This window comes from Clostridium sp. BL-8 (assembly GCF_002006495.1).
Taxonomy (GTDB): domain Bacteria; phylum Bacillota; class Clostridia; order Clostridiales; family Clostridiaceae; genus Clostridium.
In genome coordinates, this window is the sequence record NZ_LZZL01000026.1 from 1 (window position 1) to 57671 (window position 57671).

The window sequence follows — 57671 nt, forward strand, 5'->3', positions numbered from 1 at the left end:
ACAAATGTTTAAGTCATAAATAGAAATTAGTTCAATTTGTTATTGCAATTGAGCAATTTATTTTTCTAGAATATTAACTCTTTATTATTTATGCCTTATTTCTAATTTTATTCTTTATATTTGTTGAAAATATCTCCAGTACGATTGCAAAAGCTAATACAAAATATGTGATGATCCCTACCTCTTGAAGATCAAAATAGAATCCACTAGCCATAAACATATCAAAGCCAATTCCAGCAGCTCCAGCAGCTGCTCCCATAGCTACAGCATTTCCAAAGTTAATTTCAAACCTTATAAATGTCCACGACAACAAATAAGTAGCCGAGCATGGTAATACAGCCTGAAATACAATCTGCCACCAATTAGCACCAGTGGCCAAAAGTGCTTCAATAGCTCCACGATCTAAATCCTCAAAGGATTCAGAATAGGCTTTAGTTAAATAGCCTACAGAGTGAAAGGTCATTCCTATAACAGCAGCAGTACTCCCCAGACCTGCTGCCACAGCAAATATTAAAACCCATAGTATGCTTGGAACCGCCCTAATAAAAGAAACAAAACCTTTTATAATACTCGTTAGCCTCTTTGGTGCAAGATTTTGTGCTGCCATTAATCCTAAAAAAAGAGCTATTATACTGCTAATCAATGTAGTTAAAAATGCGAGTCCAAGAGTTATTATCATGCCATTTAAGACATCTAGAATAGTAAAATGCTTAGGAAACGGTTCAAAGAAAACTATCTTAAAATTATTTAATGTATCTACTATGGCCTTTGGTATATTCACATCGCTATAATCCATAGTAAGCAGAGTATATATTGTAATCAATACTAACATGAGCAAAGTAATCCTTATAGTCAGACTTGCTTTATTAGCAGCATATTTCTTTGTTTCAGGACCAAAGGTTTCTTTATTCTCTAATTTATTTAATTTCATCTGTAACTGTATATGATTTTCAACTTCCATCATAAAATCATCCTTCTTATAATATTTGAAATTTTTTCTGTTATGATTACTATAATTACAGTAACAACAACAATTAAACTTGCTGTATGATAATTAAAAGCTTTGTAATATATATCAAATAAAAAGCCAATACCTGTTCCAGTTAGAAGTCCAACTAGAGTAGCATCACGGATATTTGTTTCAATCATAAATAATAACCAGCTTACAATTTGAGGCATACTTGAAGGCAAGATTGCCTGAAATATAATATGAATATTAGAAGCTCCTGTTGCCTTTAAAGCCTCAATTGTATCATCACTAACTTCATCGATAGCTTCCATGAATGCGCGAGTAAGAAATCCAATAGAACCAAGAAATAACGCTAAAAAACCAGTTAGAGCACTTTGACTAAATGCAAGCATTAATACCATTGCCCATGCAACTAGAGGGATATTACGAAATAATGAAGCAATTCCCCTGGAAATAATGGTGAATACATTATTAATCCTTGTGGCTCTAGAACCTATTAATGCTAAAGATAAAGAAAAAATAGCTGCTACGGTAGTAGATGCAATAGACATCAATACTGTGTCTTTAAGCTTAACAAAAATATCTGGTAATTTTGCCAAAGACTTTACATCAGGATAGAAATTTGATGCTCCCCACTCAAAAGCCTTAATAAAGCTCGTAAAACCTTTTGAGACATCATATTGAGTAATGATTATAGATCCTACTGTCAAAATTATTATCAAAGTAAAGAATATTAATCCATTGTTTCTTCTTTTAACAAAAACATCAACTTCCATTTCTTCCTCCTATCCTATATTTATCATTAAATTCTCAGAATCAGAATTGTAAATTTCCGAGATGCGTTCACTAGTTAATTCATCAGGCTTACCATCAAAAAGAATAGTTCCTTTATTTACTCCGATAATTCTATCAGAATATTTAATAGCTACGTCGACTTGATGAAGACTGACGATAATGGTTATACCCATGTCTTTAGCTATATTTCTTAAATAATCCATTATAATCTTTGAAGTACTTGGATCTAAAGAAGCGATTGGTTCATCACACAAGATTAATTTAGGATTTTGTATTAAAGCTCTAGCAATGCCAACTCGTTGTTTTTGCCCTCCACTTAATTGGTCACACCTCTTATTGATCTGCTCATTTAGCCCCAATATACTTATAATTTTAAGGGCTTTATCTTTCTCTTCCTTGGTATACTTTCCCAAAATACCTGCCATAGTTGATTTATACCCAAGCCTTCCATGAAGCACATTTTCGAAAACAGTAAGACGTTCTACTAAGTTATAATGTTGAAAAATCATGCCAATTTTAGTTCTTACTATCCTTAATTTCCGTTTTGGAAGTTTAGAAGAATTAGTTCCGTCAAAATAAATTTCTCCGCTGTTTATTTCAATCATCCTGTTAATACAACGAAGAAGGGTTGATTTACCAGATCCAGATGAACCAATAACTGAAATAAACTCCCCCTCAGATGCTGAAAAACTAACATCAGATAGAGCAGGTATAGTCCCTGAATAATACTTAGTAATATTTTTCAATTCTAACAGACTCATATTTAATCTCCTTTACAATTTAATCAAAGGCATAAAAGAAGCTATCCATTTTTGTATAAACTGCTTACCTTTACGCCTCTTACTTAATTTCTAAGTTCTCATTTATTAAACTTCAAGACACAGTTGTCAGTTACTTATTTATGCTCCAATGTTAAGTACTTTTCTCATCGGATCATACCAAGAATCATCTGCTTTTAAGAAACGATGAGGCTGAACAAATACACTTCCTTTTGAACCTTTTGGTGCAAATATTTTTGTATCACTTGTTACTTTATCAGAAGTCAATGCATTAGTTATTGCATCAAGAGTTTTTTGACTCAATACTGAACTATTAGCTTCCAAAGGAGTATTTTGCACAGGTATTGACTTAATAACTACGTATTGAGCTCCACCAAGAGTATTAAAAGGGGCAGCTGCATCTTTCTTTACAGTATAAACAGAACCTTCTTCATTTGCATTTCCTGAGGTTAAATCTACATATTGTGCTACATCTATATCATCTACTGCTGCAACATCAGCTTTATCTGTAAGAAGAGTTACTAATGATAATTGATGTGAACCTGCAAAAATTGTCTGGCTAAAGAGCTTATTATTACCACCTTGCATTAAGTCATCTTTGGTTAAATTCTTCCATTTATCTTCTTGATTAAAATATCCTAAGATTGCTGATGCAGGCATATTGAAACCTGAAGTAGAACTTGTTGAAACAAAGGACATTTTTTCTCCAACAATGTTATCTATTGAATAGTTTCCACCAGATTTGTACTTATCTTCATTACCTTTTTTAACTAATAACCTACTGTGATAAAGGGCATCATCTAAAGTTCCAGAATCTCCACTTTCAACAACAAGAGGTACAATTTTGGGATTTTTTGCGCGGCCGGTCAAATATTCGTAAGGTCCAAAGTAACCTAATTGAGCATCTCCACTATCCAAGGCTGCTATAGCAATATCGTAATCTGTAGTAAGTTTGTCTTCAACCTTCTTACCAGTAGCATCTGAAATAATTTTGTCATATTCTGCTCTAAAATCTTTAAAATCATCTCCTGAATTATTAGGTAACCATGCAATAGTAATTGTATCAGGCTCTTTAATATTATCAGTTCCTCCTTGTGCTGAATTACCAGATCCACATCCAGCCAATGAAATACAAAGCGTTGCACCAATCAATAAAGTTATTAGTTTCTTAACCATTTTAACACTTCCTTTTTAAGATTAATTTTAATTTAACATATTAGCATAAATTCAGTATTTCCTTTATATTAAGTTTTGTTAAATTACAGTTTATTTTTGAGTAACAATCATTTAATAAAATCTTACTTCTTAGTTTATTAGTTAATTTATTATCTTTTTATCAAGATAAGTTATATGATTACTTTTCAGCATCCTTATAAAAAATACTAATATACTCATTTGGAGCCGTTATTTCTCCAATTTTTATTGACGAACCATATTCACCATGAAAATCACTTCCACCAGTTAAAATCAAACCATATTTATCACTGTATTCTTTAATCTTTGTAACATCTTCTTCTGTATGATCCATATGATTAAGTTCTATCCCATCTAATCCTTGAGCTACAAGCTCATCAATTATTCCATAGGAATCTAGCTGTCCAGGATGAGCTAATACTGCTATACCGTTATCTGCTTTTATTGCTTTTACTGCTTCAAAAACATCTACATACTCTATATCTCCTGAACATATTCCTCCCTTTTTGAATAACTTTTTATATAAGTCAGAATATATTTCATCAGTATAGCCTTTCTCTATTAGCTCTGCCATAATATGCTGTTTATAAATCACTTCGCTATTAACTGATTTTCTCAAAATATTTTGTGTATTAATCTTATAACCATTAATCTTTAATATATCTATTTGACGAATTGAATTTTCGTTTCTTCTTTCTAAAATAGGATCACACAGCTTCCTAATGTTCTTTCCTTCAAGTTCAAAATTGTATCCAAGTATATGAACCTTTTTTTTATTTACAAAGTCATAAGCTGATATCTCAATCCCTGGAATAATTATTATCCCCTTTCTATCGCCCTCTTTAATGGCTTCTTTTAAGCCTTTAACTGTGTCATGATTTGTAATTGCCATATGAGTAACCTCATTTTCCTTAGCGACTTGTATTGTTTCTCTTAATCCTAAGGATCCATCGGAAATATCAGTATGAACATGAAAATCCGCTCTCATATTAACTCACCTACCTGCATATTATATTTTTTATCACAAAGCTCTTCCATAAAATCAAGATCATGAAATATACCTATCATAGTAGTACCCTCATTTTTTAGCTGCTCAATAACATCCTTTACCTTTTCCTTTGATGCATTATCAAGACTCGCCGTTGGTTCATCTAATAAAAGTAATCGTGGATGTTTTACCATTGCTCTTGCAATGTTTAAGCGGAGCTTCTCTCCTCCAGAAAAGGTGTTTGGATAGCTATCCCAAAGTTCTCTATCTATTTCAAAATGCATTAACATTTTTTCTGCTTCTCTACTTGCGTCTTCCTTATCATGTCCCATTTCTAAAACAGCCTGCTCTACAATTTCTTTAGCCGTAGTTCGTGGAACAATACTTAGGAATTGAGATACATATCCAATTTCATATTTTCTTAAATATATAATCTGTCTTTCAGATGCTTTGCAGAGATTTATTAAACCGAACTTTTCAGATTTATACCATATATCTCCTTCACTTGTCAGATAAGTTCTATAAATACATTTAAGTATTGTAGATTTACCACTTCCACTTTTACCTGTTATTCCAATAAACTCTCCTTCGTTTATGGAGATATTGATATTTTGCACTGCATTTATATGCTTATCTATATTGTGGAGAATGAAAGACTTATTTAATTCTTCAATTTTTAATAATTCCTCCATTTACTCATCTCCTTTGTAATGTTTTTCTACAAAAGTATCTATATCTAGTAAAAAATCATTAAAGTTCTCTTTAATTTTTTCATGAGACCAATCCCACCACTTTATACACTCTAATTTTCTTACGATTTCATCATTGAATCTTTTCCTCAAAGGCTTCGCAGGCGTTCCAACCACTATTGTATACGGCTCAACATCTTTGGTAACTACACTTCCGCTGCCTACTATTGCCCCATTTCCAATCTTCACACCAGACATAATAATAACTCCATGACCAATCCAGGTATCATGTCCAATAAAGGTCCTTCTGCTCTCTCTTGCTTTAAAAAATTCAACATCATCTTTATTATCAAAACCATACATTTCTCTCCTATAGGTAAAATGGTGCAAAGTAGGTCTTTCCATAGGATGATTTGTAGGTCCTATTCTAACCATAGCAGCAATATTTGCAAACTTTCCTACTTCAACATTTTGAAGGAAGCAGAACTGCCCAGTATATGAATAATCATCTAAAATAACATTTTCCCAAAAATTAAAAATTCCAACTTCAGTAAACTGCCCCAGTTTTGTATTTGCAAGTTTACAGCTTTCCCCTATCAATGGCTCTCCAGTTAAAACTTTTTTTTCAGTGTTCATATTCTATAATTTGTCCTTGATAATAAATTTCCATCAACAAAAACTGAAGTGATAACTGGGAACTCATCATCAATTTTTTCTATTATTAAAATGTCTGCTTTCTTATTTTCCTCTATGGAACCGATGAGATTATCCATTTTTACAGCTTTAGCTGGATTGATTGTAACTAGATTAAACATTTTACTTAAATCCATCCCATACTTCTCATGTAATATAAATACTGCATGAAGCATTGCAGAAGGATAATAATCACTGCATAATATATCAATAGTATTGCTCATTATAGCTTCAGCTGCACTTAAATTTCCTGAATGTGATCCACCTAATAGTACATTTGGTGCTCCTGCCATTGTATACATTCCAAGATTTTTTGCGTTTTTTGCAATATCTAAAGTTATTGGGAATTCACTTATGCTTGTACCATAACTTTTTACAAGCTCAAGTTTTTCTATACTATCATCATCATGAGAAGCTATTGCAATATTTTTTTCTGCTGCAAAAGCTGCCACTTTCTTTATCATTTCCACAGTGATTTTTTCTTTTGTTCTTCCATGTTCAATAAGTGCATCTACCTGCTCATCAGTTAAATCCTTATAACCTTTGATTGTTTTTCTATATACTTCTAAGTCTCTGTATTGCCCTTGTCCTGGTGTGTGATCCATAAAAGAAATTAGATGTACCTTATTTTCTTCTATATAATTCATTAAGTTTTCCACTTCTTCAATATTGTCAATTTCTAGTCTTGCATGAAATCGATGGCGTATAAGATGCTTATTGCTACGAAATTTATCCATAACTTCAACGAAATTTTTTACATTTTTAGCAGTTCTAATAGGCTTGTGAACAAATTCATCTGATTTCCAAAGAGACAATGAATGAAACATAGTAGTGATACCTTGATTGATTAAAATCTTCTCAGTTTCTCTAATGCTTGTATTAAAATCTATCATTACGCTAGGTCTTGGTGCTGCCATGCCTTCAATATAATCAGAATGTATATCTATAAAGCCTGGTGATACATATCCGTTGCGTGCATCAATTATCTCTGCAACACCTTCAGTGTCGATTTTTCCTTTTAAATTAATTTCTTTAATTCTATCCCCTTCAATTAAAAGATCATGCTCTTTTAATATTCCTTTTTCTGTAACTATTTGTCCATTTGTAATTAAGTACATTTTTGACCTCCTTGTATTTCTTATTTTTAGACATAACAACTATGCTTGTTATGATGTTCTTAAAGTAATGAATGTACTAGCTGCTGAGTATATGCGTTTTGTGGATCTTCAAGGATTTGATCTGTAAGTCCTCTTTCAACAATTTTTCCATTTAGCATAACAATTGTTCTATCTGCTAACATTCTAATAACAGCTAAGTCATGAGATACGACTATCATACTTATTCCAAGTTCTCTTTGAATGTGTTTAATTAAATCAAGTACATTTGCTTGAACTGATAAGTCAAGTCCTGTAGTAATTTCATCGAGCAATAATATTGGAGGATTATTAGATAATGCTTTAGCAATCTGCACTCTTTGCTGCATACCTCCTGAAAAATTCTTTGGTGCTTCCTTCATTCTAAAAAGCGGAATGTTAACATGCTCTAAGAGCTCTTTGCCTCTTGCTTCCATAACACCTACATCCCTATACCCAGCTGAAATTAATTTTTCTGCTATATTCCCAATAGATGAAAAGTCCATCCTAAGACCTTTAATAGGATTTTGATATACCTTTCCTAAAACATTATTTCTTATAAATCTTTTTTGTTGTGAAGATTCATTAAATATGTTTACTTCTCCATCTTTATATGTGCTTATATAAGCTTCTCCTTCTGTAACTTCCTGATCAAAATATAGGCACTGCATCATTGTTGACTTCCCACTACCGCTTTCACCAACAACCCCTAATATTTCACCAGCATACACCTCAAAAGAAATATCCTGACAGGCGTATACCGTTCCACACTCAGGGCAATAATTTTTTTCAAGTTTCCTATTTTCTGAAGCCTTGCAGCTAGGACAGCCCTCTCCAAATTGTTTGCTTAAATTGCTTATTTTTAATATTGTTTTTTGAAAATTATCCATCTAAATATCACCACCTTGGTTCTCTTGACTTTCATTCATCCTCATAAGGCAATAACTTGTATCATTACATTGGTAAAAAACTTCTCCCGTTTTTTCATCTACTAATTCATCTAAATATACGTCTGTTGCATTGCATAATCTGCAATGTTTGTCTTTAAAGTTTTCCACTTGGAAAGGATAATCCTTAAAAGCTAACGATGCTACTTTTGTATACGGAGGAACAGCATATATTTTCTTTTCTCTTCCTGCTCCAAGAAGGATAAGTGCCTTTGAATAATTCATTTTGGGATTATCAAAACGTGGTATAGGACTTGGTGCCATTACATATCTATCATGAACAAATACTGGATGATCTGCACCAGTAGACATATTTCCATGCTTCATTATCTGCTCAAAGAGCATGAGCCAGGCTCCGCTGTATTCATTTTCTGCATGAAGCCTTTTTGTTACATATTCACTAGGCTCAACTAATCTTAAAGGTTCCGGAATAGGAACCTGTAATACCAATACCTGATTTTCCTCTAACGGTACTTCTGGTATTCTATGCCTTGACTGAATGAGCGTAGCTTTCTCTGTCCTATCTGTAAGATCCACAGCTGTAGTTTTATTTATAAGTTTTTTAATATTAACTGCATTTACTGACTCATCTGAACCTTGGTCTATAACCTTTAAGATATCCTTTTTTCCTATTAATGATAAGGTTAGCTGCAAACCGCCAGTACCCCAGCCCCTTGCAATTGGCATTTCTCTTGAAGCAAATGGTACCTGATAACCAGGTATTGCAACAGCCTTTAAAGATGCTCTTCGTATTTCCCTTTTAGAACCCTCATCAAAGAAAGCAAAATTATAATTTATTTTCATACTAACTCTCTCCTTTTCGAGTTTTTCTCACACTATCTAATTTTGATTGGAAAGTTACATAGTGTGGTAATTTTAGGTGAGATATAAATCCTGTTGATTCTACACAATCTATTTGAAGGAGCACAAACTCTTCATCGCAAGTTGGATATTTTTCATCTCCATTTTCTAAGCACTGATCTAATATACTCATAGCTATAGCCTTAGTTTCATTTTGCCCATAACAGATTCCATAACCAATTTTAAATTCAAGCTCTTGTTTACCTCGTTTTTTTTCAATTATATTAGGTATAAAAGATTCCACTTCTGTAACTTTGATATCACCTATATAATAATCATCATCTTCATTAAGAGAAGTACTTAAGGGATTATTAATATACAGAGGAAGTTTTCCAATTCTTAACTCTCCAACCGTAGGATGTAATGCACCATAAGCCCTTAAAGCAGCATAACCAAGAGAGGTTACAGCACCAGTTTGCCCTCTGGTCAATATTTGTAATCTTTCACTTCTTTCAGTTGGAAACTCTATGCTATTTTTAGTTATATCCTTTGGCTCTTTGTTATTATCTTCAAAGCTTTTTATTAATCCTTCTTTTCTCAAGTAATCAACTACCTTAGGTAAATTTCTCAAGTCTGTATCTGTATATTCATTCTCACTTTTGCTTTCAAATTCCTTAAACCATTGTAATACTGTTTCTTTAGCTTCATTTACTAATTCGAAATCCATAAGTCTATGTGTATAATCATAAGAAGCTCCCAGTATCTGGCCACCAGGTATATCCTTAAAACTTGCTGAAATTCTTCTTTCTACTAACATATCATTGGTATTGACCACCTTTGTATAATGTTTTCTAGGCAAAGTAGATCTATAAGCTCTTAAGAGAAATACTGCTTCTTCTGAATTACCTTGTGCCTGCTTAATTGCAAGAGCAGCTAGTTCTTCTGAATATAAGCTGCTTTCTGACATAACCTGATCAATTAGTCCTTTCATACCAGCTTTTATTTCATTAATGTTTAATATTTCACCTTCCTTGAGCCTTTCATAATTTAATCTTTTAATAGATTCTTCTATAGCTTTAGTTCCGCCTTTTACAGCTACATAACCCATATTTTTGTTTCACCACCTATTTTTTTATCTGAGTAGTTCTTGGCAGGCACATTACATTGGACTCTTCATCTAGTAAAATCATGTCAATCCCAAGAGGATATTCTATATTCTTTTTCTCTCTTTCACCTAACCAGTCACCTTTAATTTTGACTTGCATATAATTTTCTTTCTTAATTCCGGGACCTGTTAACATCAGTTCCTTATTGCCACTTATTTCCTCTACTTCAACAACAATTGTGGCAGATTTGTGTGGGTCTATTAAATCCCCTATCTTTGCATCTTTAAAAGCTTGTTCCACCATATCCTCATCTGCATCTTTCATGATAAATATAAAATCTGCTTCTTCTAAGCTCGTATATTTTCCATAAGTAAGCTGGTTAACTAATTTACTTATTTTTTCTTCCTCGTGAGAAACTATTTTAAAACTTACCTCAGCATCTAATAACATGTACATCATAATTAGATTTGACCTTGAAAAATCAACATCAATATCAACTTTTTCTATTTGACAAGCTAAGTTTTCTATACTTCCGGGTCTTGACATGCAATTTAATACCTTTCTATATGCAGTTTGTATGTCATGAACTAAATCCAACATAATATATCCTCCTCCTGTTTCTAAAATCTCAGACAAACTATCTTAATTTTTAGTTATCCATTGTAGCAAAATTTACTTTTGTTTTTAAAACCCGAGAATTATATTTTTGCATTTCTTCATCAATTCTCTTTTCTTCATCTTCTAAGAGTTTCTGCCAGCTTTTTGTTTCTTCCAAATCTGCATTATATGCAGCATCTATAACAGCTAACCAATATGAAAGTTCAGTTTCATTTCCTCTTACTATGCCAATTCCTAGTTTTCCATTAATCTGTACCTTTGCTTCAGTAACCAATACTTCTCCTAGGTAAAATAATGACTTCTGTGCCTCTTCACGCATTTTTGTCATTACAAGACCATTATTAGGTTCCTCTATTATTTTCACTTCGTATTTTTCGCCTATCTCTATAAACATTTTTTTTGCAATTTCAGTTGAACCTTTGATTAAGATCTCCGTTCTACGCCTTCTATTCATTTTCATACCTCCTAGTTGAATCTTTAGGCACATTTGAAATAAAATATCATGTCAAATAAATTAGCATGCAGACTTATTATTTTTTTGATTATGCCTTAAACTCACTTACACCTTGATTATATCTTGTTGCCAAGTTGTGACACGTAAAGTTTAAGTAAACAGCGTTAAAACCTAGTAAAATAAACTTTCATTTATTTTACAAAACCTTATGGAAGCTAATTTATGTGGTAACTTACCGAAATCACAGATTTCAAGAATAAAAAAAGCAAAGAACAAGTCAGAAACTTAATTTCTGACTTATTCTCTGCTTTATTTACCTATATCTTAATAAATATTAGATAAATATTTATAATCCAAGTTTATTCTCTTTTACCTTTAACTTCATATAAAACTATAAAAATATATAAACACTTAAATAGGAAAAATTTAAACTTTTTTCACATTTTTAAATATTCATATATTTATATAAAACTATGTTTGAATATTTCTAGATAAATTGTTTTATAGGAACATACTTATCTAGGAATATATATACAAAGAAAATTATTTCCATATAAAAATATGTAAATATATAAATATTTATAGCAAACATGCTAGTTTGAGAGGTGTAATAAATTATGCATATGAAACTATATATTTAAAGCAATCAGTTCTATAAAATATCTTTGTATGCTGAAGAATCTTACCTGTGTTATCATCAATAGAATTACATTCTAAAATGAGAAGAGGCACTAGATTTGAGCACTCTAAGATTTCTCTTTCTATAATTGCAGGAAAAGAAATGCTTATAATGCTTTTATCTGTATTGAAGGTACTGTAACCCTTACTTCTATAATATTCAAACATAGATTCTATATATTTCCCTGATTCACCTATATCATTAAACAATGATTTTGCTACATAAGAAACATGTAACGCCATAGGCTTATCATCTATAATTCTAAGTCTTCCTATTTCATATACTTCATCACTTTCACTAACACATAATTCATTATAAATTTTTTGATTATACTCAATTTTTCTGCAATAAATATTTTTTGACTTAAAATTATATCCTTTATCAAGCATCTTTTTACTAAAGCTTTCTTTTCCTGATAAAAAAAGTTCAATTTGCTGACGTCTCCCTTTAATATATCTTCCCTTTCCCTGCTTAGAATATATATATCCCATTTGCTCCAGTCTCTCATATGCTTTTCTTACTATAATTCTAGGAACCCCATAATTATCAACCAATTCATTTTCAGATGGTAATTTTTCATTAGCTTTATATTTACCGCTATTAATATCTAACATTAAATTGTCAATAATTATAGTTTCAATACTATCTTCCATAATTAACGATGCTCCTTAAAATCTATTATTAATTAATCTTTACATATCTTAATTTTACTTTACCTTTGTTAGGAATCCATTATGTTTTCGTTAAATATATTCAAAGATGAGTATTTAAACTATGCTTAATTCTGTTCTAGAAGCCTATAACTCCTTTTAGAATAAAAAATAATATAGGTACAAATAATGCTGGCAGCATATTTAAAGTTTTACAATCTTTTATTTTTAAAATGTTAATTCCAGAACTAACTATTAGAACTCCGCCAACAATTGAAAGTTCTCTTATCAAATCGTCCGAGAAAAATGCTCCTGATAGAAAATTAGCTGTCAAATAAATTCCTCCTTGCCACATAAATAGAATAGGAGCTGCAAATATCATCCCTATTCCATATGTAGATGCAAATACCATTGAAGTAACTAAATCTAATGTAGCATTGGTAAACAAATAAGTATTATCTCCATAAATGGCACTCATTACTGGGCCTAATATAGATAATGTGCCAATACAATAAAGTAATATTCCTGTTGATAGTCCTTGTCCTAGGTTAGACTTTGAATATTTTCCTATCACTTTTTGAAACTTTTCATCAATATTTAGTATAGAACCTATGAAACAGCCAACTGCAAGACTTGCTATAAATAATACTGGATAATTACTGCCACTCATATGACTTACAATAGCATTAATACCTAGTGCTGTAGCCGCAAATCCCATAGCATTAAAAAGTGTTTCTTGATGCTTATCATTTATTCCTTTTTTAACTACACACCCTGCAGTAGTTCCGATAATAATAGCTCCTGTATTAACAATTGTTCCTAGCATTTAAATCACCTCTATAAAGTTTTTTATAAAGATAAAATAAACCCTCCAGTAGCTGGAGAGTCAACCCTTTTTATATGGAATTTGGATTTCTGTTACAAATTTATGAGTATCATTTGTCATTCCGTAATCAATCATTGTTATTTCAAGAGCATCTCCAGAAATAATATACTTCTTTTCATTTGCATATTTAAGCATTTTCAAATAATATTCCTTTGCTTCTTTATGTGTTCCAACAAGCCTTAAGGTCAGATAATTGCTTTCTAAGATACTTTCACTCTTTTTGCCGCTCTTATCTTCCTTTTCAATAATAACAATGACAGAAGTAAATTCATCTAATTTATTGGCTAATAAATTCTCTTTATCAATAGATAACGCTATCTTACCTAAAAAAATCGCTGTATTTAAATGATGTTTTCTTCCAAGTTCAGCAATTGGATATTCAATATCATCTCCAATTTTTATATTTCGTTTAAGAATTCCTATATTTCTTTTTGGAAGCCACTTTTCTTCTATCCTGTTATATTCCGTACTAATTGCATCCTCAATCTGAATAATACGAGTTTTAATTTTTCGTTCTATTAATTCTAACTCATACTTTCTCTTAGTGATTTCTTCATGCTGTTCTTTTAACATAGAAACTAAAGTCTCTATTTCTCTATTTTCAAAAAACTTAATAATTTTATTCAAAGGCATATTAAGCGTACGTAAATATTTAATAGTATTCAATCGTTCAAACTGCTTCGTTGAATAGTAACGATACTTAGAACTTGAGTCTATAAATTCCGGTTTTAATAAATTTATCTCATCATAGTATCTTAATGTTCTTATATTTATTTCAAACAGACTTGCCATTTCTCCTATAGTGAATAAATCTTGCATTACTTTTTACCAAACGGACAATCATAAAGACACATACCACATATTTCAAGTCTGCCTTCTTCCTTAAGCTTATAAAAATACTCTTCACACTTCTTTACATCAAACCTTAACTCACGTGGTTCATATTCTGTATAATTTCTACCAAGTATCGCTTGAGCCGGACATATTTTAGTACATCAATCACAATTACCACATTTACTTTCTAATATTTCTTTATTCTCTTCAAAAGGAGCATCAGTTAATACTGAAGTCCATCTTATACGAGGACCATAATTAGGATTAATTAAAAGACAGTTCTTCCCTATCCATCCAAAACCGGCTAATCTAGCAGTGAGTTTGTGTGATAGTGAGGCGCAAACTCTATCGCTATCAATACGTTCTGCGGCCGGTAATGGCATTACTTTATAACCATTGCGTTGTATCACAGAACTGACAATTGAAGCAAAATTATCTAGTCGATTATTTATTACATCATACGCATGGGTTTTGTATTGAAGCACATTTTCATACGTATCCCTATCATTTAAAAGATTTACAATGCTATTTGGTAATACTATTCCAATAGATAGTGCTCTTGGGAAATCAGATACCAATTCGCCCCCAATTTCTTTAATCTCATTTTCAACCTGACTGATTCCTGCTACACCAATAAAGTCAATTCCGTGAATATCACCTAATTCTTTTATTCTTTCCAACAAAATCATATTTTTCACCCCTTTTACACCATAATACATTATTAAGTTGAATAATAATTTACTTATCTAACTATTCTTTTTATGATAATTTCTTAAATTTTTCTATATATAAATAATACCATATTTAACTTATTTTTATATTTTAATTTTTTCTTAATAGCTGCTTTTTCTTACTTGTAAGCTTAAAGTTAATATCCTTATATTTTTTATATGAATAATAACAAAAACTCATTCCCAAAAACTCTGCTGTTATCAAAATTGATACTAATTCTGTTGCTGCAGTAGTAATACTATAGAAAAAATAATGATAAAATGACGGTATACATGAAATAACACCTATTGTAATAAACACTAATAAATAAGCTATCACTGCACGTTTCTGCTTTATTGCAACCATGTAAATAAAAACAAACCTAGAAATAGTTCCGATAACTCCCCCAATAATGGAAAACATTATTAATTCCTTTACAATTTCTTCACTTATATTCTTTATAATAATTTGAATCATACCAACAAATATACCAATAACCATGGATATTGCTAGATTAAATAAAAAATCTTTTAAATTCTGCTTCATAATTTTCCACCTCAAAATCCAAGATATTTCTTAAAATCATTTAAATATTTTCGAGTAACGTATACTTCTTCATTTATATCTATGAGCTTTAATATAAGCTTACTATTAAACCATGAAATAATCCGATCTACTTTTACTATATTTACAACGAAACATTTGCTTACTCTTATAAAACCTTTTTGCTCTAATCTTTCTTCCAACTCATAGAGCTTTTCTTTGACCTTATATCTCTTATTCTTTGTCATGCAAAAAACATCATTTCCCATAGCTTCAAAGTAATATATGTCATCATAACTTAGTATTTTAAGTTCGTCCTCATCACATTTTCCTGTAATTATATTTTTAGCTTCCTCTTTACTTCCAGATATTTCATCCAAATAATTAATTAAAATATTTATTGTCTCTATATCGAAATATATCCCTATTTTCCCTTTCTTCAATTCAAGGCCCTTTTCAATTATGCATACTTCAGAGCCCTCACTAATCTTTATTTTACGATTTTCAAGAATTTCTTCTAACATTCTCCTTAAGTTTTCGTTACAAATTAACCCTACTTCCATATAACCCTCCCTATTACCTTAAACTTCAGGAAATGCACTAGGAATCACTACGGATAATATTATTCCTATAATTACAAGTCCATTCATAATTATAATCGTTATTACATTATGTCCTGCTAATTCTATAATAGCATTGATTAAATAAATTACAGCCCATATTTTTGTTATTACGACGTTAACCTCTATAAATAATGAAGACTTTCCAAATTCCTTGTCATATCCGCTTCTAGCCTCATACATTGTATAAGGTTTTCCAAACATAATTGAAATGAATCCCATTAAAGCTAATACTATATAAGATGTTAAATATTTATACTGAATGACCGAATCTATTTTAAAGCAAAAATAACATATATTAAAAATAATAAAGTAAACGAATAATACTCGTGACATAATTCCGACATTCTTATTTATTACTTCTTTTATAAGTAATACTATTACAGATATAAAACCTAAAGCTATTCCGAATTGGCTTGAAATACTCCAAAGAAATATTAATGGTACAAAACTTAGATTTACATTAAAAAATGCTTTTAAATTGCTACGCATTATTTTTCATCCTGTCTTTTTCTAGTGCTTTTCTATGCCCTGTGATCATAAAATCAAGCATGTTTTTCTGTACAGCCTTCTTAAATTTTTCTCTTTTCATAAAATATCTCATAACTTTTCCTTGTATTTTCTCCTTAAAAGATACTTTATTCAGCATTCCATTTTTCTTATAATACTTATAATCTTCTAAAAAGATGGCTCCTAAGAATCCCTCTATAGCATCTCCAAATAATTTGTTACCAGCTACATTTAAAAAAGTTTCTAATTTAAAATAGTTTTTTTCACAGTAACTTATACTCATTTTGGCAAAAGTATATATTTGATTATCTAGTACAGCATTATCATAAGCTTCATCGGTAACAAACCCAATCAAATTAGCCCCTTGAGTGTGAAACTCCAATATCTGTCTTAAATTCTGATTTTCACTTAATCTGCCTGAAATTATATAGCCAATTTGTTTGCCTTTAAATATAGGGACATGATTATAGCAAAAACTTCTATCATAATAGAGCTTAAACTTCGAAGACAAATATCTGTCTTTTATAGTTCCTGCAAAAATTATTATATCTCCATTCTCAATAACATAATCTAAGAATTCCCTATAGTCATCATTATTATCATAGACACATTTATTTTCAGCAGCACATCTGCAACAGCCAAGACATGGTCCCTTTATATCTAGATCATTAAGATTGAAGACTTCCACTGAACCTTGTATATAGCTTTTATATTTATCAATCATCTCATTAATATTAATATCTTCTTTAGCTGAATCTGTTATAATGATTATTTTTTTAGTCGTCTCAAGAAATCTATCTGATATGCCACTCTTATATTCAAAGGTATTTTTACTTAATGAATTAAATAACTTTCCTGTTACTAAACCTTCATTAACGTAAGTGACCAAGTTTTCAAAAAACAACTTAAGTTCCCTTCTTCCTTTTTCTTTTGTTAAGTCATTCATTTCATGAGATAGATATTCTACATATTTCATACCAAAATCTTCAGAAATTGCTCTAATATAGTTATGAGCATGAATATCTGCATAGTGAATAGACGTAGAAAATGCACTAGTGTATTTATTTAAGAAATAGTCTTCTAATCTATTTTCAAATATTAATTCAATAAATCTTTTATACTCTGAATGTACTAAGGCATGATATAGTGGAAATGCCCAGATAACTGCATCTGCTTCTTGAATTTTTTTGCATAAAGCTTCTAATTTTTCAATATCTTCTTCATAACCTTTTAGTTCCTTTATAATATTAACATACTGAAATTCATGCTTTTTATAATTCTGTTCCAAATACTTCATAGACTGCATTGTAACACTTTTTTCTAACTTTGGACTCCCATTTAAAATAATTATCTTCATAAATTAATACCTCCAATTTTTTTATAGTTTTATTTTATTAAAGGATATAATTTAAAACTATAGATTTTATTTAAGATGCAATTTAACTCAAATAACATGCATTAAGGAGATGCAAAAGTTAAAACAATCAAAAAACACCTCAAATTCATGTGAATAATGAGGCGTCTTAATTCTTTTTAATTATATTTCATTTTCAGCAACTGGCCCATAGAATGCATCTCTATTATTTAAAAATGCAAAGTAACAATCTCCATAGGACCAATGCCACCATTCAGTTGGATAATTTTCAAAACCAACGTTTTCCATGCAGCTAATTAGTATTTTTCGATTTTCTTTAACCTTATTGCTTATATATGTCGAATATAAGTATGTAAGATTTTCAGGTTCAATGGGTATGTCATTAAATTCTGTTCCCATGTTTACTTCAATACCATCTTTAAGCAATGTAATATCTATTGCTCCCCCAGTTGGATGCCCTGCAACTTTAACTGGTGCTACATATTGACACGTCAAATCATAAATTTCATTATCATTTTTCATTGGATATTGTTTCTTATATTCTTCAAATGCTTCTTCAAAAGATTTTTTCTGCCTAGATAGCGGTCTATAAGCTTCTTTTATTAAAAACTTATATCCATATGGAAGATAGTCAGTTGCTTTTATTAATTTATTGATAACTGACTCCCTTGCATAACAAAACAAATCTGATTTACTTGAAATCTGATTTCTCGTTTCATCAATTAAAATCTTTTCATGCTTGTTTCTTAATGATAATATTCTTTCTTTATTATCAATACACTTTACTTCCTGTATCCTTTTGTCACTTAAAAGTATCATCCATTCTTCCTCCTAATATAAGGTAGATAACCTAATCATCTCCACATTGTATGTTATTATTATAAACATTTCACAATATATGCAGTAGAACCACTGTGTTTATTTTTTGTTTATTCCATGGTTTAAAAATATATATCTCAATATCAGCAACCCTAACATAGCTAGAATCATCAAATTTGAGTGCCATAATACTTATATGAGTTAAATATAAAAAAGTGCTCCATCTTACAAAGATTCGCACTTTTTCAAAAATTAAAATTTAAGATTTTTTATCTACAAAATTACCAATCAAATCATCATCTGTGTTACTCTTAGATGTATTTTGATTATTTTCTTCATGAGAAGATGATTTTTTATCATCAGTATTATTAACGGCTTTCTTATCATTATCATCTTTATTTATTTCAGAAACTTCATTATTTTCATCGTCACTGCTATTAATTGCTTTTAATCCTTTTCCAATATCGTCACTTATTTTCTTCATGTTATCCTTCATATTTGATAAAGCTTCTTCCTGCTTTGTTGTATCTAAACCACGTCCTTTATCCAGCTGTATTTCACTTTCTAATACTTTTGAACTGTCTGTAAGTTTTTGTTTAACAGAATACTGAGTTTTAATACTGTTCAGACTTGTATCAAGAGAAATTAATTTATCACTAGGATTGCTGCTTTTCTTATTTGTACTTGCTGTTGTATTTTCAGCCTGCTTAGTTGTATTTTCGGATTTTAATGCTGTAATCTGCTTTTCTATTTCAGTTACTTGCTCTTGTAAATTTTTAATTAAAGCATCTGTACTATTATCACCAACAATTTTTATATTAGTAGCACTCTTGCTCTTATTAGAACCATCTCTTAACTCTTTCACTTGTTTTTCCAAATTTTCTTTTTCTTCAGTCAATGCTTTAATCTGAGAATCATTAGTTGTTAAAGAAGTTCCTGTATTATTATTGATCAAATTATTGCTAAAGCTTGTTGATGTTGAAAAACTTTTTATATTAGACATAATATATATCACCTCTTATTATAGTTTTTTAATTATATACAAATCAGAATTCCTTTTACAATATATCTAATATAAGGAAATAACCTCATATTTTTATATTCGTATATACAATATGAAACTTGATGCTTTCATACTTAAGAGGTGACTATTCTTATAAAATTTTATTAAGTAATTCAGTTTTCAAATCATATATTAAAAACATCTGAAACGCCTTATAATCTTACTGTTTCTTCTTACTTAACTTTATAACTAGTTTAATTATGACACTTCTATTCTTTAATTCTCTTTGAATTAACACACTGAAATCCATACTTTTTATAAAATTTCACAGCTTTTTCATTCCACTTTAGCACACATAATTTTATAGGTTCTATTTTATTTTTCTGCATATAATTGATTGCAAATAAAAGAAGTTCTTTTCCATATCCATCACCTTGATATTTAGGATTTACAATCAAGTCATCAATTTCATTACCATCAATTACAACAGAACCTATTATTTCATCATTACCAATTAACAAAAAAGTATTTGATTTTTTTTCAGAAAGCTGTCTTCTAGAGTCGCAACAATTGTAAGGAGTTAATTCCAACGCTTTTCTCATTTCATAAAAACATTGCTCATAAATTATCTTATATGAATTATAATATTTATCTTCATAAGTAACAAAATCTATGTTTGAAACAACTGTATTTCCAAAGTATTGCATATGGTAAGCAATAATCTCCACTTTTCTCCTCCTTTTCTTAATTCATAAAGTTTTAACTAATAATATACCATGATATTTTTCACCATAAATGTTTGGAAGAACACCTGATGGTACATACCCCATACTTAAAAACCAATTATATTCTTCCCTATCAATAGCATGTAGTTCTCTTAATTCTTCCCATGGCTGCTTTAATTCTCTGTCATGGCAGGAAAGTCCCCTTGTTCCAATTGTAAATCTTATAATAACAAAGCCTTGTTCTCTTGCCCACTCTTCTGATTTTTCAACTAAAGGTTGCAATTCTTTTCCAATCTCAAAAGCTCCTCCGTTATCATATCCAAGACATTCAATTTCAGCAGTCTTGTAGCAATCATATGCCTTACAAAGTATCCATCCATTAGGCTTGTACTCACTCGAACCACAATACCATCCTATTCCGCTTCCTAATTGTTCATTTGCTCCTTCCACATCCCACCATTCTGGTTTAATATCTGCCATGAATTCAGATACACTAAAAATATTTTTAGAATCAATTTTATAAATTCCCATAACTTTTCCCCCTTAATTTGCAATAAATTACTCTTATGTTACAGCCAATACCTATATTGTACTATAATTGATTTTTTTACAAATTAAAGTTACATATTTCCAGAGAGCTTTTCATAATGTACTCAATCATCTTTGGTAATAATACCTTTTATTTTTTATTTGATGCTATAACTATTTAATCACAGAGCTTCACACTAATAGCCACACCATCACCTATTGGAAGTATTGTACTATAAAGACGCTTATCTGAAAAAATTTTTTCAACATATTCATGTACAGGATCACTAAATTTTTCTGGTATCCCCATTGGTTTAAAAAGAACATCATCAGCAACTATGAATCCATTTTTACGAGTTAAGTTTATACATTTTTCTAGCATCTCACAATATAAAGACTTATCTGAATCCTGTAGAATCATATCAAATGGTCCTTTAATCTCATCAATCACTTTACCGGCATCTCCTAATATCAATTCTACAACTTCCGATAATCCTGCCTCCTCAATATTTCTTTTTGTTGTCTCATATAATTCTTTGTTGTATTCAACTGATATCAATCTTCCTCCATTTTCCTTTAATGCCTGTGCTAACCATACAGTAGAGTATCCAAGGCATGTACCAAATTCTAATACTCTTTTAGCTCCAGTTGACCTTATTAATAATCCCAATAGCTTTCCTGCTTGTATTCCTACAGAGGGCTGAATATCATCTCTTTTTTCATCCTGTCTTAAAATTTCCTCAAGATATTTGTTGTCATTGTTAATAAAGCTTTCGATATACTCTGTTATCTTATTCATAAAATCACCTCAAATTTAATATTTTTTATATTTCCGTGCAAGTTAACAAACATATATTTAATTTGTCTATATATTAATAAACACATTATCACATTTCTTACATTTTTTCAATTTTTTCTTTAATATAAAAAATTTCACTTGCCTGTATACCTCAAACTGACACTGAAGTTCATTGTAAATTGCCTCAAGTATAAATAATTCTATAAAAAAAGCATCTCCCTCGATATTTAGGAAAATGCTTTTATCTAAGTTAAGTACATAACAAAAGTAAAAATTTATGATATTTATTGTAAAACAAACATCCCTCAAACTATCTTAAGCTTGAGGGACTTTGAATTTAAATGTTCACCTTTTCTATATAGTGGCAATTGACATCTATATGATTTAAAAACAATAATAATCTTTCATAAAGTGGATGAACTTTATCACCAAACTTTACTTCTAGACTTTCGCCAATTTCTCTTACATTTTTCTTGCCATCTACATGTAATAATATCCAGCTTCCATATTCATCTAAATTAATTTTTTTATATTCTGGAATCCTGAATTTAAGCTTTCTAAAAAACTTTTGGACCTTGTGATCTTGTTTTACAAGTATAGTCACAATATTATCATTATCTACTTCATACTCTAAATCAGCAGATATTTTATATATTAAATTTAAAACATCTTCATTATTCTTCAGCATTTTTTACCTTACTCTTTAAGATAGGCACTCCAGTAGCTATTACTAAAACTATTAATAGTATAAATGCTATCCCATTAGAAGCAGCAAATCCACTTGGCTCAAATCCACTTATAAGCCCTGTTATCTGGAATATTATACCTACAAGCCCAAGTATAGAACCTCCGGCAACTAATCCTGAAGATAAACTTATACCATTTGAAACCTTAGCATCTTTTTCTTTCTCAGATTTAGAAGTTTTCTCTACAAATAGACGAAGTAATGCTCCTACTAATATTATAGTAGTTGTAGATATAGGTAAATAAAATCCTATAGCAATCGCCATTATAGGAAGATTTAACATAAATAAAACAAGTCCCATAACAACACCTGCAATTACCATTACCCAAGGTAATTGACCTGACATTATACCAGCCGTTAATGTTGACATCAAGTTAGCTTGAGGCAATGCAAACGGAACATTATCACCAGTCATTGAAAGTTGGTTAGAAAGTAATAATATAGTACCAACAACTACTGCAACACCTATTACTCCAGCAATAGCGAAGTATTTTTCCATTTCATTTTTGTCACCACCGATTACAAAAGTAACTTTTTGTGATTGAGAATAACCACCAGCTACAGATATAGCAGTAACAATAAATGTACCAAATAAAAGTAATGATTTATTATGTTCAGGATTTTTCCATCCCATTACAACAAATAGTAATGTTACAACTACTATAGAAGCTATAGTCATACCTGATACAGGAAGATTTGAGGTTCCTATAGTACCAGTTAAACGGCCAGAAACTATAACAAATAGTAATGATAAGAACAATGATAAAATAGAAGCAATAACTGCCATAACTATATTTCCATTAGATGAGATGAAACCACCTACAAAACCTAATATTATACCGCCAAATAATAATATATTTTCAACGGATGAACTCTTCCCACTAGCTGAAGCCTTAGCATTAAGAGTTTCTTTAATTGAAGATATTATGGTAGGAATAAGCTTTATAGCACCTATTATACCACCAGAAAGCATCATTCCAGCTCCGATATATTTTACATAGCTTCCAGCTATACTGTTAACTTGCATGCTGCCTATACCAACACTAGGATTATTCCATACAACTGAACCTTCTTTTGCAAAACTTGCAAAGTAACCTATTAGAGGCATAATAGCAAAGTTAGATAATATAGCCCCTGCAAACATGGTTACAGAAACATCCATACCAACTATAAATCCTATACCTAGTAATAAAGGGTTAACTTCAACTTCAAATTTCCACTTATAGAAACTTTCATTTACATAGCTTATAACATTGTTAACTAAATTCAAAAATGAACCAGTTATAACTGTTATAATACCGCCTATTCCAAAGCCAATTCCCATAAACTTCATTGACTCTCCTGCACCTTCTGAAGCGACAAGAGTTTCAGATATAGCCATTGATTCTGGATACATTAATTTTCCGTGCTCTTCAACAATTAAATAATTGTACACAAGAGAAGCTATTCCAATTCCGAATAGAACTCCAGCTGCCCCAACAGAGAAACCTTCTATAAAACTAACTTTAGAGCCTATTAAAAGAATTGCTGGTAAAACGAATATTACACCACTAGCAACAGATTCTCCACCACTTGACATACCTTGAACTAAGTTTTTACCAAGTATACCTTTTTTCTTGGCAAACGCAGCTATAAACCCAGAGCCTATTATAGAACCTGGTATACCAGCAGCAACTGTAAGACCTGACTTCATACCTGAATAGGCCGTTGATGCTGCAAATAAAACAGCTAAAATAATACCAATTATTAATACTACAACGTTTCCACCCGATTTTGAGCCACCAGAAACGTATGGAACATAGTCCTTACCAACTACACCACCATATGCATCTTTGGATAATTTATTATTCATAAGATGTACCTCCTTTTATTTTCACAACCAATATTATAACATGTTTTTTATATAATACTATCTTTTTCTACCTTTAATTGCCTATTTTTTTCTAAATCATTAAATATTTATATGAAAATATTTAATATTTTCATTTTTATAAAGATATTATAACCAATTTATCAACAAAAAACTCCTCTCTACTTTAATACATTTAATACAAAGGAGTGATATTCTAAATTGGACAAATCATTCACTTTATCTCATAATTATGAACTTCTATATATCTGATTTTGGGCAACAAAAATGCCGTAAATTCAATTGCTGAATAATACGGCATCTCACATTACATTTCCACTTTTTTATTCTAAATTATTTATGGCGTTATACTTTTGTATCTGGCCAAGATAGATTCTATAAAATCAAGGCATTTTTCCTAAGTTCATAGGTTTAAGGGCTGCTTCTATTTCTTCAAGCCCTTTTCCTATACTACTTTCAACAGCTGCTGTTACAGTTCCCTCAACTATAGGACAATCTACTATTTTTATTTTTTCTTTCATGCTTTCTTCTAGGCACTCTATTGCCATTTCAGCATTCATAAAGGCACTACCCAAATCAAAAATAACAACTACACCATCTTCAGAATAAACCTCTTCTATTGCATTTAATATTTTTTCCATGTCAGTACCAATTCTTCCATCAGCTGTTCCTCCAGCTGCTGCTATAGGTACCTGCAATGCCATTTGCCCTGCTAACTCCTTTACACCATCTGCTATGTTTTTGCTATGGGATATTATTACAACTCCTACCATATATATTCTCCTTTCAATGCTATTTTAATGTAGTTCACCATAAAAATATTAATTTAAAGAGCCTCATAAATGGTTTCTAGCATTATTGCAGAAGATGTAGCTCCAGCATCTTGATGTCCTATGCTTCTTTCTCCAACATAACTTGCTCTTCCTTTTTTTGCTATAATCTCTTTTGTATGCTCCACACCTTTATATGCAGCTTCTTTTGCTGTTCTTAAAATCTCTTTTACTTCAAGGCCTTTTTCTATGCCTTCATTTATTGCATTTAATGCTGGTTGTATAGCATCTATCATGGTTTTATCTTCTGCCTGTCCTTTGCCTCTCATTTTTATACCTTCAAGAGCTTCATTTAACATCTTTGCAAAATCATTAATGTCAATTTCTGCTTTACCATTAGCACTCATAGCAGCCTTCATAAAAGCTGTTCCATATAATGGTCCAGAAGCACCACCAACGTTGGATACCAAAGCCATTCCTGCCTTCTTTAATATTACTCCAACATCACTTCCATCATCGTCTTTTAGTTTTTCCATTACTGCTTTAAAACCTTTATTCATATTAAGACCATGATCTCCATCACCAATTGCTGCATCTAGTTCTGATAAATATGATTTATTTTCGTCTATTTTTTCATTTATCTTTCCTAATATTTCTATGACTTTTTTTCCTTGTATGCTCATTTAATTTCATTCCTCTCTATACCTACAATGACTTTCGATGGAGCCATATAAGACTTCATTCTTAAAAATTTCATTTTATATTACTTTAAATCCTGGTGTATTTGCTGGTGCATCCAATAATTCTTTTAATTCACTATCAAGTTTCAATACTGTTATTGAGAAGCCCGCCATTTCAAGAGATGTCATAAATTCACCTACAAAAGTTTTATGAATTTTAACTCCCTTTGCTTGTAATATTTCATTTACCTTTTTATTTACTATATATAACTCCATAAGTGGTGTTGATGATAAACCATTTACCATAACCGCTACTTCTTCTCCACTGTTTAACTCAATATCTTCTAAAATCTTTTCCATTAAATGTTCTGTAATTTCATCTGCTGTTTTTATTTCTTCTCTATGAGTTCCTGGCTCTCCATGGATACCCATACCAATTTCCATTTCAGTTTCTCCTAAAGTGAAATTTGGCTTACCAGCTGCTGGTACAATACAAGAAGAAATAGACATTCCCATACTTCTTACATTTGCTATTACCTTTTCGGCAACTCCTGTAACTTCTTCTAAACTAGCACCTGTTTCAGCTTTTGCACCTGCTATTTTGTGAATAAACACTGTTCCTGCAATTCCTCTTCTTCCTGCTGTATAAGTACTATTTTCTACAGCTACATCATCATTTACTACAACTGTAGCTACATTAATGCCATCCATCTCTGCCATATCTTTTGCCATTTCAAAATTCATGACATCTCCAGTATAATTTTTGATTACAAGCAAAACTCCTTTTCCTGAATCTACAGCTTTTATTGCCTCATATACTTGATCAGGTGTAGGGGATGTAAATACTGCCCCCGCTACTGCTGCATCAAGCATTCCTTTTCCAACATATCCTCCATGAGCTGGCTCATGTCCACTTCCTCCACCACTTACTAAAGCTACTTTTCCTTCAACTGGTGAATCTACTCTAACCAAAACATCTGCATTTTCTAATTTTTTAATATATTCCGGATGTGCTGCCACCATTCCTTTTAGCATATCTTCAACTACAAAATTTGGATCATTAATTATCTTTTTCATAAAATCATTCCTCCATTTTATATATTAGTTATAATAAAATTATGTATACTTACTTAATTAATTATTTATTTATCTTTATACTTTTATACAAAGCAATCTTCATGCCAAAATCCAGGTTTATTATTATAAAATTTTAAAACGTGAGTTTTAGGGCTTTTACAGTCTTAACTCAAGTAAACATTTACAAAAAATCATACTATGAAATTATATTGCTTGGTAAAAAGTATCAAGCTGTTCTTTTTTATCATGATACTTTTTACCAACCTGCTGTGTTTATTCCCAGGTTATCTTCTTTTCTATCCCATATTGCCTGGCTTTTGCACCTACGGTTTTATGAGTAATTCCAAGTACCTTTGCTGCAGCATTATAGCTTCCATACTTCTTAAGTGCTTTTTCTATTATCACTTTTTCATACTCCTTTAATGGTAATATTTCATCTGAATCAATAAGCATATCTATTTCATTGCGTCTTTTACATTTAATTTTAGTACTAGCTACAACAGCATCTTCTCTCATATAAGCTGGAAGATCATTTAAGTCTATTACTCCTGTCTCATTTAAAGTCATTAGCCTCTCTACTAAATTTTCTAATTCCCTTATGTTCCCCGGCCACTTATATTCTAATAAAGCTTCCATTGCATCATTTGTCACCATAGTTATCCTTTTCTTTATCCTTTTACCAATTTTATCTATGAAATGCTCCAATAAAGGTGCTATATCCTGTTTCCTCTCTCTGAGTGGTGGTAAAAATATTGGAATTACATTCAACCTATAATATAAATCCTCTCTAAATTCATTTGACTTTACCATCTCTTCTAAGTTTCTATGAGTAGCTGCAATTATTCTAACATTTATTTTTATAGTTTCTTCTCCACCAATTCTCTGAAACTCTTTTTCTTGAATTACTCTTAAAACTTTAGCCTGCATACTTTTATCCATTTCTCCTATTTCATCTAAAAGTATAGTCCCATTTTGAGCTAATTCGAATTTACCTAACTTCTTTTTTACAGCTCCTGTAAAGGCCCCTTTTTCATATCCGAACAATTCACTTTCTAATAAAGTCTGAGGTATAGCAGCACAATTTACTCTAATAAAAGGTCCATTCGAATTATTACTAGAAAAATGTATTCCCTCTGCAATTAATTCTTTTCCTGTTCCGCTTTCTCCTCGTATTAATACTGTAATATCTGTTTTTGCTGCTTTTAAAGTCGTAGCTAATGCATCGAGTATCTTACCGCTATGCCCTATATATTTTGAAAATGCTGAATCAGGTTTTTTGGTTCTCATAAGCTCTTCCTCTAAATATTCAGCTTTTGCAGAAACCTGATTTAATTTCTCAGATAACTTTTGAACTTCTGTTACATTTTTAACTACAGATACTACTCCTGTTATCTCTTCATCAATTACTATTGGATTCACATTAGAAACTATTATGACACCATTTTCCTTGTAACTTATAGCTCCTATAACACTTTCTCCAGTAGTAAGTACTTTCATTCTTGCCCCATCTTTTGATATTTCTTTAATATTTTTATTTAATACTTCTTCTTCTTTTTTATTTAAAATTCTAAGATAAGCCTTATTTACATAGGTTATATATCCTTCTGCATTTATTACACATATGCCGTCCTGTACAGTTTCTAATATAAGCTGTAGTCTCTCTTTCAATTCCTTTACGGTTCTTAATTCGTCTTTAACCTTTTCTAAATTTGAAATATCATTAAATACTGCTAAAGCACCTTTAGGTTTTTTATCTATTATTATCGGCGTTCTATTTATGAGCAATATTCTATTATTTATTATTTCTTTTACCATTAACTCTGACTCACCAGTTCTATTTATTTCATGAAGATTTATAAACGATATAACTTCATATACTTTTTTACCTATGGCATCACCTGCAGATATCTCCAATATTCTTTCCGCTTCCTCATTGAATATAGAAATTATATCCTGTTCATCTGTTGCAATAATTCCATTTGGTATATTACTAAATACATGTTCTAAGGTTATTGTATTATTATTTATTATGTTATCAACTTGATTTATAGTACTTTTATCTTCTAAATCAAAATCACTTTGCAGAAAATCGCATAATTTATCTAAGGCCTCTTTAGGATCTTCTCCATGAGCTTCTACCGTAATCTTTTCATTTTTCTTTACTTTTAATAAAACCAAAGGCATAAGACTTGTTGCTAAAATCTTCTTTTTATCTTTATAAATAATATAAAAAGTTATGTCATTTTCTTTTTCAAGTTCACTTACCTTATGAACCACCATAGCTAAAACTCTAGCATGTAATCCTTTATCATGTCTTATAACTACATCCTTATACAGTATCAATTTTTTCAACTCCTCATTCTATGTATATTATTTAAAAATATTATCTTAAGTCAAAATTATCACTAAATAACCCTGCTAAAGTTATAATCTATATTTACTTTTATAACATAAATATTATACTAATAAAGTCTTAATTTAAAGTTAATTTAAAAGGTTTTCATTTTAGATTTATTTATTCTTTATGAATATCTTTTCTAAATCCGTCAATACTCCAATAATGAAAACATTATTGTGCCCTAAAAAAATAATAGATAGTTTTGTTTTTACACATAACTATCTATTACTTTATGCCTAATTGCTAATCAAAGTTAGAACAAAAAATTTATTTCATTTATAATCTTTTTTAAACTTATCATTAACCTATTTTAACTAAAAAAAGTAAGCACAGTTTTCATTTTATAAATTGTGCTCACCTTTTATCTAAATTAATCCTACTTATTAAGTCCACTTACTTTCAGTATAATATAAATTATGAGATTCTAACTTAATGTTCCTACAAATGTTGTTACACTTTGTGCTGGAAGTGTTGCTGTAAAGCTTCCGTTAGATATACTTATATCAGTACCTTTAGCCATGTTTGACGATGATGAAGTTACATATGGCGATACACTAGAAGTTTTTCCACCTTGTATATTGAAACTTTGGCTTACACTAGATGCTCCTTGATTGATTGCAACAATGACTACTTTATTATCTCCTGTATATGCTGATATATAGATGTTTGATTGTGGATTACTTGCAGCATCAACCCTATAGTAGCCTGGACGAATGAATTTTGAGAACTGTCCAAGAACATATGTCCTTTTTTGTACCTGACCTGCTTTATTATATAAGCCATTACTATCACTAATTACCCACCACCATACATAGGCGTTCATATTTCCAATTGTCATACAATCATTAATTTCTTTAGCAGTGCTCATACATCCACTTATACTTTGATCATTTAGAAGATGTTCTGTCATCCATAATTCTTTTCCTTTATTACGTGCCAAAGAGTAATCCTTAATAGTAGCTCCATATAAATGTTCTCCAATAATAGACACCTTAGAAGTAGCATTAGAATCATTAAGAGTTGAATCTGACATAGAAGTACTATAGTTACAAGATTCAGGCATAATTATTTTAGTAGTACCAGAAATTGTAGACCCATTGTTTTTTAGAAAATCGCGAAATTGATCTGCTGTCCAAGTACATCCTTCATAATCCGGATCATAATCCGGTTCATTTTGAAGAGATATTGCATACAAAGGTGCTCCATTATTAGCAAAATAAGTTGCAAAAGCTTTTAAATAAGCTGCATAATCAGCATAAGAAGAAGTCTTTAGTGAACCATGAATAGTTGAATTATTAGTCTTCATTGAAGCTGGTGGTGTCCATGGAGTTGCAAAAACAATAGCGCCTCTTGAAACTGCCTTTTTTGCATTTGAAAGTTCATCTGCCCATGCACTATAATCTCCATTCTTCCAATTTTCATTTGGAGCAATACGTACTCTTAAAATACTGAGTCCAGCAGTATTATAAAGAGTATTCATATAAGAATCGCTAAGTGCTCCGCACCATACGCTAGCTGCACCAAATCCTCGAATAAGCTGCTGTTTAGATGATAAGTTTATTGTATCACTAGCAGCAGCTGCCGCATTAGCTGGCATGGAAAACCCTGCAAAGGGTAAGCATGTTATGGAAAGTGTCAATAAGGATAATAGTATTTTTTTTACTTTCTTGTTCATTTTAATCTCTCCTTTATCTATATAATTTCTTGAATTTATTTAATTTTTTGTTTAAAACACAGTTTACTATAAATTATTTATTGTACATCAGTAATCATTTCCAATTCACCTTAATTAGTAAATTGCCAATAATCCATATTAAATAAGTTGCTAGTACTATTTCCAGTAAACTTAAAGAAAATGTTATGAACGCCACTAACACCATTTACATTACAAGACATTTCTTTCCACTGTTGTACTCCACCTGTAGCACTTACATTAAGGGTACCTATAAGAGTTCCATCTAAACTATCCAAATGTATTTCTATATTTCCACCCACTGTTGATGCAACATTTGCTTTAAAAGTTTTAGCACCTTGACCAAAGTCAGCATTTGATACTGCAAGCCAATCTCCATTATTTATACTTGTAACATCAAGATTAATGCTACTCACCATGCTGCCTGGTGCCTGACTTTGCTCTGTTGAAATACCGCCATTCCATCCAATAGTTTCAGCTTCCGTCCTCTTATATGGATTAAGATTTGCAACTTGTGACACTCCCTTCATATCTGCTTGCACACTCTGTATAAGTCCATTTCCATCATATTGAAGTTTATTGATATGAGGAGAACGATATCCTTTTGTAATTCCCATAGCTTTTCCAAGAGTTTGCGCATGATATGTTACATACCATTGGTTATTAAATTGAAAAACAGCATGATGGTTATTTCCACCTACTCCAAAAAAAGTTCCTGGATTTTTAAGAAAAGTACCTTTATAAGTAAATGGTCCCATAGGATTATCACTTACCATATAAGCAATTTCCCCTTGAGGTGGAGTTCCTGTTGGATGTGTACCTGAAAAATTAGAACAATATGAATAATAGTATTTACCATTATATTTGTGTATACCTGAATCTTCGAACATAAATGGAGCATCTATCATTGCTGCACTTCCATCTGTATGAATCATATCACTATTTAGTTTTATAACTCTGCTTGTTTGCGGATTTGCAATTTGATTCTGAGTTGGATTGTCTCCTCCTGGTATTCCTCCACCGAAATATATATAACCTGCTCCATTATCATCAACTAATACTGCTGGATCAAAAAGCCATACAACACCATTAGCTCCAGGAGTGTTGCTTGTAATCATAGCTTTTCCAAGAGGGTCTGTCCATGGTCCAATAGGACTATCTGCTGTAAGAACACCAATACCCGATCCATTGTTAGCAAAATAAAGAAAGAATTTATCCTTGCCATTTACAACTTTGTGTGTAACTGTTGGTGCCCAAGAGTTAGTTGCCCATTTTGCTATTCCACTTGCTCCTGCGACTGGAATTTCACCATAATCTGTCCAATTTACCATGTCATCAGATGAAATAACAGTTATTTTATTTATTTTACTATAGCTAATATCAGAAACATTTCCGCTATTATCATATTGAAGGTAATCATTTGTCATGTAGACGTATACTCTGCCGTTATAAACCATAGCAAATGGATCTGCCCCAAACTTGTGCGAAATAAGTGGATTAGAATATCCAGGAATTTTTGCAAGGGCACTTGTGCTAGCAGTTGATACTGCCTGCTCTGTGGTAATTGATATTGGCAATTCTTTATCTGTACTTGCACTTACTATAGTTGTATTCAGTGTAGGTACAAACAATACTGTAGAAGTTAATAAAAGTGTAGTTAATCTTTTAAGCATATTTATAATTTCCCTCCTTACACAAAATAATATTTTCCTTCATTTACAATAATATTTCATCTTAATATAAAATCACCTCCAATCCTAACTTACATTCTCATACTACAGATTTCATTTATAGTGTTTTATTATTATCTCCCCTTTAAATTTTCTCCTTTTACTTGAAAATACTACAAAAATATTCATCAAACAATATTTTTTCCTATGTTACATAATAAGTTCCCGAAACAAATAAAATCCTATTTTTAAACGTTTACGCAAATATGTCATGTTTTTATGCACAACCACTTGTCCTCATGTTTTCAGCATTATATGATAAAGAAAAATCAAAATTATTTATAGGGGTGATATTTATGTTAAAGCTCAAAATTATTAAAATATGTACTGTAGTTTTATCATTAGGTCTTTTGTTCTCATTTACTGTTTCACAAAATGCCAATGCCGCAATGTCTCATAGCAAATTTTGTGGAAATATTATGAGCACTTATGTTCCATCAGATTTTGATACTTATTGGAATCAAGTTACACCAGAAAATGCAACTAAATGGGGTAGTGTTGAATCTACTCGTGGTAACATGAATTGGAGCAATGCAGACCTTATTTACAATCATGCCAAAAGTAAAGGTTACCCATTCAAATTTCATAACCTAGTATGGGGAAGCCAAGAACCTTCTTGGATTTCTGGACTTTCTGCCGCTGATCAAAAAGCTGAAGTACAAAAATGGATCCAAAGCGCTGGTAAGAAGTATCCAAATGCAGATTTTGTTGATGTTGTAAATGAACCTTTGCACACACAGCCTTCTTATAAAAATGCACTAGGTGGAGCTGGCTCCACAGGCTGGGATTGGATTGTATGGTCGTTCCAACAGGCAAGGCAAGCTTTTCCAAATTCAAAATTACTTATTAATGAATATGGAATAATCGGTGATACAAATGCAGCAAATAATTATGTTAAAATCATAAATATCCTAAAAAGCAAAGGTCTTATAGATGGAATTGGAATACAATGCCATCAATTTAATATGGATAATGTATCAGTAGGAACCATGAACTCAGTTTTAAACATTTTATCTTCGACCGGCCTTCCAATATATGTATCAGAACTTGATATGACTGGTGATGATGCTACACAACTTGCAAGATATAAAGAAAAATTTCCAGTTTTATGGGAAAATTCAAATGTTAAGGGAGTAACATTGTGGGGATACAAACAAGGAGAGACTTGGGTAAATAATACACATTTAATTACATCTTCTGGTCAGGAACGTCCTGCACTTACATGGTTAAAATCATATCTATCAACTCATTAAAAAACAGGAAATTTGCCTCCTTATTTTAAATCTAAATATAAAAGCACAATGCTGGTAGTAACGCTATTATTGTTTACTCCCAGCATTGATTATATGATTTGTTAAACCATATTACTTTTATCTAGTCCATTTTCTACAAGAATAGCATATAATGTACCATCTGCCCTCATCTCATTAATTTTTTCATTAAAAGCACTTAATAGTGTTACATCGTTTTTCCTAACTGCTATTCCTACATTTCCATATATTTCAGGTGAATAATCTTTTAAAATTCGTACACGAAGATTTGGATCTTTTAATAATGAATATTTTACAATAACTGAATCAGCTATGCCAGCATCAATCTTTTTATCATTTAAAGCATTTAATAATTCAGAGGTATTTTTAAATATCACAATATCTCTTATCTGATTATCATTTTTCCATTTTTCAGCTAACTCTACAAACACTGTTCCCTTTTCTACCCCAACTACTGCATTTTTTAAATCATCTTTAAAATTAATTGTTGAAAATGTTGGTACTATAATAACTTCAGATCCTTTATATAATGGCTGCGTAAATGATACCACCTCTTCTCTCTTTGGAGTTATATATATTCCACCATCTGCAATATCCACACTGTCATCGGTGTTTAATATTTCTAATAAATCTGAAAATAATACCTGCTTCATTTCAATTTTTTCAATCCCAAGCCGCTTTGATATTTCAACTATTATATCTGCGTCAATTCCACTTAACTTACCAGTTTGAGTATCTCTATAAAAATATGAAATATCATTTAATGGTGTATCAACATTTATTACTCCTTTCTCTTTTATTTTCTGCAATCTATCCTTCTCTATTGATCTATTTATTACTGCTGCTTCACTATCATCTGCTATAGCAGTACTTCCAAGCATTATTACTATAAAATTTACAGCAATAATCAATATTGATAATTTTTTTAATATTTTTTTCATATACCTCTCCTCTAAGATTTATTATTAATCTATAAACTTTATAATTTAATTTTCATATAATATCCTTCTGCCTAATATAAAATAGAGCAATAGTTTCACTCATACTACTGCTATTTTGCTATAAAATATTAGTTTTTAAACATTAATCATTGAACTTAGTAAATAATTAATTCATGAATACTATTCAATATTAAGTTATATTTAACCTTAAGTTCAAACATAGTCAATCTAAAAAATGCAGCCAAGTAACTGGCTGCATCCGTATTAAAAAATATTATTAGGACATCAATATTAATAAGTTATAATGGATATGTTGATATCCTTATTAAAGCAATATAATATGATAAATTAATCCATAGCACTTTTATTGTTCTTATACATTTTGAATGCAATTAACAAATACTTTAGATTTTGTTACCAATAAAGTTTAAAATAAACATATAGGTAATTAGCCTCGATATAACTGAACTACTTCATTTTTATGCATTTAGTTTTTCACATATATCACGTAGCCTTTTGAAAATTTCTTTGTTGGAAGCCATAAGATTTTCAGAAATCTTACCACCATTTTTTGATAATGAAACTCTAAAAAAATGTATTGTACTTTTTATGTCTTTTGCTTTAAAGGTAACTAAGCTCATTAAAACGTCAAAATCAGCATCGTCTGGGAACTTGGATACAGCTTCAGAATATGCTCTGAAAGCCATACCTAATATGTACGATGTTTCCATCCCAGAATTGTCCATATTTAAATAGATACTCAACCATTGCTTGTAACCCTCACAGGCACGCTCCGGCCAAATAGATCCATCACTGTTTTTCATTGCTTCAAAAAAATACCTTTCAGCTTCATTGTATCGCCCTTCAAACATCAATGCTTCAGCCGCAAAAAGTTTAAGCTTTGCGGAGTCCGGAGATTTTTCAAGAGCTTTTTTAGCAATCTCAAAATTTCGCCTGCCCTTTACTTCTTTACTGTTGTCCTCAGACCATATGTAACCTGTATGATATATTGCTGGTGTATCTTTTATTGGATAGACTTTTAAATAACCACCTGATAAGGGCACGGCTTGCAGCTGCTCATGCAACACTCCAACATAACGTAAGTATGGAACATTCCTAAATATACGCACTTGCCTTGAAACGTTATTATCTGCTAAATTTACCCATGGGGTTTCAACGACATTATAATATCTTTTCTTATCTTTTTCAGTAACATAATTTCCGTCAATTTTTTCAATAAGTGGTCGCAGAAGCTGTATATCTTCATCTTTAAAATATTCGTCCGCATCAAGGAAAAATATCCAGTCACCAGTACACTTTGATATAGCAAAATTTCTAGCAGCAGAAAAATCATCTATCCATTGAAAATGTATGACTTTTGCTCCTAGTTTTTCTGCAATAGCCACTGTATTATCGCTTGAACCGGTATCGACTACTATCTGCTCATCGAAAATATCTTTTCCCCAACTTAAAGCGCGCGGTAAATTTAGTTCCTCATTTTTTACTATTAAACATTGTGTAAACTTCAACATATATCTTCTCCCATCTAATTAGGATAATCTTAATCTATACGACATAAAAATATTATAGTCTGCATCCATAGGAAAGTAAATAAATAGTATTGCTGTTAATTTTACAGATGTTTTTTGATATATAATTGGTCGTATTATTAAGCAAAAAATAAAAGACCAGCTAATTATAAGTTTTTTTCATAGCTAGTCTTCCTTATTTGTGTATGAAAGAGTCTCACTTCATACCCTGAAACATGTGCTCATAATCAATTGGATTTTCCTTTGCTGTAAGAACTTCTGGACTTAGGCAATAAACTGAAACAGGCATATTATCAAAAGCTGATTTATATTTTTCAACAAATTGTTTAGCCATAGGGAGTTTAAATAAATTAGGTGTGAATTTTTCCACTAACTTTGATAGCACCTGAGTTTTTTCATCTAAATCCTTAACTAAAGTCACCTTTCCAATAATAACAATACTAAAATATGAAGTGTCACATTTACATGGAATAGAATCTACAACCGTTCCAAATTCTTCAAAAACAGTAAAGCATACAGATGGTTTTGCTTCCATAAGCCTGTTCTTTTTCCCTGTTCCCATTCCATGTATATAAATCTTTTCATTTAAATATATATAATTTACAGGTACTGCATATGGTTTTCCTTCTTCATCGCACATACTCAAGATACCGACTCTTTTTTCCTTCATAAAGTTATTAATTTTATTTTTATCCTCACAAATTCTTTGAGTATACCTTATTGTTTCCATTATAATTACTCCTTTTTAATGGATTTTCATAGGAAATCTCTGCATAATTAACTTTAATTCTTATACTTACTCTATTTATAGTGCAGATTCCCCTATATCACCTGTTCTAATTCTATAGACTTCGCCAATTGGGAGTATAAATATCTTTCCATCTCCAGGATTTCCAGTTGAATTTATTTCCATTATGGTATCTATAACTTTTTTCACATCACTATCTTGAACTACTAATATAATTAAGCGTTTAGGCACTAGCCTATGTCCTTCAGAGCTTGCTTCATAAAGTTCTGGAATCTCTCTAGCTGCCTCAATAGGTGTCATTGCAAGCTTAAAATCTACTTTCTTCTTTCCCCTGCCTAAAACGTCTCTACAAGTCATTGACGGAAATCCTGCTTTTAAGAGAGCGTTTTTAGTTTTACTTATCTCTTTTACACGGATAATTGCCATTACTTCTTTCACAAAGCTTCACCTTCCTTATAAACCTTTACTGTTAGAGCTGATTGTGTATGCTTCCTTAACAGGGCTCACAAAAATTTTTCCATCACCAAATGCACCTTTTTCACCTGTTTTAGCTATTTTCATAATAATATTAATTATCTTTTCCTTATCTTCATCACTGGCAATAATTAGCAGCATTTCTTTGGGGATTTCATCGTAAAGAACATCTCCATACATAAATCCTTTTTGTTGACCTCTCCCAACCACATCAATCTTGGTGACAGATGGAAAACCGGCTAAATTTAATTCTTGCACTACATCTGTTAATTTCTCATTTCTGATAATTGCTCTTATCATTAACATAAATAATTTACACTGCCTCCAGTTCCAATATCTAATTTAATAATTTGATTTAGCTTAAAAAATGTATATTTTCTGTGCTGCTCCTCTTTAATCTCATTAATTTTTTGTGGGACTATCTATTTCATCAATCATATACTTTATTTTGCAGCATATAGAGAGAATCTGATCTACATCGAATAAATCTGGAATTCTGGAAAATGGATTATCAACTGAACAAATATTATAAAGCACATCAAAATTTCGTATTTCTTTATTTAGTTCTTCTGGAAAATCAGTTACTAATTCTACAGAATCCATAAGTGACCCATAGTTATGATTTCTAGCCTCTATTCCATATCTGTTCCCTAAAGCTATGAGATATCTCTCAAGTGCAATAGATGCAACATTAAATATCACACTTGGGTATTGGCCTTCCTGCAGAAATTGTTCCGCTCTTTTATAATATGCATCTGCATCTTTGTAGTTTTCTTCAAACGTCTTAAAATCCATTTCATCAATCCTAATTTTGATCATAATCCTTACCCTCTTTATAGTTTATTCTATTAAAATTTCATATCTATTGTATTAAATTTATGAACCTTAGACTAAGTAAATTTGCTAAAGCAAACTCTAATTTAACAATATAGTTAGAACTATGAGTTAAAAGTTTAAATAAATTCCTTGGTAACAAACTAAAGTTTCTATTTTTTTAAAACTTTTAACTCATAATTTTTAACTCATAACTAATCTAATTACCACATGTTTAGAATCCATTCTTTATTCTTCTTATATTCCATATCAGTAAATAAAGTGTTTGCCATTAATTCTGCAAACCTCATTGCCCCTTTATATCCAACTATTGGATCTCTATACATTCCTGCACGATCATATACAGGGAAGCCAACTCTTACCATTGGAATATTATACTGCATGCCGATGAACCTGCCTTTTGAATGTCCTAGAATTAAATCTAATTCTAGCCCTTCATTTTTTATTCTATTCTCTAATTCCCAAAAGTCTGCATTGGTTACTATTTCCATTTTGTGTTTTACATTCTTTTTAAGCTCCTCAATTCTTGGATCTTTTACATAACCAGTATTGTCATCACCCAATAAAAGTAGTACTGGTTTCATTTCTAGGTCAAGACAGAATTCAGCTAATGAAATAACTAAATCAGGGCTTCCGTAAATAGCTACCTTCTTATCTGCTAAGAACATATGCGTAAGATCTTGTATTGCATCAAGTGCAATTCCACGTTCGTAAGCTAAAGATTTTGGAATTTCTTTTCCTGTTATTTCTTTTAGTGTTTGTAAAAATAAATCCGTATTACGTATTCCTATGGGTGTTGGTCCGATTGTAGCAGGAACTTGGAATTTATCCTCTAAGTATTCAGCTGCTTTTGCTCCTTCATATTTATTAAGAGCTATAGTTGCCATAGCATTAGCAGTGTCAGTTAAATCCTCTATAGTAGTCTCTCCATGTGAAACTGTATGTTCTGCTGGCATTAGTGGTGAATCAAAGCTTTCTATTTCAAAAAGAACTGTAGCATCTATATTCATTTCTGCTAAAAGATGCTTAAGTTCTGTAACATCACCAGGATTTACCCATCCAGTAATAAGATTTAACTTTCCATTAGGCTCACCCTTTTTAGCAAAATGTTTTACAAAAGCTTCAACAGCTACATCATATCCGCTTATTTGACTACCTTTAAAACTAGGTGTATGAATTGGAATCAAATGAACTTCTCTATCTGGATATTTTTCTTTTAATAATCCAGCATTAAGTTTTCTTATTACACCATCGATATCATCCCCAATAACTTCTGTGGAACAAGTAGATATAATAGGGATAACCTTAACATCCGGATATCTCATCAAAAGTACATCAACCCCTTGTTCAACTCTGTTAAGAGCACCAAATACTGCTCCATCTTCATGTAAAGAGGAAGATGCAAGCTCAAAACTTTCTTTAAAGTGTTGTGAAAATATCAACCTGACAAACATAACACACCCTTGTCCACCATGGACTAATCCTATACAGTCTTTAACTCCAATGCTAACAAATTGAGCTCCTGCTGGCTGGCACGTGAATATAGGATTTATTATACCAGCACGATCCTTTGCTTTTACCTCACAAGACATTTTACCTCACTCCTTTCTAATAACGCGGGTCAGTTAATTCTAAATTAAGCGATCCTTTTATAGTCAATAAATCCATACGATCTTTTACTTCTTGCATAAGTGCTGCTATTTCTTCCTTTTTCATATCTGAAAGCCATGAATATTTACTTTTAAAAGCATCTGCTAAGCATACAGCATCCACCCAATAACATTTATCTTCTGCTGTATCCTTTGCAACAGGTTCATCACATAATAACTGCTTTGTTTTGAGTAATATATTTTCATTTTGTCTTTCTCTATCCCATGCACGAGAATGAAACTGCCATAAACAATTTTTCATAATATAGCCAATAAGTTGATTTAATTTTTCTTTTTTTGGATCTTCCACTAAAATCGCCTCCCTTACACTGCATTTATAATTTCTTCTGATTCCATATAAGGATATTCTTTATCACGAAGTCCAGATACACTATCAAACTTACCTGTATACTCTCTTAAAGTTGGTGAAGCTACTATATCTTCGGTTAAAGTAACATCTGAAATCATCTTTTGAGTTAAGAATCTATTCTTTTCCGATATTTCGTCTTTGCTAATATCAATCATTGCAAGCTGATGCATAGGAGAGTAAATCGCATTGTATATATCACGTGCAAATCTAACCCAGCCTTCAAAGCCTTTGTATGGACCATTATGATATGCGTGAGCATTTAAATATGGAACTCCAAGCTTTTTAACATATTCTCCAGGACGTTTTCCTGTAAATATAACATCTGGCTTCAGCATTCTTACTGCTTCTAACGATTCAAGTTCATTAGGATCATCTATCGCAAGAGCTCCTGCTTCACATCTTGAAATACCTTTTTCCATATCTCCTTGATGTCCAAACTTTGTATATACAGAAACAACTTCTACGCCCATTTCTTCATGGATTGCATGTGCCCAGTGCCAAAGCTTTGATCCGCCTGGCCATAAGCATACCTTTTTGCCTTTAAGCCTTTCTTTATACCAGTCTAATTCTACTCTCCAACGTGCAGTTTCCTCATCAATTATAGCTTGTGCTCTATCTTCTATTCCAAAAAATAAACCTATTTTCCTAAGAGATGCAGATAATGCTTCAAAGCCAAATCCATCTATATCAAGACGTGGGATACCATACCTTTGTCTAAGCTCATTACAGATATATTCTGCAGAACGTGCGCATTCAAGAACATTCAAATGAGCTTTGTGCATTCCTCTTAAATCATCATAAGATCCATTACCTGTAAAGGTTGAAAGTACTTGTATCCCCATTCTCTTAAAATAATCCTGCATTACTTCTTGGTCACCTTGAATATTGTATTCACCAACATAGTTTATAACGTAATCGCTAGTGATTTTAGGTTCATAAGTTCCAACCTTTTGATTAATCCATCCAATATTAATTTTATGATGTCCACCTGATTGACTAGGCCCTGCAAACCCCGGAGAATTACAAACAAATATATCTACATCAGGCATTTCTTTCATAACTTGTCTAGCTATAGATTCAATATCATCTCCAATTAAAGCAGTACCGCAAGTTTGGTAAATTGTCATTCTCTTTATATCTGGGAATGCTTTAAATGCTTCAATTATATTCTGCTTTAATAATTTTTCTGCTCCAAATACAATATTTTTTTCTTTTACATCTGTAGCAAAAGTATATTTTAGTTGGAAATTATCATTATCACTTATATAGCGTTTTGTCTGCCAAGTATCATAAGTACATCCAACAGGGCCATGGCTCATATGAATAACGTCTTTCATTGGAGTTCCTATAACATGTTTAGCTCCACAATAGGCACATCCACGTTCTGAGATGCTTCCCGGTATTGTATTAAGATACCCAAGAGGAAGTGCATCAGTTAAATCTTCACCTTCACCTTTTATAACTGCATGATCTCCTCTTTCTGGAATACATTCGCTACATTTAAATAAATGCTTTGGCATAATTAGTTCCTCCTTTTTATTAAATTTAATTACTATAAATTAACTAATCAGAAATACCGTACTTAACAACCATTGCTTCTAACTCGTCCATTTGTAATGGTTTTGGAATAACGAACATTTTATTTTCAATTATCTTACGTGCTAATTCTCCATATTCTTTTGCTTGATTACACTCAGCATCATATTCAACAACAGTTTTCTTATTAAATTCAGCTTTTTGAACAATATTGTCACGAGGCATGAAATGGATCATTTGAGTTCCTATTGCTGCTGTAAATTCTTCTAAGAATTCTCTTTCTCTATCAACCTTACGGCTGTTGCAAATAATCCCTCCAAGTCTAACTCCACTTTGCTCTGCATATTTAACCAGACCTTTACAAATATTATTCGCTGCATATATAGCCATCATTTCTCCTGAAGCTACTATATAAACTTCTTGTGCTTTACCATCACGGATAGGCATTGCAAATCCTCCACAAACAACATCACCAAGTACATCAAAAAATACAAAATCTAAATCAGGTGTATATGCTCCATTTTTCTCCATAAGATCAATTGCAGTAATAACTCCACGGCCTGCACATCCAACACCTGGCTCTGGACCTCCAGATTCAACACACCTTATACCTTTGTATCCATTCTTTACAACTGCATCAACAGTAATTTTTTCTTCTCCTTCATCTCTTAACATATCCATTAAGGTTTTTTGATTCATTCCTCCAAGGATAAGTCTAGTTGAGTCAGCTTTAGGATCACATCCATGTATAAATATATGTTTATCATAGTAGTATGCCATAGCTGCTGCTGTATTTTGTTGAGTAGTTGATTTACCTATTCCACCTTTACCGTAAATTGCTATTTTTCTTGTCATTTTAATCTTCTCCTTCCAAACTTTTAATAGTTAAATATATTTTTTAATATAGATTTACTTTTGAAAGAATTTATTGGCTTAGCTTAATAATTTAAAAACTAATTCGAAAAAATTGCTTTTTTATAAAATATAACAGGTAACTTTAATAAACCTGGTGCCACTAGGATTAATAAATTCCTCAAAGCTTCATGTTATATTCTTGGTATAACATAAGACCTTCTATTCTTCATTTCAGAGATTCAAATTATTGCACTATAGATTTATTTGTACCACTTCAGCTATCATAAAAATAGGTAACCTTAATAAACCTGGCGCCACTAGAATAGTTAATTTTTCTAAACTTCATCTTATATTCGTGGTATAAAATAAAGTCCTCTATTTCCTCTAATTCTTTAAAAGTAATTTTTTCTACACCATACACATCTCTCCTCTCACTATGTATTAATGGACAATTATTTATCCACTATATATATCAAGACTCTTATTGAGCCAAGATTGCATATAAGTTTTTATCAATATTCGTGGTATTCATAAAATACTTTAGCTGCAATAACAGTTTAAAGTCGAATTTAAAAAAATTTCAATTTCCAAGTTAGTTAGATGCATAAATTTGCTTTAAAATATCATAAAGAATATTTTAAATGTACAAAGGGGCATCATTGATTAATATCAATAATACCCCTTTGTATATAATGAATTTTTATTATATTTTCTCCTCTTTACTTCATCAATATTCTTTATAAAAAAATAAGAAAACAAAATAGTAAATTGATTAAATGAATAATACACCTTCGTATATAAACTAATATTATTATACATTACATTACATCAACTCTGTTTTATTTTCTGTTTCATCCGCTTTTGATAGTTTTTGTTTATTGTTATTAGATTTTATTATACCTTTAATAATTACATTGTCAATATTATTTTATAAAATATTCTATTTTGAAAATTTATTTTTTAATATTAAATTTTAGCAATAGTTTTATGATCATAATTTAAAATAAAAACGTTTTTATTTTAAATAAATGTAATATATCTATTGATTTACAAAGATTTTACCCTGACAACATAACAAAACAAAAAAAATCTCTATTAAATTATTCTTTTTTTCAATCTTTAAAATTAATATTGCTTTTATATTATTATTATTCTATAATGTTCAAAATACAATTTATTTCTATTTTTGTTAACTTTAAATTTTATGGAGGTGATTATATATGAGTATGATTGCAGTTTTATTAAATGATTTTGAAGAAACCTGTAGCTGGCAGCACAATGGCATAGTAGCGCTATTTCAAAAATCCAATGAAAAATGGATTAAAGTAAAAAGCATTCCCTATCTTATCCCTTTAGATGAATATGATTTAAATCTTATAAGAGATTACTATCTCAACTTATTATCTGAATTAGACGATTGTAAAATATTTGTAGCCAAAAAATTATCTGGATTTTTAATAAACCTTTTAGATTATAATAAACTAAATATATATGAATTGAATGGAAATCCCGTTGATTTTTTAGATTCAGTTTATATTTCCGAAGAAAGAAAAAAAGAACAGAAAATCTTTTTAGAATCCCAGGTAATAGATCTATTTGCACCAAGAAAAATGGATGAACTAGGAAATTATAAACTTGATCTGTATAAGCTCTTGCACTCTGATTCAAAAGTCACATCTAAACAGATAATTGTACCTTTTTTAAAAAAACAAAATATCCGTAACTTAGAAGTAGTTTGTGACCATATTCCAAAGTGGTTTGACCGACTATTAAAAGAAATTGGATTTACCTATCTCATATCCTCTCAAAAAGACGGATTAATCACTGTAAATATTTCTCCAGTTTCATAACTATATGTTTTTTAAGTTTCTAGAATTATTTCTATATTAGGCATAATTAAAATCTTTTCACTTATGAAAAAACACATATCTACATAAAATTAAATTGACCACTTAAATGAATTTCAAATACTTTTTATCCATAGATGATAATTAGTTGTTATCTTTTAACTAGCTTTACATTACTGTTAATAAGAATTTAAATTTATCCTTTACTATTCTTAGCATGAAATTTATATACAGAAAGGAGATTTAAAGTTGATAAGCATAACCAAACTTTTATGCAATTCCAAAAATTATGGTGACGACTTAAGATATGTTGAGGGTGCCTCATCAGAAAAATTTGGGGTTAGTCCTGGAAAAGGTCCTGTCATCAGTTGGAATTGTACAAAAACCTGTAATTTAAGATGCAAGCACTGTTATGCCAGTTCAGATAATAAAAAATATAATGATGAGCTTACCTTAAGTGATTCCAAAAGATTTATTGATGATTTGAAGAATTTTAATGTGCCAGCATTATTGTTTTCTGGTGGAGAACCCTTAATGAAAGAAGACATATTAGATATATTGAATTATGCAAACAAAAAAAATATAAGAAGTACTTTATCTACTAATGGAACACTTTTGGATAAAGATATTTGTAGATTCTTAAAAAAAATTAATCTTGGATATGTTGGGGTAAGTCTTGATGGCATTGGTACAAGTCATGATGAATTTCGCGGAGTTAAAGGTGCATTTGATAGTTCCTTAATAGGGATTAGAAATTGTATGGAAGTAAATCAAAAGGTTGGTCTTAGATTTACTATAACCAAAAATAATTATAAGGACTTAAAAGATATATTTTATTTAATCAAAGAAGAACATATTCCTAGAGTATGTTTCTATCATTTAGCATATTCAGGCAGAGGCAGTAAAATGACCACTGAAGATATTTCTAAGGAAGAAACAAGAGAAGCTTTAGATTTAATAATAAACAAAGCAATTGAATTCGGGCCAAACGTTGAAATTCTAACTGTTGACAATCATGCTGATGCTGTTTATACCTATCTGAAATCCTTAGAAAAGTTTAAAGATAAATCCGAGAATATATTAAAGCTTTTAAAAATTAATGGCGGGAATAGATCAGGAATGGCTTTTGCTAATGTGGATTTTTACGGTAATGTTCATCCTGACCAATTTACTTGGCAGTATACTTTTGGAAATGTGAAAAAAGAAAATTTTAGCTCAATATGGAAAAATTCTAATCATGAGATCTTAAAAGGTCTTAGAAATAGAAAGACTTTACTAAAAGGTAAATGTTCTACCTGCAAATGGATTAATGTTTGTAATGGTAATTTTAGAACTAGAGCTGAAGCTGTATATAACGACTTTTGGGCTGAAGATCCAGCTTGTTATCTTACAGATGAAGAAATCAAGTTATAATTCATAATTATTGCTAATAAAATTTATATAACTGAATTATACAAAGATTCTAAAGCGTGCTATTTTAAGTAAACTTAACTATAGCCTATATTCAAATTAATTAAAATATTTTATATTATGAAGTTAGGTGATATAAATGATAATATCCTGGAATACTACAAATAGATGCAATTTAAAATGCAGACATTGTTATAGAGATTCAGGTAAGGAACTCAAAGAAGAGTTAAGCACAGAAGAAGCAAAGATACTTATAAATCAAATTGCAAAAGCTAATTTTAAAATTATGATTTTTTCAGGTGGAGAGCCTCTGCTAAGAGAAGATATATTTGATCTGATAAGCTATGCCGTTAAAGCTGGCTTAAGTCCTGTACTTGGAACTAACGGAACCCTTATATCTAAAAAAATGGCGAAGCAATTAAAAGATACTGGTATTTCTGCTATAGGAATAAGCCTCGATAGTCTTGATTCTGGAAAACATAATCTTTTTAGAGGAAATAATGAAGCTTTCAAAAATACTATATGTGCCATAAAAAATTGCAAAGACTTAGGTATTAGATTTCAAATTCATACTACAGTCATGGATTGGAACAAGCACGAAATACTTAGCCTTACTGATTTCTCCTCAGCTATTGGAGCTGCTGCCCATCATATCTTCTTTCTGATACCTGAAGGCAGAGGAAAAAATATGGCGAATGAGTTATTAACTTCAAAGGAATATAAAAAATTATTAACTTCAATTATGAATAAACAAAATGAAGTTAATATAGAAATAAAACCAACCTGCGCACCTCAATTTGTTAGAATTGCAAAAGATTTAAATATAAACAGCCGATTTAACAAGGGCTGTATCGCAGGAATAAATTACTGCATTATTACTCCAAATGGCGATGTTCAGGCTTGTGCTTATTTAGCAGAAAAAGCTGGAAACGTCAGAGAGATTCCTTTTGATGAAATATGGAAAAGCAGTGCTTTGTTTAATAATTTAAGAACTCAGGAGTATAAAGGTATCTGCAATCAATGTAAATCTAAAAACAATTGTGGCGGCTGCAGAGCAAGAGCCGCATATTATAATTCTGGAGATTATATGGCATCTGATGTAACCTGCATTTTTAATGATTAAAATTTATTGCATTTGCGGAGGAATTATTATGGATACAATAGATAAAAAACTGCTTAATTTAATACAAAACGAAATTCCGATTGATAAACGACCATTTAAAATATTAGGTAAAAAATTATCCCTTACAGAAAGTGAAGTTTTAGAAAGGTTATTCAAGCTGAAAAATGATGGATTCATACGGCGTATAGGTGGCATTTTTGATTCAAAAAAGTTAGGTTATAAAAGCACTCTATGTGCTGCTAAAATTCCAGAAAATAAAATTGAAGAAGCAGCTAAGTTTATAAATAGCTATGATGAGGTAACGCATAATTATTTAAGAGAAGATGAATACAATATGTGGTTTACAATAATAACTTCTTCTGAGAAAAACTTAGATATTATTCTTAAGGAAATACAAAACAACTTAAATTTTAAAGAAATAATAATTCTTCCATCTATAAGATTATTTAAAGTTAAAGTTGCTTTAAATTTTAAAGGAGATGATAAAAATTGTTTAAAACTTTAGATAAAGAAATAATACTTAAATTACAAGAAAATATTCCTTTATCATTAGCCCCATATAAAGACATGGCAGATGAACTTAACTTAAATGAAGATGAATTTATAAATAGGCTTCAATCTTATATTAAATATGGAATATTAAAAAGAATTGGCGCTATTATTTATCATAGAAAGGCAGGTTTCAAAGCTAATGCATTGGTAGTTTGGAAAATTAATACTAAAGACTTAGATAGAATTGGAGAATACTTGATATCTATTCCTGAAATCAGTCACTGCTATGAGCGAAAAGCTTGTTCTTCATGGAATTATAATCTCTATACAATGATACATGAAAAAGACAGAGATAGTTGTAATAATGTTATTTTGAAGATATCAAATGCCATAAGTTGTACAAACTACAAAATTCTATATAGCACAAAAGAACTAAAAAAAACAAGTATGAAATATTTTACTTAACAAAATATCAAAATAATAAGCTGAAGCAAAATATACATTTTGATTAATACATTGATAAAAAAATCAATATATTACATAGCGATTAATTTTTGCTTCAGCTTCTTAATAATTATTAATTCTTTTTCAAAGTGAAATGTCTAATATTCATCATTATAATTTTAATATACTACACCTTAACTACGAAACATAAATTTTATATATTATTCTTTCCCCTTTTTTAAATACATTTCTTCTAAACTATCTAGAAGCATGTTCATAAGGCTATTATCAAGATTTAAATAGTCTAGTTTTGATTTAATTACTTCTTCTGTTTGAATATACTCTCCATCAATCATTTCCTCCCTGCAATTTTCAATTAACGAAGTTATATTACTTTCAAGACTTTCCATATGAAATTGAAAGCCTATAACTCTATTTTTATAAACAAATGCCTGATTACTGCAAGCCTCGCTGGCTGCTATCAGTGAAACTCCTTTGCCAAGCTCACTAAAAGTATCTCCATGCCACTGGAAAACAGGAAATTCCTTCAAAAATCCTCTAAATGGTGAAGACTTCAATGCTTCTTCAGTAAAATTGACAGGAAAAAAACCTATTTCTTTTTCCTTATTCTTAGTGACCTTTCCTCCTAGAACCTCAGTAATAAGTTGTGCTCCGAGACATATTCCAAGTACAATTTTATTATTATCAATGGCTTCCTTAATAAATTTTTTCTCATATTTTAGCCATTCATATTTCCCCTCTTCATAAATATTCATTGGCCCTCCCATAATAACTAAGAAATCAAATTGATCAATTTCAGGAACTGCTTCATAATTATACAAATGAGTACCAGTTAATTTGTGTCCATTTTTATAAGCCCATTTAACAATATTACCTGGGTTTTCAAATGGAACATGTTGCAAATAGTGAATTCTCATATCTATTACCTCATTTCAAATTAAATATTTCTATCTTTCGGCATTGTTTGCTTATATTTTACAAAATAGACCTGTGATTTATTAATTTAAAAATTTACTTGAAAAAAATTCTACATTTTGATAAACTACAGATAATAGGTAATTTTAATAACCCTGGTGCCACTAGGATTAGCAAATTACCTCGGCTTCATGTTATATTCGTGGTATAACATGAAGCTTTTTATTTTCTTTAATAGTAATTTTTCTACACCATATTACATCTCCCCTTTCATTCACTAAATAATAATCCTAATGTATGATCTATCAGGATTATTATGCCAAATTTTAATAATTTGTACTAGAAAACAAAAGGGGTAATTGATAAAAATCAATTACCCCTTTGTGTACAATTATATTAAGTTTTATTATACCTCTGCCAATTTCCCTGTCAACCATTTTTTGCATTTTTTAAACATCACATTCTACTAACATTTATTCCAAATGGGTTATTTTCCTCATATCTATCATTCTATTTTTGGAAACAAAATTTAATAGAACTTATAAACACAAAAATTTAATATATCACTAGCCAAATACTGGATTTTGAGCATCATCTTTTTGCTCTAACTTTCCATCAAAATAGAATTTCTGAAATATATTTTTTGAAAAGCCTATAGGCTTTTCTTTTTAACTTATAAAGGTTGTCCACAAATATGATATTGGCATAACAAGAATCAATGCTGGTATCATATTTGCTACTTTAAAGGCTTTTATTCCACTTATACGAAAGCCTGTTGCAAGCATTATAATACCTCCACATGCAGTAAAATCAGCTATCAAGCCAGGTGTAGTCATTGGTAATATGAAGGCCGCTCCAAAAAACAAACTTAATAATATAATTATTTGTGGAATAAAAATAAATCCAACTAAATATCCAAGGCTTGCCGAAAAAATTATAGCCGTAAAAAAATCTAAAATCGACTTTGCGATTAAAATCGAATGATCTCCTGTCATTCCTTCATTTAATGCTCCAAATATACCAGTTCCACTAGCTGAAAATAAAATCAATATCCCAACAAATTTCTCCATGAAAGCACTCTGACTCTCTAAACTAACCGCCATTTCTTCCTTAGCGCTGCTTTTCTTACTTGAAAACAATCTTTCAATAGGTCCTTTGGCTTTTTCAGCACATCTACCTATTATATCTTCTAATTTAATTAACTCGCCAATTGCACTACCAAGAATTAAAGCTAAAATAACTGCAGGCAGTACCTTCATTTTTACTATATAAGTTATTCCCATTCCCATTGATGCTACTCCAAAGGTCAACGGTAACGCTAAGCGTAATCTCTCTGGTATTTTTTCTCCTAAAAATCCTCCAATTATTCCTCCCACCAATACTGAAAGAGCATTAACTATTACTCCAATAGGCATCATAATTTTCCTCCAATCTGTTTTTACTTTTGTATATTTGTAATTTAGAAGCTTTTATATAAATTTTATTGTCATATTACTAACCTAGATTATAAGCATTTAGTTATCTATTTAAATATAATAGCTATTTATCATTAAAATTTATATAAACTAAATTACTTTGTAAGTTTACACTATATAATAACTATACACTCAAGAATTATTTTAGAAACAATAAAAAAAATAATAGTCCTATGCATTTGCATTCTAGACATATTATTTTTTCTTATAACTTATTAGCTTTATTCAATAGGAATTTGTAACTGACAAAAATCTACCTTATTTGTATCATCATAAAAAGTAGTGTCCAAAAGACAATTATCAATTATGTCTCCTATAATTCTATAGCCATTATCAGCAATCCATTTTAATAGCTTATATAAAAATTCAGTATCGTAAGGCATTCCATATTTGTACATACACACATATTTTCCAGAAGGTAGTATCATAGCGTTTTCTATATCAGATTCATCTCTTAATAAACTTACATATCCTCCAGCCCCTCTAAATATATCTTCTTTATCCAACTGATCTTTTTTTATAATTGTTCCAAAGGCCTTAGACGGAATAATTCCATATTTACTAATAATACTTCTTATTTTCATCTGAGTAAAATGTAATTCCTTTCTTGATATTTCATTTTCATGTGCCATGAACATAACTCTTCTTTCTGGCAATATCTCTATTGTAGGTTTACATAAGTCCTCCTTAAATTCATGAGCTTTTGAATATACATCTAATCGTTGTTTAATAACATCACGAGTACGTAACAACTTGTTTATTTCTTTTTGTATAATTTCTTCATGTGACTTAAGTAAAGACATGGCAGTAGTAATGTTTCTATTTTTAATATGCTCTTTTATCTTTTTAAGTTTTATTCCCATTGATTTAAGAAAACATATTTCCCTCAATAGTGGAATTTGATACACACTATAACATCTATAACCATTATCATCAATATGTGTTGGTTTAAATAAATCTATCTTATCATAATAAATAAGTGTTTGCCTTGAAATGTTATGTAATTCAGCTATTTGACTTATTGATAAATATTTTTCCACATCTATTTCCTCCATAAATACTTATTATACAATTATAACATTACTAGAAGCTTATACATAAAAAACATGTGGTGTTCTATGTAAATCAGATTTGCTTACAGACCACCACATGTTTTTTATTCTATAATTGTATTATTTAATCTTCCACTTGTTCCTCTAAAGCTCTTGCTAGAAAAAATCACATTACCTCTTTTACTCTCATCTCATTCAAAATGTTTTTTCTGCTTCAAAGGCTTTCCATGGAATGTCAACTACCTTTCCTGAATTTATAATATCATCAATATGAATTAACATTGGGAAATCACTAAGCGAAACAATTCCTTTTTCAGCCAAAGAACGTACATATTTTGCTGCACGAGTCGCAATTACTACTGATTCTAAAGTAACTCCTTTTAATTTTTCCATAGCTTCTTCAAAGGAAAATCCTTGTCCGAGCAAAGTTCCTATTCTACGAGTACGCCCTCCAAAAACAGTTACATAAAGGTCACCACTAAAATATATGATATTTTCTTCTCTGCCGCCTATTAATTCAAGTAAATGCTTTGCTTCCTTTATACTTTCTCCAAAAAGTGCCGCCTGTGAATTATAATGCTCTTTTCCCGAGCCATCTGCTCCTATGGCTAAGCCAATAGCCAAGGATACACCTAAGGCATAGGCATTCTTTAATGCTACTGCACATTCAACACCTATGACATCCGTTGATAAACTTATGTGATAATAAGATGTTTCAAATATATCTTTAAGTCTTCTAAGTATATTTATATCATCTCCGCAAAATACAACTTCAGAATTATCTTTATCCGCAAGCTCATAACTTGTACATGGTCCACCAACAGCATTAATGGAGAGTTTTTTATTAGAAGGAAGCTTGCTTAAAAAGTACTGTGGATAATTGATAATTTTCCCGTCATTTTTTACAATCATTCCTTTTGTTATTGAGAGAACAGGAATGTGTTCAGGTATAATAGGTAGTATATTGTCTGCGAACCAATCCACACCAAAACTGCTAACTCCACAAATGATAACCTCAGCTCCATCAATTGCTTCATTTACCTCTTCAATTTGATAGTAGTCAATACCTGTTTTTGGTAATTGACGTTTTAATGTGTTGTGAAATCCCGTAGCTTTTGCAGTGCTTATGATTTCTCTATCTAATGGAGTACCAACAAGTCGTACCTCATTATTATTTTCTGTTGCTGGAAAAGTTAATGCTGATGCCATTTGCCCAGCTCCAATAATTGTAATAATACTCATAATATTACCTCCAATTTCTATATCAATAGACTACATTAAGTAAATCTTTTTTTAGCTTTTTAAGTTCTTCACCAATATCTTTTATCGATGGAAATATATAATCTGCAGATATATCTGAGTTTTTATACATTTCTTCTGAAGTTTCACCACTTAACACGAGAATACTAGTTATACCTGCATTTACTCCAGTTTTGATATCTGTATAAAGTCTGTCTCCCACGATTGCCACTTCTTCTTTTTTGAGATCATACTTTTCCATAATTGCTTCTACTATATATTTATACGGCTTACCTATAACCAGAGGAGAAATCCCTGTAGATGCTTCAAACATTCTTATCATAGCTCCAGTATCAGGCATATATTTATTATCTTCAATTGGACAGTTAAAATCTGGATGTGTAGCTATGAATGGTATTCCATCCCTTAAATAGTCACAAGCTGTCCATATTTTTTCATAGGTAAGTGTAGTATCAAAACCAATGACTACGTAATCAGGTTTATCCTTTTTATTCTTAACCAATTCAAATCCTGCATCTTCAAATTCCTTCATAAGCGGCTCTGTACCCATTAGATATACTCTGTTTCCTAAGCAATTTTTCTTCATATACCATATAGTAGCTTCACCAGATGTATAAATTTTCTCTTCATTAACATAGCATCCAAGTGCTACAAGCTTTTCTTTATACGCTGATTTGCTTTTTGAAGAGTTGTTTGTTAAAAATATAAAGTTTTTCCCTTGATCTTTTAAAATATCTAAAAATTCTAGTGCTCCGTCAATTAGCGTGTTCCCGAGATAAAACGTTCCATCCATGTCTAATAGAAAACATTTAATATCTTTTATTTCATTCATTTTTACCTCCAAACCATCGTCCACGGCTTCCTTATATATTATTAGCTCCATATAATTTATCAGCAATTAAATTAGCAATTTCTTCTGTCAATCCAAGGTCATCAATTAAATGCACAATACCATATCTTGTTCTTATGTCCTTTGCAGAAATAAAGCTTTTAATAAATAACTTCTTATCAATTCCAAGTTCTTCAGGATGCCAAACACATCCTCCTGATTTTAATATTTTTTTAATCCTTTCAGAATCTGGAACTATGGCTTCCGCAATAAAGAGAATTTCCTTCCAGCTGTCTGCTATTCTTTCTGCTGCTTTCTGTCTTTTATCTAAGTTCAATTCAATTGCATCTTTTTTATAATTAATTATATTATCGGAAGCATTACCAAATACATCTTCAATATTTTGTTTCCATTTATCCATATCATAATCTCTGAATTCCTTTTTATTTATAACACTTTCTATGTCTATACTTTTTAATGATTCGAATAGCATTGCCATAACTACTGTGCCTACTCCAACAAAATTTCCATGTACCCATTTCTCTTCACTATTTTTTGCATGGAACATTATCTCCCATCCATGGGCTATATGATGTTCTGAACCAGATGCTGGTCTTGATGATCCTGCCATGCCTATTGTTATTCCGGATAGAACTAACGCTTCTATTATATTTCTTATGACTTCCTCATTTCTGTCAGGAATTTTAGGTGCAGCTTCAACACATCTATCCACTGCTGCTTGAACCATGTTTGCAATAGTTTTACAATAATATTCGCCTGTTAAAAGCTTTGCAATTGACCAATCAGCCAAAGCTACATATTTTCCCAGCACATCACCAAGTCCTGAACAAAGTAAATACATTGGAGCATCCTTCATGATTTCAATATCTGCATATATTCCATATGGATATATGGCTTTATGAGATTCTTTAAATCCATCTACAATTAAAGGCGATACCACTGATGCATAGCCATCCATAGATGGAGCAGTACCAACTATTGCATACGGTATATGTGATCTGTACGCCACATATCTACAAATATCATTTATAACACCTGAGCCTACAGCAAGTATAAGTTCTGTGTCCTCCTCTATTTCAATAAGAACTCTTCCGAGCGCATATACATCAGGTAATAAATGTTCTTGTGGAAATATATACTTTTTTATTGAAAAGTTATTCTTTAGTACTTCTTCTACTCTTCCCCCAGCTACAGTATATGTGTGTATATCCTCTACTATTAATATTTTCTTCTTTCTAAATTCCTTAAGGAATTCTGGAAGCTGCTCTATTATATTACTTCCTATCTTTACAGAATTGATTTCAATACTATGTTTCTTTCCACATTCGCATTCAAAGCTCATCCCCATCAATTCTTCAACTTTTAAATTTGTTATATTCATTAGAACCATCATCCTTTTCTAATTGCGTTTAAGTTAATGGTGTTAAAGAGTACTCGTAAGCACTCTTTAACATTTTAATTTGTCTAATATCTTATAGAGTACCAGTAAATAGCTGGAATATCTTAATTACTATCCAATTCAAGAAATTACCACCCATATCTAAACTTGAAATTGTTGATGTTCCTTGTGGCATTGTAAATTGAGCCATTTGCGCCATTTGAGTATGGAAACTTGCAATATTAGTTGCCATTAATAGTGCCAACGCCATAACTATTGTTCCTGATATAACCGAGTGAACTATATTACCTTTTGCTGAACCAACTATAAACGCAACATAGAAGCAAATTGTTGCTAAATCTCCAAATGGTAATACCTGATTTCCTGGTAATATTACTGCTAAAAATAATGTAATTGGAACTAATACAAGTGCAGTTGCAATAACTGCTGGATGTCCAACTGCTACTGCTGCATCTAAACCAATTGTAAGCTTTCTATCTTTACCAAAGTCTTTTTTCTGCAAAAATTCTCTAACTGATTCTGAAACAGGAATTAACCCTTCCATAAGTATTCTAACCATTCTAGGCATTAAGAACATAACTCCAGCCATAGCAATACCTATTTGTAAAATTTTATCTACACCATAACCAGCAAGAACTCCAAGAATAATACCGAGAATAAGACCCATCATCATAGGCTCTCCAAAAATACCAAATCTCTTTTGAATTGTATCTGGATCTGCCTTTAAATTTTTAATACCTGGAATTTTCCTTACAACACTAACAATTGGAATACCTATAAGACCACAAGCAGCTGTCGAACCAGTTGGTAACGATACACCTTCAAGTCCAAAAAATTCCTGAACCATTGGAGCTGTTTTATCTGCAATCTTAAGAACAGCAATTTCATATAAAATACCAGCTAAAATAGAAAGTAACCAGTTTCCATTAGTTAATACATATACAGTTGCACCAGCTGCAGTAAAATGCCAGTAGTTCCATATATCAATATCAACTACATTTGTTACTTTTATAGCAAGCATTACTAAATTCACTAGCATTGCTATTGGAATCATTATTGCTGCTATAGGAGACGCCCAGCTGATTGCAGCTGCTGCAGGCCATCCTACATCTATTATACTTAGATGTAATCCATATCTAGTAACCATTTGCTGCGCTGCTCCACCAAGATTTGTTGTAAGCAATCCAACAACTAGATTTATACCAACAAAGCCGATACCAATTGTAATGCCTGATCTAAATGCTTTTTTAAATCCTTGTCCAAATATCATACCAATAATAGTAATTGTTAATGGCAGCATAACAGTAGGGCCTAAATTCAAAATGTATTTTACTACATCTAATAACATTATATTTCCTCCCATAATATCAATTTTTATTTATTCTCAAAACTCTTAATTGCTTAGTAACTATATAAAATTCAAATTTACATCTTTATGTGTTATAATAATAAATGATTCATTTAACCTTTTTTATATAGGTCCACCTTTAAAGTGGCCTATTTTTTTATACTAGAACTTCAATAATCGCTTTATCTACTTTTCCTGGATTAATGTTTGTTAGATAATTCATAGCATTAACTACAGGAAATTTATAATTTCTTGATGAAATTGTAGTTGTTACCAAAAGATCTGCTTGATCTTCATAGCCACCAACTTCTGATATCTTACATTGTATAATCCGCGCATTGATACCATTGGCTGAAACTAATTCCTCTACTTTTTTGCACACAACTGTTGAAGTTGCTATCCCTGTACCACAAGCTACTAATACCACTTTTTGTTTATCCATTTTTTTACCTCCTCAAATGGAATTTCATATCTTTATATTATTTATTCACTTTCATAATTGAAACTTGAAACGATATCATATATTTCATCACTATCTTTTGCCTGAATCATATTCTTCAAAACACTTTCATTTTGAATTAAAAACATTAATTGCTGTAACATTAATATCTGGCTGTGTGGTTCATTTAAAGCCATAGTAAATACTATATTAACATTTACACTTCCATTTCCGTCCATAGAATTAAATTTCACTGGACTTTTTAGTGTTGCAATGGCTATAGCTGGCTTTTTAACATGAACCGCATCTGTGTGAGGTATTGCGACATTATACTTTCCAAGCAATAAACCTGTAGGAAACTTGCTTTCCCTATCTACTAATCCATTAAAAAACGATTTTTCTACGAAACCGCCTTCCAGCAATATTGGAGATATTTTTCCAAAAACCTCCTCAGCAGATCTAGCTTCAAGATCGTTTACAACTAAATCTCTTCTTAAAAATTCTCTTATACTTCCAGCCATAAACCTTCCCCTTTTCTTCACAGTCTTTTATACGT

General features: G+C 30.8%; 60 protein-coding genes. 6 read left to right on the forward strand and 54 right to left on the reverse strand.

The window, feature by feature from the left end; genetic code table 11:
- Positions 1 to 88 precede the first annotated feature (88 nt).
- From CLOBL_RS10650 to CLOBL_RS10815, 35 genes are all read right to left on the reverse strand, one after another.
- Positions 89 to 964, reverse strand: a complete 876-nt coding sequence (locus CLOBL_RS10650) for an ABC transporter permease subunit (protein WP_242953820.1) — start codon at positions 962 to 964, stop codon at positions 89 to 91.
- Positions 961 to 1746, reverse strand: a complete 786-nt coding sequence (locus CLOBL_RS10655) for an ABC transporter permease subunit (protein WP_077859012.1) — start codon at positions 1744 to 1746, stop codon at positions 961 to 963. Before CLOBL_RS10655 ends, CLOBL_RS10650 begins: the two co-directional genes overlap by 4 nt.
- A gap of 9 nt (positions 1747 to 1755) precedes the next feature.
- Positions 1756 to 2526, reverse strand: a complete 771-nt coding sequence (gene phnC, locus CLOBL_RS10660; RefSeq protein WP_077859013.1) for a phosphonate ABC transporter ATP-binding protein — start codon at positions 2524 to 2526, stop codon at positions 1756 to 1758.
- A gap of 138 nt (positions 2527 to 2664) precedes the next feature.
- Positions 2665 to 3720, reverse strand: a complete 1056-nt coding sequence (locus CLOBL_RS10665; RefSeq protein ID WP_077859014.1) for a PhnD/SsuA/transferrin family substrate-binding protein — start codon at positions 3718 to 3720, stop codon at positions 2665 to 2667.
- A gap of 178 nt (positions 3721 to 3898) precedes the next feature.
- Positions 3899 to 4726 carry a PHP domain-containing protein gene (locus CLOBL_RS10670; protein WP_077859015.1) on the reverse strand — a complete coding sequence of 276 codons (828 nt, stop codon included), beginning with the start codon at positions 4724 to 4726 and terminating at the stop codon, positions 3899 to 3901.
- On the reverse strand, positions 4723 to 5418 hold the full coding sequence (phnL, locus tag CLOBL_RS10675) for a phosphonate C-P lyase system protein PhnL (RefSeq protein WP_077859016.1): 696 nt from the start codon (positions 5416 to 5418) through the stop codon (positions 4723 to 4725). Before phnL ends, CLOBL_RS10670 begins: the two co-directional genes overlap by 4 nt.
- A complete protein-coding gene (locus CLOBL_RS10680) occupies positions 5419 to 6051 on the reverse strand; it encodes a DapH/DapD/GlmU-related protein (RefSeq protein WP_077859017.1) in 633 nt (210 codons plus the stop codon).
- Positions 6048 to 7226 carry a phosphonate metabolism protein PhnM gene (gene phnM, locus CLOBL_RS10685; RefSeq protein ID WP_077859018.1) on the reverse strand — a complete coding sequence of 393 codons (1179 nt, stop codon included), beginning with the start codon at positions 7224 to 7226 and terminating at the stop codon, positions 6048 to 6050. Before phnM ends, CLOBL_RS10680 begins: the two co-directional genes overlap by 4 nt.
- A 59-nt stretch (positions 7227 to 7285) precedes the next feature.
- Complete coding sequence (locus tag CLOBL_RS10690; protein WP_077859019.1) at positions 7286 to 8131, reverse strand: ATP-binding cassette domain-containing protein; 846 nt, start codon at positions 8129 to 8131, stop codon at positions 7286 to 7288.
- The gene (locus CLOBL_RS10695) at positions 8132 to 8992 is read right to left on the reverse strand and encodes an alpha-D-ribose 1-methylphosphonate 5-phosphate C-P-lyase PhnJ (protein ID WP_077859020.1); all 861 of its coding nucleotides are present in this window, start codon (positions 8990 to 8992) and stop codon (positions 8132 to 8134) included.
- 1 nt (position 8993) lies between these two features.
- The gene (locus tag CLOBL_RS10700; protein ID WP_077859021.1) at positions 8994 to 10097 is read right to left on the reverse strand and encodes a carbon-phosphorus lyase complex subunit PhnI; all 1104 of its coding nucleotides are present in this window, start codon (positions 10095 to 10097) and stop codon (positions 8994 to 8996) included.
- Positions 10098 to 10113: 16 nt separating this feature from the next.
- A complete protein-coding gene (phnH, locus tag CLOBL_RS10705; RefSeq protein ID WP_242953821.1) occupies positions 10114 to 10695 on the reverse strand; it encodes a phosphonate C-P lyase system protein PhnH in 582 nt (193 codons plus the stop codon).
- A 49-nt stretch (positions 10696 to 10744) separates the two neighbouring features.
- Entirely contained in the window at positions 10745 to 11167 is a 423-nt protein-coding gene (phnG, locus tag CLOBL_RS10710) for a phosphonate C-P lyase system protein PhnG (protein WP_077859022.1), read from the reverse strand.
- Positions 11168 to 11782: 615 nt separating this feature from the next.
- Positions 11783 to 12499 carry a GntR family transcriptional regulator gene (locus CLOBL_RS10715; RefSeq protein ID WP_077859023.1) on the reverse strand — a complete coding sequence of 239 codons (717 nt, stop codon included), beginning with the start codon at positions 12497 to 12499 and terminating at the stop codon, positions 11783 to 11785.
- A 136-nt stretch (positions 12500 to 12635) separates the two neighbouring features.
- The gene (locus CLOBL_RS10720) at positions 12636 to 13322 is read right to left on the reverse strand and encodes a DUF554 domain-containing protein (protein ID WP_077859024.1); all 687 of its coding nucleotides are present in this window, start codon (positions 13320 to 13322) and stop codon (positions 12636 to 12638) included.
- 60 nt (positions 13323 to 13382) lie between these two features.
- Entirely contained in the window at positions 13383 to 14201 is an 819-nt protein-coding gene (locus CLOBL_RS10725; RefSeq protein ID WP_077859025.1) for a MerR family transcriptional regulator, read from the reverse strand.
- Complete coding sequence (locus CLOBL_RS29145) at positions 14201 to 14368, reverse strand: hypothetical protein (RefSeq protein WP_347472816.1); 168 nt, start codon at positions 14366 to 14368, stop codon at positions 14201 to 14203. The genes CLOBL_RS10725 and CLOBL_RS29145 overlap by 1 nt, the downstream gene beginning before the upstream one ends.
- 9 nt (positions 14369 to 14377) lie before the next feature.
- The gene (locus CLOBL_RS10730; RefSeq protein WP_242953822.1) at positions 14378 to 14905 is read right to left on the reverse strand and encodes an epoxyqueuosine reductase; all 528 of its coding nucleotides are present in this window, start codon (positions 14903 to 14905) and stop codon (positions 14378 to 14380) included.
- A 133-nt stretch (positions 14906 to 15038) separates the two neighbouring features.
- On the reverse strand, positions 15039 to 15473 hold the full coding sequence (locus CLOBL_RS10735) for a hypothetical protein (RefSeq protein ID WP_077859026.1): 435 nt from the start codon (positions 15471 to 15473) through the stop codon (positions 15039 to 15041).
- 11 nt (positions 15474 to 15484) lie between these two features.
- On the reverse strand, positions 15485 to 16033 hold the full coding sequence (locus CLOBL_RS10740; RefSeq protein ID WP_077859027.1) for a LytTR family DNA-binding domain-containing protein: 549 nt from the start codon (positions 16031 to 16033) through the stop codon (positions 15485 to 15487).
- Between the two features lie 18 nt (positions 16034 to 16051).
- Entirely contained in the window at positions 16052 to 16582 is a 531-nt protein-coding gene (locus CLOBL_RS10745) for a hypothetical protein (protein WP_077859028.1), read from the reverse strand.
- Complete coding sequence (locus CLOBL_RS10750) at positions 16575 to 17957, reverse strand: NAD(P)H-dependent oxidoreductase (RefSeq protein WP_077859029.1); 1383 nt, start codon at positions 17955 to 17957, stop codon at positions 16575 to 16577. The genes CLOBL_RS10745 and CLOBL_RS10750 overlap by 8 nt, the downstream gene beginning before the upstream one ends.
- 180 nt (positions 17958 to 18137) lie before the next feature.
- Positions 18138 to 18794, reverse strand: a complete 657-nt coding sequence (locus CLOBL_RS10755) for a M15 family metallopeptidase (RefSeq protein ID WP_077859030.1) — start codon at positions 18792 to 18794, stop codon at positions 18138 to 18140.
- Between the two features lie 259 nt (positions 18795 to 19053).
- Complete coding sequence (locus CLOBL_RS10760) at positions 19054 to 19797, reverse strand: FlxA-like family protein (protein WP_077859031.1); 744 nt, start codon at positions 19795 to 19797, stop codon at positions 19054 to 19056.
- Between the two features lie 269 nt (positions 19798 to 20066).
- Entirely contained in the window at positions 20067 to 20525 is a 459-nt protein-coding gene (locus tag CLOBL_RS10765; RefSeq protein ID WP_077859032.1) for a GNAT family N-acetyltransferase, read from the reverse strand.
- A gap of 21 nt (positions 20526 to 20546) precedes the next feature.
- Positions 20547 to 21053 (reverse strand): hypothetical protein, encoded by a 507-nt coding sequence (locus CLOBL_RS10770; RefSeq protein WP_077859033.1) that lies wholly within the window; start codon positions 21051 to 21053, stop codon positions 20547 to 20549.
- Between the two features lie 175 nt (positions 21054 to 21228).
- On the reverse strand, positions 21229 to 21849 hold the full coding sequence (locus CLOBL_RS10775; RefSeq protein ID WP_077859034.1) for an O-methyltransferase: 621 nt from the start codon (positions 21847 to 21849) through the stop codon (positions 21229 to 21231).
- Between the two features lie 337 nt (positions 21850 to 22186).
- Positions 22187 to 22537, reverse strand: a complete 351-nt coding sequence (locus tag CLOBL_RS10780) for a PqqD family peptide modification chaperone (RefSeq protein ID WP_077859035.1) — start codon at positions 22535 to 22537, stop codon at positions 22187 to 22189.
- On the reverse strand, positions 22524 to 24446 hold the full coding sequence (locus CLOBL_RS10785; RefSeq protein WP_077859036.1) for an oligopeptide transporter, OPT family: 1923 nt from the start codon (positions 24444 to 24446) through the stop codon (positions 22524 to 22526). Before CLOBL_RS10785 ends, CLOBL_RS10780 begins: the two co-directional genes overlap by 14 nt.
- A gap of 401 nt (positions 24447 to 24847) precedes the next feature.
- Positions 24848 to 25237, reverse strand: a complete 390-nt coding sequence (gene dhaM, locus CLOBL_RS10790) for a dihydroxyacetone kinase phosphoryl donor subunit DhaM (RefSeq protein ID WP_077859037.1) — start codon at positions 25235 to 25237, stop codon at positions 24848 to 24850.
- Between the two features lie 53 nt (positions 25238 to 25290).
- A complete protein-coding gene (gene dhaL / locus CLOBL_RS10795; RefSeq protein WP_077859038.1) occupies positions 25291 to 25917 on the reverse strand; it encodes a dihydroxyacetone kinase subunit DhaL in 627 nt (208 codons plus the stop codon).
- Between the two features lie 75 nt (positions 25918 to 25992).
- Positions 25993 to 26991 (reverse strand): dihydroxyacetone kinase subunit DhaK, encoded by a 999-nt coding sequence (dhaK, locus tag CLOBL_RS10800; protein WP_077859039.1) that lies wholly within the window; start codon positions 26989 to 26991, stop codon positions 25993 to 25995.
- 273 nt (positions 26992 to 27264) lie between these two features.
- Positions 27265 to 29334: a sigma 54-interacting transcriptional regulator gene (locus CLOBL_RS10805; protein ID WP_077859040.1), complete on the reverse strand. Its 2070-nt coding sequence runs from the start codon at positions 29332 to 29334 to the stop codon at positions 27265 to 27267.
- A 479-nt stretch (positions 29335 to 29813) separates the two neighbouring features.
- The gene (locus CLOBL_RS10810) at positions 29814 to 31064 is read right to left on the reverse strand and encodes a glucuronoxylanase XynC (RefSeq protein WP_077859041.1); all 1251 of its coding nucleotides are present in this window, start codon (positions 31062 to 31064) and stop codon (positions 29814 to 29816) included.
- 110 nt (positions 31065 to 31174) lie between these two features.
- Positions 31175 to 32755, reverse strand: a complete 1581-nt coding sequence (locus CLOBL_RS10815) for a glycoside hydrolase family 43 protein (RefSeq protein ID WP_077859042.1) — start codon at positions 32753 to 32755, stop codon at positions 31175 to 31177.
- 353 nt (positions 32756 to 33108) lie between these two features.
- Here CLOBL_RS10815 and CLOBL_RS10820 point away from each other — a divergent pair, with 353 nt between their 5' ends.
- Positions 33109 to 34065 carry an endo-1,4-beta-xylanase gene (locus CLOBL_RS10820; RefSeq protein WP_077859043.1) on the forward strand — a complete coding sequence of 319 codons (957 nt, stop codon included), beginning with the start codon at positions 33109 to 33111 and terminating at the stop codon, positions 34063 to 34065.
- A 101-nt stretch (positions 34066 to 34166) separates the two neighbouring features.
- On the opposite strand, the gene CLOBL_RS10825 is transcribed toward CLOBL_RS10820, so the two are convergent.
- The 10 genes from CLOBL_RS10825 to nifH all read right to left on the reverse strand — a co-directional run bounded on the left by CLOBL_RS10825 (position 34167) and on the right by nifH (position 43040).
- Positions 34167 to 35024: an ABC transporter substrate-binding protein gene (locus CLOBL_RS10825; protein WP_077859044.1), complete on the reverse strand. Its 858-nt coding sequence runs from the start codon at positions 35022 to 35024 to the stop codon at positions 34167 to 34169.
- A gap of 479 nt (positions 35025 to 35503) precedes the next feature.
- Positions 35504 to 36556 (reverse strand): glycosyltransferase family 2 protein, encoded by a 1053-nt coding sequence (locus CLOBL_RS10830; protein WP_077859045.1) that lies wholly within the window; start codon positions 36554 to 36556, stop codon positions 35504 to 35506.
- A gap of 214 nt (positions 36557 to 36770) precedes the next feature.
- Complete coding sequence (locus CLOBL_RS10835) at positions 36771 to 37304, reverse strand: pyridoxamine 5'-phosphate oxidase family protein (RefSeq protein WP_077859046.1); 534 nt, start codon at positions 37302 to 37304, stop codon at positions 36771 to 36773.
- Between the two features lie 75 nt (positions 37305 to 37379).
- Positions 37380 to 37760 carry a P-II family nitrogen regulator gene (locus CLOBL_RS10840; protein WP_077859047.1) on the reverse strand — a complete coding sequence of 127 codons (381 nt, stop codon included), beginning with the start codon at positions 37758 to 37760 and terminating at the stop codon, positions 37380 to 37382.
- Positions 37761 to 37775: 15 nt separating this feature from the next.
- Entirely contained in the window at positions 37776 to 38102 is a 327-nt protein-coding gene (locus CLOBL_RS10845; RefSeq protein ID WP_077859048.1) for a P-II family nitrogen regulator, read from the reverse strand.
- 96 nt (positions 38103 to 38198) lie between these two features.
- On the reverse strand, positions 38199 to 38615 hold the full coding sequence (locus CLOBL_RS10850) for a HEPN domain-containing protein (protein ID WP_077859049.1): 417 nt from the start codon (positions 38613 to 38615) through the stop codon (positions 38199 to 38201).
- 218 nt (positions 38616 to 38833) lie between these two features.
- On the reverse strand, positions 38834 to 40222 hold the full coding sequence (gene anfK, locus CLOBL_RS10855; protein WP_077859050.1) for a Fe-only nitrogenase subunit beta: 1389 nt from the start codon (positions 40220 to 40222) through the stop codon (positions 38834 to 38836).
- Positions 40223 to 40238: 16 nt separating this feature from the next.
- Entirely contained in the window at positions 40239 to 40589 is a 351-nt protein-coding gene (gene anfG, locus CLOBL_RS10860) for a Fe-only nitrogenase subunit delta (protein ID WP_077859051.1), read from the reverse strand.
- A gap of 14 nt (positions 40590 to 40603) precedes the next feature.
- A complete protein-coding gene (gene anfD / locus CLOBL_RS10865) occupies positions 40604 to 42169 on the reverse strand; it encodes a nitrogenase iron-iron protein, alpha chain (protein WP_077859052.1) in 1566 nt (521 codons plus the stop codon).
- Between the two features lie 43 nt (positions 42170 to 42212).
- Positions 42213 to 43040, reverse strand: coding sequence for a nitrogenase iron protein (gene nifH, locus CLOBL_RS10870; RefSeq protein WP_009171427.1), 828 nt, complete (start codon positions 43038 to 43040; stop codon positions 42213 to 42215).
- Positions 43041 to 44260: 1220 nt separating this feature from the next.
- Between nifH and CLOBL_RS10875 the strand changes: the two genes are divergently transcribed.
- From CLOBL_RS10875 to CLOBL_RS10895, 5 genes are all read left to right on the forward strand, one after another.
- A complete protein-coding gene (locus CLOBL_RS10875) occupies positions 44261 to 44890 on the forward strand; it encodes a Fe-only nitrogenase accessory AnfO family protein (protein ID WP_077859053.1) in 630 nt (209 codons plus the stop codon).
- Between the two features lie 246 nt (positions 44891 to 45136).
- On the forward strand, positions 45137 to 46300 hold the full coding sequence (gene nirJ1 / locus CLOBL_RS10880; RefSeq protein WP_077859054.1) for a putative heme d1 biosynthesis radical SAM protein NirJ1: 1164 nt from the start codon (positions 45137 to 45139) through the stop codon (positions 46298 to 46300).
- 136 nt (positions 46301 to 46436) lie between these two features.
- Entirely contained in the window at positions 46437 to 47420 is a 984-nt protein-coding gene (nirJ2, locus tag CLOBL_RS10885) for a putative heme d1 biosynthesis radical SAM protein NirJ2 (RefSeq protein ID WP_077859055.1), read from the forward strand.
- A gap of 28 nt (positions 47421 to 47448) precedes the next feature.
- On the forward strand, positions 47449 to 47925 hold the full coding sequence (locus CLOBL_RS10890) for an AsnC family transcriptional regulator (protein WP_077859056.1): 477 nt from the start codon (positions 47449 to 47451) through the stop codon (positions 47923 to 47925).
- Positions 47910 to 48377: an Lrp/AsnC family transcriptional regulator gene (locus tag CLOBL_RS10895; RefSeq protein ID WP_077859057.1), complete on the forward strand. Its 468-nt coding sequence runs from the start codon at positions 47910 to 47912 to the stop codon at positions 48375 to 48377. The genes CLOBL_RS10890 and CLOBL_RS10895 overlap by 16 nt, the downstream gene beginning before the upstream one ends.
- Before the next feature lie 200 nt (positions 48378 to 48577).
- Here the strand turns inward: CLOBL_RS10895 and CLOBL_RS10900 are convergent, their stop codons facing one another.
- The 9 genes from CLOBL_RS10900 to CLOBL_RS10940 form a co-directional block, all read right to left on the reverse strand.
- Complete coding sequence (locus CLOBL_RS10900; RefSeq protein ID WP_077859058.1) at positions 48578 to 49294, reverse strand: type 1 glutamine amidotransferase; 717 nt, start codon at positions 49292 to 49294, stop codon at positions 48578 to 48580.
- A gap of 666 nt (positions 49295 to 49960) precedes the next feature.
- Entirely contained in the window at positions 49961 to 50707 is a 747-nt protein-coding gene (locus CLOBL_RS10905) for a DUF554 domain-containing protein (RefSeq protein WP_077859068.1), read from the reverse strand.
- Between the two features lie 281 nt (positions 50708 to 50988).
- Positions 50989 to 51807, reverse strand: coding sequence for a MerR family transcriptional regulator (locus CLOBL_RS10910; RefSeq protein WP_077859059.1), 819 nt, complete (start codon positions 51805 to 51807; stop codon positions 50989 to 50991).
- A gap of 207 nt (positions 51808 to 52014) precedes the next feature.
- On the reverse strand, positions 52015 to 53061 hold the full coding sequence (locus CLOBL_RS10915; RefSeq protein ID WP_077859060.1) for a glycerol-3-phosphate dehydrogenase: 1047 nt from the start codon (positions 53059 to 53061) through the stop codon (positions 52015 to 52017).
- 22 nt (positions 53062 to 53083) lie between these two features.
- Complete coding sequence (locus tag CLOBL_RS10920) at positions 53084 to 53911, reverse strand: HAD-IIA family hydrolase (RefSeq protein WP_077859061.1); 828 nt, start codon at positions 53909 to 53911, stop codon at positions 53084 to 53086.
- 31 nt (positions 53912 to 53942) lie between these two features.
- A complete protein-coding gene (locus CLOBL_RS10925; protein ID WP_242953823.1) occupies positions 53943 to 55310 on the reverse strand; it encodes a sn-glycerol-1-phosphate dehydrogenase in 1368 nt (455 codons plus the stop codon).
- A gap of 91 nt (positions 55311 to 55401) precedes the next feature.
- A complete protein-coding gene (locus tag CLOBL_RS10930; protein ID WP_009171440.1) occupies positions 55402 to 56676 on the reverse strand; it encodes a PTS galactitol transporter subunit IIC in 1275 nt (424 codons plus the stop codon).
- Positions 56677 to 56833: 157 nt separating this feature from the next.
- Complete coding sequence (locus CLOBL_RS10935; RefSeq protein WP_009171441.1) at positions 56834 to 57118, reverse strand: PTS sugar transporter subunit IIB; 285 nt, start codon at positions 57116 to 57118, stop codon at positions 56834 to 56836.
- Between the two features lie 41 nt (positions 57119 to 57159).
- Positions 57160 to 57636 carry a PTS sugar transporter subunit IIA gene (locus CLOBL_RS10940; RefSeq protein WP_009171442.1) on the reverse strand — a complete coding sequence of 159 codons (477 nt, stop codon included), beginning with the start codon at positions 57634 to 57636 and terminating at the stop codon, positions 57160 to 57162.
- Positions 57637 to 57671: the final 35 nt, after the last annotated feature.

Bases quoted from the DNA above. Each gene is read 5' to 3' on its own strand.
- CLOBL_RS10690 (WP_077859019.1), bottom strand. From the start codon at position 8,131: ATGGATAATTTTCAAAAAACAATATTAAAAATAAGCAATTTAAGCAAA.
- CLOBL_RS10730 (WP_242953822.1), bottom strand. From the start codon at position 14,905: ATGATTTTGTTGGAAAGAATAAAAGAATTAGGTGATATTCACGGAATT.
- CLOBL_RS10725 (WP_077859025.1), bottom strand. From the start codon at position 14,201: ATGCAAGATTTATTCACTATAGGAGAAATGGCAAGTCTGTTTGAAATA.
- dhaL (WP_077859038.1), bottom strand. From the start codon at position 25,917: ATGAGCATACAAGGAAAAAAAGTCATAGAAATATTAGGAAAGATAAAT.
- nirJ2 (WP_077859055.1), top strand. From the start codon at position 46,437: ATGATAATATCCTGGAATACTACAAATAGATGCAATTTAAAATGCAGA.
- CLOBL_RS10890 (WP_077859056.1), top strand. From the start codon at position 47,449: ATGGATACAATAGATAAAAAACTGCTTAATTTAATACAAAACGAAATT.
- CLOBL_RS10665 (WP_077859014.1), bottom strand. From the start codon at position 3,720: ATGGTTAAGAAACTAATAACTTTATTGATTGGTGCAACGCTTTGTATT.
- CLOBL_RS10780 (WP_077859035.1), bottom strand. From the start codon at position 22,537: ATGCTGAAGAATAATGAAGATGTTTTAAATTTAATATATAAAATATCT.
- CLOBL_RS10915 (WP_077859060.1), bottom strand. From the start codon at position 53,061: ATGAGTATTATTACAATTATTGGAGCTGGGCAAATGGCATCAGCATTA.
- CLOBL_RS10680 (WP_077859017.1), bottom strand. From the start codon at position 6,051: ATGAACACTGAAAAAAAAGTTTTAACTGGAGAGCCATTGATAGGGGAA.
- CLOBL_RS10655 (WP_077859012.1), bottom strand. From the start codon at position 1,746: ATGGAAGTTGATGTTTTTGTTAAAAGAAGAAACAATGGATTAATATTC.
- CLOBL_RS10900 (WP_077859058.1), bottom strand. From the start codon at position 49,294: ATGAGAATTCACTATTTGCAACATGTTCCATTTGAAAACCCAGGTAAT.
- CLOBL_RS10825 (WP_077859044.1), bottom strand. From the start codon at position 35,024: ATGAAAAAAATATTAAAAAAATTATCAATATTGATTATTGCTGTAAAT.
- anfD (WP_077859052.1), bottom strand. From the start codon at position 42,169: ATGCCAAAGCATTTATTTAAATGTAGCGAATGTATTCCAGAAAGAGGA.
- CLOBL_RS10755 (WP_077859030.1), bottom strand. From the start codon at position 18,794: ATGATACTTTTAAGTGACAAAAGGATACAGGAAGTAAAGTGTATTGAT.
- phnH (WP_242953821.1), bottom strand. From the start codon at position 10,695: ATGTTGGATTTAGTTCATGACATACAAACTGCATATAGAAAGGTATTA.
- CLOBL_RS10785 (WP_077859036.1), bottom strand. From the start codon at position 24,446: ATGAATAATAAATTATCCAAAGATGCATATGGTGGTGTAGTTGGTAAG.
- CLOBL_RS10775 (WP_077859034.1), bottom strand. From the start codon at position 21,849: ATGAATAAGATAACAGAGTATATCGAAAGCTTTATTAACAATGACAAC.
- CLOBL_RS10935 (WP_009171441.1), bottom strand. From the start codon at position 57,118: ATGGATAAACAAAAAGTGGTATTAGTAGCTTGTGGTACAGGGATAGCA.
- CLOBL_RS10845 (WP_077859048.1), bottom strand. From the start codon at position 38,102: ATGTTAATGATAAGAGCAATTATCAGAAATGAGAAATTAACAGATGTA.
- CLOBL_RS10715 (WP_077859023.1), bottom strand. From the start codon at position 12,499: ATGGAAGATAGTATTGAAACTATAATTATTGACAATTTAATGTTAGAT.
- CLOBL_RS10925 (WP_242953823.1), bottom strand. From the start codon at position 55,310: ATGAATATAACAAATTTAAAAGTTGAAGAATTGATGGGGATGAGCTTT.
- CLOBL_RS10695 (WP_077859020.1), bottom strand. From the start codon at position 8,992: ATGAAAATAAATTATAATTTTGCTTTCTTTGATGAGGGTTCTAAAAGG.
- CLOBL_RS10700 (WP_077859021.1), bottom strand. From the start codon at position 10,097: ATGGGTTATGTAGCTGTAAAAGGCGGAACTAAAGCTATAGAAGAATCT.
- CLOBL_RS10940 (WP_009171442.1), bottom strand. From the start codon at position 57,636: ATGGCTGGAAGTATAAGAGAATTTTTAAGAAGAGATTTAGTTGTAAAC.
- CLOBL_RS10920 (WP_077859061.1), bottom strand. From the start codon at position 53,911: ATGAATGAAATAAAAGATATTAAATGTTTTCTATTAGACATGGATGGA.
- CLOBL_RS10720 (WP_077859024.1), bottom strand. From the start codon at position 13,322: ATGCTAGGAACAATTGTTAATACAGGAGCTATTATTATCGGAACTACT.
- CLOBL_RS10810 (WP_077859041.1), bottom strand. From the start codon at position 31,064: ATGAACAAGAAAGTAAAAAAAATACTATTATCCTTATTGACACTTTCC.
- CLOBL_RS10740 (WP_077859027.1), bottom strand. From the start codon at position 16,033: ATGGAAGTAGGGTTAATTTGTAACGAAAACTTAAGGAGAATGTTAGAA.
- phnL (WP_077859016.1), bottom strand. From the start codon at position 5,418: ATGGAGGAATTATTAAAAATTGAAGAATTAAATAAGTCTTTCATTCTC.
- CLOBL_RS10670 (WP_077859015.1), bottom strand. From the start codon at position 4,726: ATGAGAGCGGATTTTCATGTTCATACTGATATTTCCGATGGATCCTTA.
- nifH (WP_009171427.1), bottom strand. From the start codon at position 43,040: ATGACAAGAAAAATAGCAATTTACGGTAAAGGTGGAATAGGTAAATCA.
- CLOBL_RS10820 (WP_077859043.1), top strand. From the start codon at position 33,109: ATGTTAAAGCTCAAAATTATTAAAATATGTACTGTAGTTTTATCATTA.
- CLOBL_RS10760 (WP_077859031.1), bottom strand. From the start codon at position 19,797: ATGTCTAATATAAAAAGTTTTTCAACATCAACAAGCTTTAGCAATAAT.
- CLOBL_RS10905 (WP_077859068.1), bottom strand. From the start codon at position 50,707: ATGCCTATTGGAGTAATAGTTAATGCTCTTTCAGTATTGGTGGGAGGA.
- CLOBL_RS10745 (WP_077859028.1), bottom strand. From the start codon at position 16,582: ATGCGTAGCAATTTAAAAGCATTTTTTAATGTAAATCTAAGTTTTGTA.
- CLOBL_RS10815 (WP_077859042.1), bottom strand. From the start codon at position 32,755: ATGCTTAAAAGATTAACTACACTTTTATTAACTTCTACAGTATTGTTT.
- dhaK (WP_077859039.1), bottom strand. From the start codon at position 26,991: ATGAAAAAGATAATTAATGATCCAAATTTTGTAGTTGAAGATATGCTA.
- phnM (WP_077859018.1), bottom strand. From the start codon at position 7,226: ATGTACTTAATTACAAATGGACAAATAGTTACAGAAAAAGGAATATTA.
- dhaM (WP_077859037.1), bottom strand. From the start codon at position 25,237: ATGGTAGGAGTTGTAATAATATCCCATAGCAAAAACATAGCAGATGGT.
- CLOBL_RS10835 (WP_077859046.1), bottom strand. From the start codon at position 37,304: ATGGAAACAATAAGGTATACTCAAAGAATTTGTGAGGATAAAAATAAA.
- CLOBL_RS10850 (WP_077859049.1), bottom strand. From the start codon at position 38,615: ATGATCAAAATTAGGATTGATGAAATGGATTTTAAGACGTTTGAAGAA.
- CLOBL_RS10930 (WP_009171440.1), bottom strand. From the start codon at position 56,676: ATGTTATTAGATGTAGTAAAATACATTTTGAATTTAGGCCCTACTGTT.
- CLOBL_RS10875 (WP_077859053.1), top strand. From the start codon at position 44,261: ATGAGTATGATTGCAGTTTTATTAAATGATTTTGAAGAAACCTGTAGC.
- phnC (WP_077859013.1), bottom strand. From the start codon at position 2,526: ATGAGTCTGTTAGAATTGAAAAATATTACTAAGTATTATTCAGGGACT.
- CLOBL_RS10830 (WP_077859045.1), bottom strand. From the start codon at position 36,556: ATGTTGAAGTTTACACAATGTTTAATAGTAAAAAATGAGGAACTAAAT.
- CLOBL_RS10770 (WP_077859033.1), bottom strand. From the start codon at position 21,053: ATGGGAATTTATAAAATTGATTCTAAAAATATTTTTAGTGTATCTGAA.
- CLOBL_RS10735 (WP_077859026.1), bottom strand. From the start codon at position 15,473: ATGAAGCAGAATTTAAAAGATTTTTTATTTAATCTAGCAATATCCATG.
- CLOBL_RS10750 (WP_077859029.1), bottom strand. From the start codon at position 17,957: ATGAAGATAATTATTTTAAATGGGAGTCCAAAGTTAGAAAAAAGTGTT.
- phnG (WP_077859022.1), bottom strand. From the start codon at position 11,167: ATGAATAGAAGGCGTAGAACGGAGATCTTAATCAAAGGTTCAACTGAA.
- CLOBL_RS10650 (WP_242953820.1), bottom strand. From the start codon at position 964: ATGATGGAAGTTGAAAATCATATACAGTTACAGATGAAATTAAATAAA.
- anfK (WP_077859050.1), bottom strand. From the start codon at position 40,222: ATGTCTTGTGAGGTAAAAGCAAAGGATCGTGCTGGTATAATAAATCCT.